This window comes from Kitasatospora sp. NEAU-69, from assembly GCF_057158765.1.
In genome coordinates this window covers 130,337-188,007 of the sequence record NZ_JBWXUE010000014.1, presented here as the reverse complement: position 1 = coordinate 188,007, position 57,671 = coordinate 130,337, and the positions used below count along the sequence as shown (strand labels likewise).

The window sequence follows — 57,671 nt, the reverse complement described above, 5'->3', positions numbered from 1 at the left end:
GTCTCCCGCGAGGCGCCGACCAGCTGGGCCAGCTCCTCCTGGGTGAGGTCGTGCGCGACGTGGATGCCCTCCTCGGACTGCACGCCGAACCGGCGCGAGAGGTCGAGCAGCGCCTTGGCGACGCGGCCCGGCACGTCCGAGAAGACCAGGTCGCTCATCACGTCGTTGGTCCGCCGCAGCCGGCGGGCGATGGCGCGCAGCAGTGCGATCGAGACCTCGGGGCGGGCGTGCAGCCAGGGCTGCAGGTCGCCGTGGCCGAGGCCGAGCAGCTTGACCTCGGTCAGCGCGCTCGCGGTGGCGGTGCGCGGTCCGGGGTCGAAGAGCGAGAGCTCACCGATCATCTCGCTGGGGCCGAGCACCGCGAGCATGTTCTCGCGACCGTCCGGCGAGGCGCGGTGCAGCTTCACCTTGCCCTCGGCGACGACGTAGAGCCGGTCGCCCGGGTCGCCCTCGTGGAAGAGCGACTCGCCACGGGCGAGCGTCACCTCGGTCATGGAAGCGCGCAGCTCGCCGGCCTGTTCGTCGTCGAGAGCCGCGAAGAGCGCGGCGCGCCGCAGAACGTCGTCCACGTGCTTCCTCCTTCTCGGCCGTCCGAGGCGGCGCCACGGGCGGCTCACGTGCTGGTGCTTCTCCGAGCTCGGGTGCCGGAGAAACCGTGTTCTTCCTCACCCAGCATGGCGCATGTCGCTCCGATCATATGAGGAGGGGGTGCGCTGTGGAGTCCGGTACGCGGCCATCTGTACGCATCGGTTACTGATCGGTCACTCTGCCGGGACGGCCTGCGCCTGCTCGGTGACGGCTGCCAGCAGCTGCTCGCCCTGGTCGCGGGCCACCGCGAACGCGAGGTGGTCGTGGTAGTCGCGGCTCTCCACGATCAGGCCGTCGCGCACCCGCATGACCTGGATGTTGGAGACCCGGAAGTCCCGGCCGGTGGCGGGGTCGTGGCCCTGGTAGTCGAACTCGGCGATCACCACCTCGGGGTCCTCGCTCCGGTGGATCCGGACGTTCTCCGCCCGCAGCTCGACGCCGTCCGAGGCCCTGCGGTCGCTGAGTCGCGCTCCCAGCACGTCCCGGCCCTCGAAGCGGCGCGGCGGCATCGGGGAGAACGGGATCTCGACCACGACGTCCTCGGCGTAGAGCGCGAAGAGCTCGTTCCACTCCTTGGCCGTCAGGTGGCCGATGAACCGCTCGAAGACCTCGGTGGGGGTGGCTGAAGCAGACATGGGTGTCCTCCATGGGATGCGCTGCCTACAATCGGATAAGCAACTCCGTTTAAGACGATACGGATAGACGACTCCGTTTGTCGAGGCATGCGCGAGGATGACATGACGCAGCAGCAGCACCCGTCCGACCCGGCGCCCGGCGTGACGGCCGCCCCGAAGCCCCGGCCGATGCGGGCGGACGCGCGGCGCAACCGGGCCCGGCTGCTGGAGGTCGCGGAGGAGGTCTTCACCGAGCAGGGGGCGGCCGCCTCGACCGAGGAGATCGCCAAGGCCGCGAACGTCGGCATCGCGACCGTCTTCCGGCACTTCCCGACCAAGGAGGCGCTGCTGGAGGCGGTGCTGGTGCGCCGGCTGGAGGGGCTGGCCGAGGCGGCCCGGCTGCTGGCGGCCGAGCGCGCGCCCGACGAGGCGTTCTTTGCCTTCTTCGACCTGGTGGTCGAGCAGTCCTCGGCGAAGAACGCGTACGCGACGGCGCTGGCGGACGCCGGTGTCGATGTCCGGGCCGCCACTTCGGAGCCCGGCTCGCTGGTCCGCGAGGCGATGGCGGACCTGCTCGGCGCGGCCCAGCGGGCCGGAGCGGTGCGCCCGGACATCGGGCTGCCGGAGCTGACCGCCGTCCTGGTCGGCAGCTTCCGGATGCTGGAGCACCTGGCCGGCCACCCGGAAGCTGCGGGCCGGGTGCGGGCGATCGTTTTGGACGGGCTACGCGCGCAGGGCTGAGCGGGCCGGCAGCTCAGTGGCCGGTACTCAGGGTGCTCGCGGTGCTCAGGGGGCTCTCGCCCCGGGCGGCCGCCCGCAGCCGGCGCAGCATCCGCGCGTCCTGGAAGCCGACCGAGTGGGCGGCCGACTCGACCGTCGCACCGTGCGCGATCAGGTACTCGGCCCGTTCCAGGCGCAGCTCGTGCTGGTAGCGCAGCGGGGTCAGCCCGGTGGCCTCGGCGAAGCGGCGGGTGAGCGTCCGTTCGCTCACCCCGGCGACGCCGGCGAGCTCGGCCAGCCGCAGCGCGCTGCCGAACTCGGCGTCGATCAGGTCCTGCACCCGGTGCACCGCGTCCACCAGGTGGGCGCGGTGCCGGAGCATCGCGCTGGCCTGCTGCTCGTCACCGTTGCGGCGGGCGTAGACCACCATGTCCCGGGCCACCCGGGCGGCGGCCGAGGGCCCGTGCCGGGTCGCGAGCAGGTGCAGCGCGAGGTCGATGCCGCTGGCGATGCCGGCCGAGGTGACCACCCGCTCGTCGACCACGTACAGCACGTCGCGCACCACGGTCGCCTTCGGATAGCGGGCGGCGAGCGCCTCCTGCACGTCGTGGTGGGTGGTGCAGCGGCGCCCGTCCAGCAGCCCGGCCAGGCCGAGCGCGTCGGCGCCCGCGCAGATGCTGGCGACGGTGCCGCCCGCCGCGTGGTGCTCGACCAGCCGGCGCAGCGTCGGCCGGCCGAGCGCGACGCTGGTCAGCGGCGCCGGAGTCCGCCAGCCCGGCACGACGACCAGGTCCTGCGGCGTCAGTTCGGGCCAGTCGGTGGCCGCCCGCAGCGCGAGGCCCTGGGCGGTCGGGACGTCCTCCTGCTCGGCCACGTAGCTGATCCGGTAGCCGAGGCCCAGGTCGGCCGCGGTCGAGAAGACCTGGGCCGGCCCGGCAAGGTCCAGCAGATGCAGCGTCGGCACCAGCAGGAAGACGACCTGCGTCACGATCCGGTCAGCTCCTTGACGGTGGCGATGCGGGCGAAGCGCCCGGCCAGCGCGTACTCGGTGCGGGCGATGATCTCGTCCGTCCCCAGGGTCCGCGGGTCGGCCAGGATCTCGGCCAGGGTGCGGCCTTCGGGCGCGTCCCGGTGCTCGATCGGGCTGGTCGCGGTCGCGTCGGTGACGAAGGTGACGCCGTAGCCGAGGTCCGAGCCGACCCGGGTGGTCGTCTCGCAGCACTGCTCGGTCCGGATCCCGCTGATCACCAGCTCGCGGATCCCGCGCTCGGTCAGCTGCTGCTGCAAGTTGGTGGTGGTGAACGCGTTGTGCGAGCTCTTGGTCAGCACGGGCTCGCCCGCCGCCGGCGCCAGCCCGTCCATCAGCCGGACGTGGCCGAGCTCCGGGTCGAAGACGTTGCCGCTGCCCGGCTCGCTGTGCAGCACCCAGACGACCAGGTCGCCGGCGGCTCGGGTGGCGTCCACCAGTCGGTTCACCTGGCCGACGATATCGGGGTTCGAGATGGCGGCCCAGTTCGGCAGCTGGAGGAAGGAGTTCTGGACGTCGATGACGATCAGTGCGCTGTTCATGGCTTCATCCTGACGCCTCGACAGGCCCGCCGCGAAGGCCCGATCGGGGCTGGAAGCGGACGGATCCGGTCACGGGTGCCCCGGCTCATGTCGGCGTCTCGCGCTGTCCCGGGAGCAGTGCGGCAAGCGTCTCCTGCACTCGCTCCGTCACGTCCGCGTAGCCGTGCAGGACCCACGAGATGTGCTGCGCGCCGAAGAAGGCGGAGACGAGCACCCGGGCCAGTTCGTCCGGGGTCGTGCCCGGCGGCAGTTGGCCCTGGGCCTGCGCCTGGGTCAGCAGCTCCGTGACGACGGCGGTGAAGTTGACGAACGGTGTCGGCAGGCCGCCGACCAGCAGGAAGTGCTCCATGTGCAGTCGGACCGCTGCCTGGAACACCCGCTCCTCGCGCAGCGCGACCGCCACCCGGGTCAGCAGCTCCGCGGCGGCGGCGAGCGGCGGCAGCGGCAGGCACCTGACCGAGTCGGCCAGTCTGGTCAGGCCGGCGAAGTACTCCTCCGAGACCGCGGCGGCGATGGCTTCCTTGTTCGTGTAGTGGAAGTACAGCGCACCCTTGGTCACGCCCGCCTGGCCGGCGATGTCGAGGAGCGTGACGTGGGAGAACCCCTTCTGCGCGAAGACCTCGGCGGCAGCGTGCAGGATCTGGTCCTGGGTGCGCACTGCCCGCTGCTGCTTCAGCCCTCGGCGGCGCGTGTCGGGTCGCGGCCCGGCGGGGGTGGACTCGCTGGGGTGGGTGGTCACGATTCGGCTCCTGCTGGTGTCTTTCGACGGCGGCACTGTCGCTCCTGGAACATACCGTCGGCGTGCCGTGCTTTGCCCCGGTTGTCATGAAGTGTGCCTGCTCAGAGCGCTTCTGACGATGGCTTGGGAGGACCGATCAAGCCCGGGGGGACGGCAACCTGCGTATACGCCTGAAGGGTTGAGCGAAACATACCTACGGCAAGGTTTCAGGTGTTATCGTGCTTCCCGGCCGGCTCCAGTGGCCGGGAAGCACCGCCTCGCGAGTGCGGCCTGAGCGCAGCTCGATCGGGGTCCGGGGTCGACTACGCCGTCTCGATGGGGGATTGGGACCGTGAGCGTTCGCGGGGATGTTCGGAACGTGCGGGCGGCGATCCCCACTTCGCGAACCGACCGGGCCGCGGCGTTCTTCGACGTCGACGAGACGCTCATCTCCGCCAAGTCCATGTTCGAGTTCCTCCGCTTCTGGCTGGAGCGCAACGGGGACGACGGCAGCGCGTACCGGCGAGAGGCCGGCGCACTGCGCGAGATGACCGCCGCCGGCGTACGCCGGGAGGACGTGAACCGCGCCTACTACCTGCGCTATCGGGGAGCCCGCGCCGCCGACGTGCTCGCGGCCGGTCGGGACTGGTACGCGGGCTACCGGCAGCGGCCGGACGCGTACGTCGCCGCCGGCCTCGCGGCGCTCACCCGGCACCGGTCGGCGGGGGACGCCGTCGTCCTGGTCTCCGGCTCCTTCCACGCCTGCCTGGACCCGGTCGCCGAGGACCTCGGCGCGGACCGGGTGCTCTGTGCCGAGCCGGAGGTGGACCAAGCCGGGCTGCTCACCGGCGAGCTGGCCGTACCGATGATCGGCAGGGCGAAGGCCGACGCCGTCGCCCGGACGATCGAGGAGCTCGGCCTGGCCGCCGGCGACTGCTCCGGATACGGGGACCACGTCAGCGACCTCGACATGCTGCGCGCGGTGGGACACCCGTCGGTCATCGGCGACGACCCGGCCCTCGGCGCGCTGGCCCGTGACCTGGGCTGGCCGGTGCTCTCGTCCACCACCAGCACCAGCACCAGCACCAGCACCAGCACCACCACCGCCACGCGCCTGCCGGGGCGTTAGGCCCCGGCAGGCACTCGCCCGACTCCCGCTCCGTCAGCCCATGCTGCTGATCTTCTCGGGCTCGATCACGAAGATCACCCGCACCTGGTCGCGGCCGCCGTACCAGGGGTACGGCTTGCCGAGGTACCTCTGCGACAGCTTCTCGATGTGCTCGACCGCGCCATCGGTGGTCACCTGCAGCACCCGGCCTCGCACCTGGAAGTAGCGCGAGGGGTTGCCCGGGTCGGAGACGGCCACGGCCACGCGCGGGTCGCGCGCGATGTTCCTGGTCTTCAGGTGGGTCTGCACGCTGTTGATCAGCACGTGCTCGCCGTCGGTGTCGACCCAGGTCTGAGTCAGCTGCGGCGAGCCGTCGGCCATCGAGGTGGCGAGGTAGCAGGTGCTCGGCGAACGCAGCAGCTCGAGCAGTTCCTCGGGCAGGGGCACGGCAGTCTCCCGGTCGATCGGATGCCGCGCACGCTCGGCGGCTCAGCAGGGCTGTGGCGCAGCATACGTGCCACACCCCGCCGGTTCGGCTGATCAGTCGAGCCAGCCGCGCTGTGCTGCCTTGAGGCCGGCCTCGAAGCGGCTGGACGCGTCGAGCTGCTCCATGAGTGCTGCCATCTGGCGACGGACACTGCGCACCGAGATGCCGAGTCGCCGGCCTGCCACCTCGTCGGTGAGGCCCGCCGCGAGGAGTTTCAGCAGTTGCTGTTCGCCGTTGTTGAGGCCTGTGCCGGCGTCCTTGGCCCGGTCGGCCCCGAGCGGGACTGCGGCATCCCAGGTCTGCTCGAAGAGGGCGACCAGCGAGGTGACGATCCCGGGTTCGGTGGTGCACAGGGCACCCGCCTTGGTGTTGGCCGGATCGATGGGGACGACGGCCAGCGCGCGGTCGAAGACGAGCATCCGCGGCGGCAGCGTCGGGCAGGTGCGGACCTGGCTGCCCCGCCCGGTCATCCAGCGCGCGTAGCCGAGGGTCGCGGAGTCGCGGCGGGCGCTGTCCTGGTAGAGCGTCAGGAGTGCCACGCCCCGGTTCATCGCCGCCTCGTCCAACGGGCGGGAGGCGTCGAGGCTGCTCTGGGACTGTGCGCCGCCGGGCATGACCGCCAGGCACTCCTCGCTGACCTCACGGGCGAGAATCTCCAGTTTCGCCTGGATGGCGTCCAGTCCGACCAGCCGCTCGGTGCTCGAAGTGGGCGCCCCCGGGCGCAGGTTGGCGTACTCCGCGATGGCCCGGGCCGCGGCGGCCCGGTTGAGTTCGAGCTCCCGCTGGCGGCGCAGGAGTTCCTCCTCCTGCCGCCTCAGGATCAGTTCGAGCCCGAGTTCCGGGCTGACCGGGCGCAGCGTGCCCGGCGCGTCCAGCGAGGTGCGCAGCAACTGAAGGTCCGCCAACTGGTCCAGGGCCTCGCGCACGGCGGTCTCGGGCAGGCCCAACTGTGCACCGAGATCCGCGACACCACCCTCGGGGTCGGCGAGCATGGCCCGATAGACGGCCTCGCTGACCCGGTCCAGCCCCAGCATGTCCAGCATCGATCCACTCCCCGATCGTGGCGATTTTAATCGCCTCCCGAGAATAGGGTTTGCCCTCTACTTGATCAAGTGGTTGTGGCAGTGGTCGATTGACCTGGAGACTCCGGCCGGCAGGGCTGACTACTATAATCGCCATCACCCTTGGCGGTATCGTGGTCCGCCAAGCGATAAGAGGTGGGCGGCAAGGGTGAACGCAGGCGACGTACCGGGGCGCCAGGGCTTGGGCTCCGACCTGCAGCTCGACCGCGCCCGCAGGATCGCGAGCCGGCTCGACGGCCTGATCGCCCGCGAGGCGGCCAGGGCCGACGGACGAGCCCCCGGCTACCGCGAGCTGGCGGACCGCATCAACCAGCTCGCCGGACGTGGCGTCATCTCCAAGGACACCATCCGCAATCTGCACCAGGCGACGAACCAGAAGGGCCAGGCGCCCAACCCGACCGTCGAGACGCTGGACTGGCTGGGCCTGGCGTTCGGCATCCGCGCCGGGGCCGGCTACTTCCTGGACGACGCCAAGGCCGCCGCGGTGGACGAGCAGTTCCGGGCCCTGGACAAGCTGGCGGGGCTGCGCGGTGCCTTGGGGAACGCGGAGGTCGTCGGGCTGGCCCAGCGGGCGTCCGGCCTGTCCGACAACAGCCTGCACATGCTGGTCGCACTGGCCGACCGGCTGAAGGCCCTGGAGGAGGACGCGGCGGCGCGATCCGAGCAGAGCGGTCGTCAGCATGGCTCCCAGGACACTGCGTCCTGATCCTGCCAGGCAGCTTGGTGATGCTCCGCTGCCCTTCCTGGGGGCGGTCGGCGCCAGCAGGATGGTGATCACCGGAACGGCGGCGGGGGCAGCGCTCCTGCCGGGCCACAAGGCTCGGAGCCAGCCCGCCCCGGTCGACCAAGTCCGCTCTGCTCACTGACTGTTGGGGTACCGCCATGTCCAGGACCGTCCGTCTGCTCGCCCTTGCCCTCCTCTCCGCGGCCTTCGCGGGCGTGGTGACGCCGCTCGCCGCCACCAGCGTCGCCATGTCCAGCCCCGCGGGCATCGGCTGGGACGGTGTTCGGGCGACGGCCGGCGCTCCGGTCACCGGCACCGTGTCGGCCAACGGCATCGGGTGGGACTGAGACAAGTGCTGCCCGTCCGCCTCATCTTGACGCTGACGGGGACGGGAACGGACGAGCCCGCCGGGGACCGGATCCACATCCTCGAAGACGTCCTGTGGGCACATGCGACACCTGAACACGCTGTGGAACACCTGCGGGTCCGTCCCATCCCCGTAGGGGCCGGGATCGGGATCGGGGTCGTTCTCTTCATTCGCGCGGCCACCGAGGAAGGTGCCTGGGCCAAGGCCCGAGACCTACTGGCCACCGCGCTCACCTCGGGCGGCATCGGGATGGACGGATACTCCGTCACCCTCCACCCCTGACCAGGCTGTTCCGGCCGTAGGGCTGCCCCCGGCCGCAGCGCTCCTCGTTGACCTCGTCGCGCCGGTCCGACGTCTTCGCGCTCTTCGACTCCACCGAGTCAAGCCACGTCACCCACGTCACCCACTTCATTCACTGCACCCACTTCATCCACCGAAAGAGGAGCACCACCATGTCCGCTCGCGGAATCCGCCGTACCGTCAACGCCGCCCTCGCCGTTGCCGCCATCACCTCGACGGCGCTGCTCGCCGGCGCCGGTGCCGCCTCCGCCACGGTCGGTACGACCATCGTGGGCATCGCCTCCGCGAACCTCGGCAACTCCGGGAGCAGCGTGAACAGCGCCGGCGGCTCCGGCTACTACAACAGCGCCAACGAGGAGTGGTGCGCCGACTTCGCCAAGTGGGTGTGGGCCCAGGACGGGGTGGACGTCACCGGCCTCGACTCGGGGGCCGGAAGCTTCGCCACCTACGGTGCGGGCCTGCAGAGCATTCCGCACGTCGGTGATGCCGCCGTGTTCGGCTACAACGGTGCCGGCTGGGCCGCGCACGTCGCCATCGTCACCTCCGTCAACTCGGACGGCAGTGTCAGCACCATCGGCGGCAATCAGGGCGGCGGCCGGGTCACCCGCGGTTCGATCAGCGCGAGCGGGTACTACGGCAGCCAGCACGTCAACGGCTACGTCAGCCCGATCGGTGGCCGTGACAACTCGCCGACGACGACGGGCAGTGGCGGGCTGACGGCTGCCGCGACGGGCAGCACCGTGCACCTGGAGCTGATCGGTTCGGACGGCGCGCAGTACAACAACGACGGCAACTACGCGTCGGGTGCCTGGTCGACCTGGACGAAGATGGACTCCTCGAACCTGAAGTCGATGGCGAGCGTGACCATCGGCAGTGTCGACCACATCTTTGCGGTGGCGGCGGACGGCGGGGTGTACACGCGGGACGCGGACTACTCGGCGGGTACCTGGTCGAACTGGACCCTGCTGCCGGGCGGCGCGGCCGGCGCGAAGGCGGTCACCGCGAGTGCGACCGGCAACGTGGTGCACCTGGAGATCATCGGCGCCGACGGCGCGATGTACAACAACGACGGTGACTACTCGGCCGGCACCTGGTCGACCTGGACGAAGATGGACAGCTCGAACCTGGTCTCCATCTCCAGCGCGGCGACCGGCAACACCAACCACGTCTTCGCCGTGGCCGCCGACGGCGGGGTGTACACCCGGGATGCGAACTACTCGACCGGGACCTGGTCGAACTGGACCCCGGTGCCGGGCGGCGCGACCGGTGCCAAGGCGATCTCGGCGGCGGCTTCCCCGACCACGGGCGTGGTGCACCTGAGCCTGATCGGTTCGGACGGCTCGCTGTACGACAACGAGGCGAACTACTCGGTGGGGTCCTGGTCGAGCTGGACGAAGATGGACAGCTCGAACCTGAAGTCGATCACCAGCGCGGTCACCGGCAACACCAACCACATCTACGCGGTCGCCGCCGACGGCGGGGTGTACTCCCGCGACGCCAACTACGACACCGGCACCTGGTCCAGCTGGACCCCCGTCCCCGGCGGCGCCAGCGCCTGACACCGCGGCAGCCGTAGCCGCGACTCTCCCGACTGCCGCCTCGCCGAAGCCCCCGCCGTTCCCTCGTGAGGATCCGACCGGAACGACGGGGGTATCCGCTGCCCGCAGGCCGCCCACGACCCGCCGAAGGACGCCACTTCCATGCCCAAGCACCTCCAGCGCACGTTTTCCGCCCTCGTCGTCACCGCTGCCCTGGCCGGCGCGGTGACCTCCGCCACCAGTCCGGCGTACGCCAGTCTTCCCATGGCTTCCTGCGGCACGGTCACCAACGCGGACGGTACGATCGCCGCCAATCTGAACCAGGTACTCACCGGCACCATGCAGAACGCGATGACTCCCTACCGCGTCTCCTGCGCGCAGGCGATAGTCAACGCCTCCCGGGCCCGAGGCCTTCCGGACCGGGCCGCGGTCATCGCCGTCACGACCGCCATCGTCGAATCGAACCTCGACGACAACCCGAACGTCATCGACAACACCAGCGTCGGCCTGTTCCAGCAGCTCAGCAGCTGGGGCAGCACGGCCAACCGGCTCGACCCCACCTGGTCCACCAACGCCTTCCTCAGCGCGATGCTCAGCAAGTACCCGAACAACTCCTGGCAGACCCAGGCGATCGGCGTCGTCTGCCAGGGCGTCCAGGTGTCGAGCTACCCGGACCGCTACCAACCCCAGGCCGCCGACGCCCAGCTGATCGTCAACGCCCTCACCACGCCGTCGACGTCGGGCAGTGGTGCGCTGACCGCTGCCGGGACCGGCAGCACGGTGCACCTGGAGCTGGTCGGTTCGGACGGTTCTCAGTACAACAACGACGGCAACTACAGCACCGGCCAGTGGTCGGCCTGGACGAAGATGGACAGCTCCAACCTGGTCAGCATCTCCAGCGCCACGATCGGCAACGTGGACCACGTCTTCGCGGTGGCCGCTGATGGCGGGGTGTACACGCGGGACGCGGACTACTCGGCGGGTACCTGGTCGAACTGGGTGCTCGTCCCCGGTGGTGCTTCGGGTGCCAAGGCGGTTTCCGCGTCCGCGTCCAACGGTGTGGTGCACCTGAGCATCATCGGTGCCGATGGTGCCTTGTACGACAACGAGGGCAACTACACCACCGGCCAGTGGTCGGCCTGGACGAAGATGGACAGCTCCAACCTGGTCAGCATCTCCAGCGCCACGATCGGCAACACCAACCACCTCTTCGCGGTGGCTGCTGACGGCGGTGTGTACTCCCGCGACGCCAACTACGACGCCGGTACCTGGTCCAGCTGGGCACCCGTCCCCGGTGGTGCTTCGGGTGCCAAGGCGGTTTCCGCGTCCGCGTCCAACGGTGTGGTGCACCTGAGCATCATCGGTGCCGATGGTGCCTTGTACGACAACGAGGGCAACTACACCACCGGTGCTTGGTCTACCTGGACCAAGATGGACGGCTCCAACCTGAAGTCCATCGCCAGTACCACGATCGGCAACACCAACCACCTCTTCGCGGTGGCCGCTGACGGCGGCGTGTACACCCGCGATGCCGACTACGACGCCGGTACCTGGTCCAGCTGGGCACCCGTCCCCGGTGGTGCCAGCGCCTGACGGAAGTTCAGCGAGTGCGTGTCCGCCCTCGGGCGGACACGCACAGCCTGCGTGACGACCGGCCTGGCGTCCCGTCCGACCCCCGCCTTCGGCTCCCGGCACCCGTGTCAGCGATACTGGGCGCCGCCGACGAGACTGCTGGTCTTGCCAGTACCTACTCACCGGGAAGATCCTCAGTCATGCCGCTTCCGCGAGGCCTGCGCCGACGGTGTGAGAGCATCCTCGCCGACCTCGTGCTGCCGGCCCCGCTCACGGTCGAGGGGTTCCGTGCACTGCTCGAGGAGCGGCGCGGCAGGCCCATCGCGATGGAGCCGATGACCACGGTGGGCAGCGGCGCGCCGTGCGGCTTGTGGGTCGCGCTCCCCAGCGTCGATGTCGTGATGTACGAGCAGCGCACCAGTCCGGCGCACCAGGAACTGATCATGTTCCACGAACTCGGACACGTCCTGCGCGACCACGCCGGGACGGTCAGCCTCGTGGATCTGGCGGACCAACTCCCTGACCTCTCGCCCGAGCTGATCGCCCAGACCCTCGGCGCGGGGCGCACAAACTTCGACACGGTCGAAGAGCAGGAGGCGGAGATGATCGCCCTGCTGCTGGCCGATACGGCGGCGCGGGACCGGGCCGCGGCAGGCGTCTCCTCCGTCCTGGTCGAGAGCCTCTCGTGCCCGGTTCGCCCCCGCCGCTGGAGGGACCGGTAAGTGCGTTCCGTCTTCGAAATCCTCGTCCCGGCGCTGCTCTGGGCGGTCGTCGTCTGGCGGGCGCCATCGGCGCTTCGGGCGCCCTCTTCCCGGTCGATCTGGGGCGTCATGGTCGCGTTTGCCGTCGGCTACAGCACCCGGCTCGGTCCCGTCGACCGGCTGCTCGTCTCCGGCACCGGACTCGCCGACGCCTCCCTGCTGGCCAAGCACCTCGCCGGGCTGGCCGGCCTCTGCTGCATCCTGGGCTACCTGGCGGCCGTCGACGACCGGGGCACCATCGCCAGGACCCGGCCGTGGCCCTGGTACGCGGCGGCCGTGGCGTGTGCGGTGGTCATGTCGGTGTTGTTCGTCTGCTTCCTTCCGCACGACGGCGGGCAGTACGACATCGACGCCCACTACGGATCCCCGTGGGTCAAGACGTACTTGGGAGTCTTCTACCTGTTCCAGGGGGCGTGTGCCGCCGCGGCGGCAACGGTCTTCTGGGCGAACCGGAATTCGGTCCCGCCCGGGCTGCTCCGTTCCGGCGTGCGGTTCCTCGGCGCCGGCGCGGCGACGGGCTTCGTCTACGCCGTGTACCGGGCGGTCTTCGTGGCGGTCACCGGGAGCTGCCCGATCGACCCGCGCACCGGTACGCCCCGGCCGCTCACCGACACGGCCTCGGAGCTGCTGCCCGCCGTCACGGTCTTCCTCGTCGTGCTCGGGCTCTCGCTGCCGCCGTGCCAGTCCCTGCTCCGTTACGCCAGGGACCAGGCCGCGCTGTGGAGGCTCTACCCGATGTGGTCCGACCTGGTCGGCGTCGTACCGGACGTGGTGTTCGGCACCCCGACAAGTCGAGTCCGCGACCTCTTCACCCTCGGCGACCGGACCCTCGACCTCGCGCACCGGGCCTTCGAGATCCGCGATGCCGCTCTCGCACTGCACGGCTCCAGCACTGACGACCCGCCCGCCGATCAGGGACCCGCACCGGTACCTGCCACAGCCGACCTTGAGGCCGCCTGGCTTCGTGCCGCGATCCGGAGTCGACGAGCGGGCCTGCCGATCCCGCCGCACCCGGTGGAAGCCGACTGGACGCAGGCAGAGCGAGGACCTGCCGAGGAGGTCGCCTGGCTCCTCCGAGTCGCGGCGGCCTACGGGCCCACCGACACGCACGCGATCCTCAAGCGTCTTCCGTGAGCCGGTTTCCTCACCGCCCTCCGGTCTGAGCCAGCCGCTCCTGCAGTCGGGAGTGGCGGAACTGGTACACCGGGCCCACCGTCCGCAGGAGGTTTCGGCGCCTGGCGTCCTCCAGGAACCCCATCAGCCGTACCGGAGTGCCCTCGCTGGCGGCGAGCTGAACGGCGGTCAGTGAGGTGGCGATGGCGAGGTTGTTCACCGGCCCGGCCAGCAGCAGGGCGAACATCCCCGGGCCCAGGCCCGTGAGCAGACCGCGCCAGATCCCGTAGCTCCACATCGCGGGAGCCATCGTGACCAGCGCCGTCGCCAGCCCGACCAGCAACGCGAGCACCAGTTTCAGATGCGTGTGATGCCGCCATGCCTGGAGCGGGCTGACCGATCGAGTGGCGATGACCGCCAACGGGCTGAACCGCCGCCGGAAGCCCCGCAGAGCTTTCTCCGACCCCATGGAGAGGTAGTTGCCGACCATCAGCTCGCGCCCGCAGCCGGCCATCAGCATCACGGCGATCCCGACGCCGAGCGAACCGGCGAGGCCGGCCCAGATCGGAAGGCCCAGTCCGGCGACATGGTCTTCCACATCGAGGACGGCGCCCAGCCCGATCCAAACCGCGACCCCCAGGGTGATGGTGGCCCGGTTGAAGATGTCATGCCGACCTGCGCTCGGCAGCTTCTTGACGCCGCGGCGCGCCGAGCTCAGGAAGTACGTGGTGACCCAGGCGATGATTCCGGCGCCCAGGCCGTACCGGACCGCGCCCCAGTGGCCGTACTCGCGTGTCCCCCACATGCTCGGGGCGGTGGCGAGTGCCTCGAACACCCCGGCCACGGTCGCGACCACGACCGCTCGGAACTTCGGGTCGGTCCAGCTGGGGATGTGCCACCACCGCAGCTCGTTGACGCCCTCACGGGTGAGCTGGACGGCCAGGTGGCGCAGGGTCCGCTGGGCGACATCGAAGGAGTACCGGGAGCGGTGCCGTCGGTCGGAGGCGTAAGCCGAACCGATCAGCTGGTCGAGCAGGTGGTCCTCGATGGACCGGGCAGTGCGGAAGCGGCTGGTGTCCAGCAGTTCGCTCACCCTGCGGTCGGCACTCTCCGCGTAGACCTCACGGAGCAGGCTGATCATCAGCGGCGTCTTCAACGCCTTGGCCACGGCACTGCGGGGGGCGTTGGACAGCTGGTGGACCAACTCCTTCCAGTCCGCCGGTGTCGGCTCGGGTAGACGCTGCAGCAGGTAGTCGGTCGCGTCCACCGGGTCCACCGGCTGGAGCTCCAGTGCGGCGGCGCCCGGCAGTCGCTTTCGTCGCGCCGCGCCGACCGCTTCGTCCGAGCGGGATACCAGAACCAGTCGGAAGGGCGCCTGTTCGAGCTGCGGCAGGATGGCGGCGCGGAGCCTGCCGCTGACCTCGTCGAAGCCGTCCAGGAACAGCGACACCCGGTCTGTTTCGAGCAGTTCGCGCGCACGCTCCAGGCTGTCCCGACCTTGGATGTACTGGCCGGCGAGTCGGCTCGCGGCCCATTCGGTCAGGTCTGTTCCGGGATCCCAGCCGTGCAGGTCGAACATCACCGGTACGGGGATCCGGGATCGGCGGTGTGGGTCGGCCTCCTGCCGGTACCGGAGCGCGTCGAGCATGAGCAGCACCGCGGCCGACGACTTGCCCACGGCCTCGCCACCGATCAGGAGCAACCGGCCGGAGGCCAGGGCGCCGTACACCCGGTGGAGCTCGCCCAGACCGCCACCTGCGCGCAGCTCATCGGTGGTGACCGGCTGCAGACCCGGCAGCGGAGGGAATCGGGCGCGGCCGCCCTCCATGGTCGAACCGTCAACGCGATAGGTGACCTGCCGGGTCGTCAGCTCCCACCTGACCTTCAGGGAGTCGGTCTCCAGCCGGCGGAGATCGGCCTCCTTCCGCCACCCGCCGTACACCTCGTCGGCCAGGTCATCCGCCAACTTGTCGAGCGGGCGCTGAGTCGTGAGGAACGAGACGTGCTGGACGTTCTGGTTGCCGATCTGAATTGCCGCGTTCTCGAGAAAGGTCGCGCCGGCCAGAGCGCCCTCGTGGTCCCCGTCGCCATCGGGGACGGTCACTTCCTGGGCCCGAAGTTGACCGTCTGCGTGTTGTGGTTCCCGACCTGGATGTTCGAGTCCCCGTGGAACGTGTTGTTGGAGACCGCGCCCGTCCGGGTGTCTGCCTGTGCGGACTGCTCTTCTACCAACTTGCGTAGCTCGTCAGTGACTTGGGCGAGCTCGGTCTCGTCGAGACTCTCCAGGAACATCTCGAAGCGGGTCTGCCAGGAAGACTCCTGGCGGATCCGGACCTCCTGGGACTGGTCTCCGCCGGCCGCTTCCAGCGCCGCAGCGGTCTGATCCAGCCGTTCGAGTTCGGCCTGTACGCGCTCGGGATGACGGCGGCCAAGGATCTTGGCAGCCCCCGATTTGAAGCCCTCCCACGCGTCGGTACCAGCAGCTTTGACCACTTCGGTGCCACCGGCCATGGCCAATGCTGCCAACGCCTCCGTGAGCATCTCCGCCCCCTCTGTCCGCAGATCTGTCCTTGACGCACCATAGTCAGGCGCTGCTTGCGGGACTTTGTGCGCAACAGACAGGACCGGCTTCGGTCAGCTGTGATCGGAACGCCGGCCGGAGCCGCTGCCCACGCCTGGCTCAGCGGCGTAGCCTTCGTGCATGGCAGAGAGCAAGGTCCGTAAGGCCGCGCCGGCGGCGAAGGTGGTCGTGAAGCCGAAGAAGCCGGAGTCGCACCTGGCGATGGTGCGGCGGGCGCGGAAGATCAACCGGGCGCTGGCGGAGCTGTACCCCTATGCGCACCCGGAGTTGGACTTCGAGTCGCCGTTCGAGCTGCTGGTGGCCACCGTGCTGTCGGCGCAGACGACGGACCTGCGGGTGAATCAGACGACGCCGGCGCTGTTCGCGAAGTACCCGACTCCCGAGGACATGGCGGCTGCCGTACCGGAGGAGTTGGAGGAGATCATCCGGCCGACCGGTTTCTTCCGGAACAAGGCGAAGTCGCTGATCGGCCTCTCCATCGCGCTGCGCGACGACTTCGGCGGGGAGGTGCCCGGGCGCCTGGAGGACCTGGTCACGTTGCCGGGCGTCGGCCGCAAGACGGCGAACGTGGTCCTCGGGAACGCCTTCGGGGTGCCGGGGATCACCGTGGACACGCACTTCGGGCGGTTGGCGCGGCGGTTCGGCTGGACGACGGAGGAGGACCCGGTGCTGGTCGAGGCCGTGGTCGCGGAGATCTTCCCGAAGTCGGAGTGGACGATGCTCTCGCACCGGGTGGTCTTCCACGGGCGGCGGATCTGCCACTCGCGCAAGCCCGCCTGCGGCGCCTGCCCGATCGCGCCGCTCTGCCCGTCGTACGGCGAGGGCGAGACGGATCCGGAGAAGGCACAGAAGCTGCTGAAGTACGAGATGGGTGGTCAGCCCGGGCAGCGGCTGCGGCCGCCGGCCGACTTTCCGGGGGAGGCCGCGGCCCGGGCCGCAGCAGGGGATCCGGTCGGCGAGACGGAGGGGGGAGCCGTATGACGGGCAGGAGCGAGGTGTCCACGGCGATCGTCCGTGACGGCCTGCCGGACTGGCTGCTGCCGGTGCGTGAGGCGGCGGAGACCGTACGACCCGAGCAGCTGAGCAGGTTCCTGCCGCCGGCCGAGGGCGGCCGGCACTCCGCGGTGCTGCTGCTCTTCGGTGAGGGGAAGTCGGGGCCGGACCTGCTGCTGACGGCCCGGTCGCTCGCGCTGCGGTCGCACGCCGGCGAGGTCTCGTTCCCCGGCGGGACGCTGGACTCGGTGGACGGTGACCCGCTCGGGGCCGGCCCGGTCGCGGCGGCGCTGCGCGAGGCGGCGGAGGAGACCGGGCTGGACCCGACCGGTGTGCAGGTCTTCGCGACGCTGCCCGCGCTCTACATCCCGGTCAGCGACTTCGTGGTGACCCCGGTGCTCGGCTGGTGGCGCGAGGAGACCCCGGTGGCTCCGGTGGACCCCGGCGAGACCGGTGCGGTCTTCCGGGTGCCGATCGCCGAGCTCGTCGATCCGGCGAACCGCGGGCGGTACCGGCATCCGTCGGGGTTCAGCGGGCCGGCCTTCGACGTGGCCGGGCGGGTGGTGTGGGGCTTCACGGCCGGTGTGATCGACCGGATGCTGCACCACAGCGGACTGGAGCGGCCCTGGGACAGCTCGCGCATGATCACGATGCCGGTGGCGTGAGGCCGGAAAGTTCCCGAAACGGGTGGGTTGCCGGGTCCGCTGCCGGGCAGAAGTGGGTCCATGGGAGGGTGGCAGGGTGAATGTGCTGGATCTGCTGCTGCTCGCCGCCGCGATCGGCTTCGCCGTGTCCGGATACCGGCAGGGTTTCGTGGTGGGCATCCTCTCTGTGCTGGGCTTCCTCGGCGGTGGGCTGATCGCCGTGGAGCTCCTGCCGTTGCTGCTGAGCCACCTCAGCCCCGGTACCACCGCCTCGGTGGTCGCCGTGGTCGTGGTGATCGTCTTCGCGGCGGTCGGGCAGGCGGTCACCACCCAGCTGGGCTGGAAGCTGCGCGGACGGATCGGCGGCAGTCCGGCGAAGGCCATGGACGCCTTCGGCGGATCCGTGGTGAACGTGCTGTCGATGCTGCTGGTCGCCTGGCTGATCGGCTCGGCGCTGGCGGGCACCTCGATGCCGACGGTCTCCAAGCAGGTCCGTACCTCCAAGGTGCTCGGCGGGGTGCAGGAGGCACTGCCGGCCGACGCGCCGAACTGGTTCTCCGACTTCAGCAAGGTGCTCTCGCAGAACGGGTTCCCCCAGGTCTTCAACCCCTTCGAGCACGAGCCGATCACCGAGGTGGAGGCGCCCGACCCCTCGCTCGGTGACAGCCCGGCACTCGCGAAGGCCCGGCAGAGCCTGGTCAAGGTGGTCGGCACCGCGCTCTCCTGCGGCAAGACGCTGGAGGGCAGCGGCTTCGTCTTCGCACCGCACCGGGTGATGACGAACGCCCACGTGGTCGGCGGCGTCGACGAGCCGACGGTGCAGATCGGTGGCGCCGGGCAGCTCTACGACGCGACCGTGGTCAGCTACGACTGGCAGCGCGACATCGCGATCCTCGAAGTGCCGAAGCTGAACGCACCCCCGCTGGCCTTCGCCGGTGAGGCACGGACGAACGACAGCGCGATCGTCGCCGGGTTCCCCGAGAACGGGGCGTTCAACGTCCAGCCCGCCCGGATCCGCGGCCGGATCCAGGCCAACGGGCCGGACATCTACCACCGCGGCCAGGTGGTCCGGGACGTCTACTCGATCCGCTCGCTGGTCCGCCAAGGCAACAGCGGTGGCCCGCTGCTCACCCCCGACGGCGAGGTGTACGGGGTCGTCTTCGCGAAGTCCCTGGACAGCGCCGACACCGGCTACGTGCTGACCGCGGCGGAGGTCAAGCCCGACGCCACGCAGGGCGTGACGGCCAGCAGCAGGGTGGACACCCAGGGCTGCGCGCTCTGACGTCCCGCTGCAGCCTTCCGGGTCGGCTTTCCGGTCGGCTTTGCGAGCGGCTTTCCGGGCGGGTTTCGGGGGCCTGGTTTTCTTGATCGGATTTGTGATCTGACGGCGGCTTCGTTTCCGGCGTTCCGTCAGCTCCTCCTGGTAGCGTCGGCGGCGCTCACCCATTCGGCTCAACCGGGCCGGCCCGGGAGCCGAACGGGAGGTCTTCGAACGTCATGATGGGTCACTCGCACGCGGTCAGTGGAGCGATGCTCTACGCGGCCTCGGCGCCGTTTCTGCCGCCGCTGCTGCTGCACGTCCACCTCAAGCCGGCGGACATCCTGCTCGGCACCGTGCTGTGCGCCGGCGCCGCGCTGCTCCCGGACCTGGACCACCATGACGGGACGATCGCCAACTTCCTCGGCCCGTTCTCCAAGGCGCTGTGCCGCTTCGTCGCCTGGATCTCCGGCGGCCACCGGCACGCCACCCACTCGATCCTCTTCGTCGCCCTGGTGGGTGGCGGCACCTGGGCCGGGGTCACCTATCTGGGGCGTCCTTTCACGCTCGGAATGACGTTCTTCCTGCTGGCACTCGCGGTCAAGGCACTGCGGATCCACGTCCCCGGCGAGGGGCACACGACCTGGCTGAGCGTGCTCGGCCTCTCGGTGCTGGGCACCTTCGCGCTCGACAGGTGGATGCCCGCCGCACCGGGCTGGCTGCCGTACGCGGTCGCCCTCGGCGCGCTGGCCCACCTGCTCGGCGACAGCCTGACCAAGATGGGCGCGCCGTGGCTCTGGCCGTACAAGCAGCGCTACGAGATCGTGCTGATCAAGAGCAGCGGCAACGACATGGAGACCAAGGTGCTGGTCCCGATCATGTCGGTGGCCACCGTCGCCGCCCTCTGGTTCTCAGCGGTGGAGCCGACGGTCGTCAGCAGCGGCTGGGCCCTCGGCTGAGGTCTGCCGCCCCGCTGCGGTGCGATGCGGTGCGGTGCGGTGCGATGTGCTGGAAATGCGGCGCGGGGCTCAGGCCTCGCGCCGCAGGCGTGCGCCGACCCAGCGGGCGCGCCGGCCGAGGATGCGCGGGATGCCCAGGGCGTGTGGCTCGGTGGCGGAGTGTCCGGTGGGTCGGGTGAAGGCGGTCGGCCCGGTGGGACCGATGGGTCGGACGGCCGACGGGTCGGCGCCGAGCGGCCGGTCGGCGCCGGGCGTCCAGGGCGGGAGCGGGACCGCAGCAGGCGGTGACTGAGGCTGCGAGGTCTGGGCGGACTGGGCCGAGGCGGTCTGCGAGCTGCGGCTGACGCGCCGTCCGCGGGGCGCGGCGGAGCGATCGGGCATCCAGGTCATGGTGGATGGATGCCCGTACGGCCACATGGGTAACCACCCTCGCTGGGGCAAAATGGCCTATGCCGCACTCATAGGAACATGTGGCCATATAAGGCAAGTTGACGTTGTATTCACCCGATGCCTTCACCCGATGCCTTCACCCGATGCCTTCACCCGATGCCTTCACCCGATGCCTTCGCCCGATGCCTTCGCCTTCGCCCGGCCCGCCCGCGGCTACCGCTTGTGCGTGCGCACCCAGGTGACCAGCTCCGCGCTGAGCTCCTCCGGGACCTCCTCGTGCGGGAAGTGGCCGACCCCGGGCAGCAGCCGCCAGCGGTAGGGCGCCTCCACGTACTCGCCGGCCCCCAGCGCGGTGCGGGAGAGCAGCACCGGGTCGGCTGCTCCCTGGATGTGCAGGGTCGGGGCCGTCACCGGCTTCTTCATCCGGCGGGCGAACTGGATGCCGTCCGGGCGGGCCATCGAACGGACCAGCCAGCGGTACGGTTCGATCGAGCAGTGCGCGGTGCTGGGGATCCGCATCGCGTTGCGGTAGTTCTCGACCGCCTCGCCGTTCAGCTGGTTCGGACCGGTCCACGCGGACAGGTAGCGCGCGATCTGCGCGGCGTCCTCCGCGACCAGCCGCCGCTCGGGTATCCAGGGACGCTGGAAGCCGAGCACGTGGTCGAAGGCGGCCATCTGCCGCCGGTCCTGCAGCAGCGCGCGCCGCAGGTGGCGGGGGTGTGCGGCGGAGACCACGGTCAGGCTCTGGATCACCGAGGGCCGCATGACGGCGGCCACCCAGGAGAGCGCGCCCCCGGTGTCGTGGCCGACCAGGTGGGCGCTGTGCTCGCCGAGCGAGCGGATCACGCCGGTGATGTCGAGGGCGAGGTTGGTCGGATCGTAGCCGCGCGGGGTGCGGTCGCTGCCGCCCATGCCGCGCAGGTCGAGGGCGACGGCACGGAATCCGGCGGCTGCCAGCGCGGCCATCTGATGACGCCACGCCCACCAGTACTGCGGCCAGCCGTGCACCAGCAGGACCAGCGGTCCGTCGCCCTGCTCGGCGATGTGGAACCGGGCCCCGTTCGCGGCGAGATCGCGGTGGGTCCACGGCCCGGCGGTGCGCACGTTCCAGCCGATCGCCCGGCCGCTGACCGGGGTGGCCCCGGCGGGGTAGCCCGGCAGACCGGTTGCCGGCTTGTCTGCGGCCGGTACCGGATCACTGGTCGGGCCGGTGGTCACGGGCGGAACGGGCGTCTGGTCGAGCGGCATACCGAGAGCGTTTCACATCCCGGCCGGGAACACGGCCCCGGCACTCGTATGGACTACGCCGGATACCGTATGCGCCTGGTAGCGGTTGCCCGCGTCAGTGCTCCAGGGCGGCGAGCTCTGCGGGGGTCGCCGGGCGGGGGCGGGCGTTCTTCAGCACGTCAGCGGTGGCGTGGGCACCCTCGATGGTGCGGTGCGGCGGCTCGATCTTCTTGAAGGACCGCCAGGCCAGCAGGCCGAGCACGAGTGCCAGCAGGATGAACGCCGCGCCGACGATCGCGAACGAGCCGCCGAGCGGAACGCCCCAGTAGTGCACGAGGTACGCCGCAGCGAAGCTGAACATCGGCAGCGAGGCGAGCGCGACGACGCCGGCGACCACTCCGGAAACGCTGCCCGCGACGCCGCGCTTGACGTCCTGTCGGATCTCGGCCTTCGCGAGCGCGATCTCGTCGTGCACCAGGGCCGAGAGATCAGCGGTGGCCGCGGCGAACAGCTGCCCGACCGAACGCTCGCCCTCGTAGGGCGCGCGGGAGCTGCCGGACGGGCCTGCGGTTCCTGCGGACATCTGGTCTTCTCCTCTGCTGAGACTCCGGACAGCTCAGAATCATGCCCTTACTGGCCAGTCAAGCACCACTTAGGGCCGGATTCGGCGGACAGTGCGTCACCCGACCGCAGGCGTTTGACACTCGGCCACCCCATCATGCCCGCCCCTCGGCAGGTCGCCCGCCCCGAGCTCCGTCGCCCGGTCGCTCGTTGGCCTGGCGCGCGGGCTCCTGGCGGCTGTGCTGCGTGATGTCCTGCTGGTAGATGTCGGGGATGCCGTCGCCGTCGCTGTCGCGGTCCTCCTCCTCGCAGAGCTGACGGTAGTGCCGGTTGCGCAGTTTCAGCAGGGTGGTCGCAAGCACGGCGCAGAGCAGCGAACCGAGCAGAACGGCGGCCTTGGCCCGTTCTGCCAGGACGGCATCGTGTGGGAAGGCGAGTTCGCTGATCAGCAGTGAGACCGTGAAGCCGATGCCCGCCAGCGTGGCGACTGCGAACAGGTCGGCCCACTTGAGCTGGGGATTCAGCTCCGCCCGGGTGTAGCGGGCGGCCAGCCAGGTCCCGCCGAAGACGCCGACGGTCTTGCCGACCAGCAGACCGAGCACGATGCCCAGCGGCATGGCCTCGGTGAAGACGTCCTTGATGGCTGTGGGCGAGATCGATACGCCGGCCGCGAAGAGGGCGAAGACCGGGACGGCGACCCCGGCGGAGAGCGGCCGCACCAGATGCTCGATGTGTTCACCGGGGGACTGCTCCTCGCCCGGCTCGCGGTGGCAGCGCAGCAGCAGGCCCATGGCGACGCCGGCCACCGTGGCATGCACGCCGCTCTCGTGCATCAGTGCCCAGATGACCAGGGCGAGCGGCACGAAGAGGTACCAGCCGTGGACGCCCCGCCGGTGCAGGAACCAGAAGAGCACCAGGCCCGCCAGGGAGAGTCCGAGCGCCCAGAACTTGATGCCGGAGCTGTAGAAGACCGCGATGATGAGGATCGCGATCAGGTCGTCCACCACCGCCAGGGTGAGCAGGAAGGCCCGCAGCGGCGAGGGAAGATGACTGCCCACCACGGCGAGCACACCCAGCGCGAAGGCGATGTCGGTGGCGGTCGGAATCGCCCAGCCGCCGGGGTGGCCGCCGGCTCCGCTGTTGGCCACGGCGAACACGATCGCGGGCAGCGCCACCCCGCAGACCGCGGCGGTCACGGGCAGCAGCGCCGCGCTCGGCGTGCGCAGCTCGCCGGCGACGAACTCCCGCTTGAGCTCGATACCGGCGACGAAGAAGAAGATGCTGAGCAGCCCGTCCTTGGCCCAGACCTCCAGTGGCAGGTTCAGGTGGAGGGCTGACGGGCCGATCGTGCGGTGCAGAACGTCTTCGTACGAGTGGGGCCAGGCGTTGGCCCAGATGAGTGCCACGACGGCGGCGAGCAGGAGCAGGATGCCGCCGACCGTCTCGGTGCGCAGTGCGTCCGCCAGGAACCGGCGCTCCGGCAGTGAGAGCCTTCCGAGGAACTGGCGTCGCTGGGTCGATGGCTCGGTGGGCGGCGGGCTTGCCACGCGGAGACCTCCTGGGCACGGGAACGGTGAGCGGATACACCTGTGGTGCAGTGCCGACCAGACTTCCCGGCGCGCCTTGGAGAACTGCCGCAGATCTTGTTGCGACGTTGACAGTCTACGGGGCACCGAGAGCCGATATCCGTTTTGTCATACTTTATGGCTTCATCGTGATCTGCTGCCTGCCCGTTGTTGCGGCCATGGGCATCCGGCGCGGGGCGTCCATGCCGTCCTGGGGCGTCCATGCCGACGCGGGGCATCTCCGGGGGCTCTCGGTGCGGGGCATCTCCGGGGCTCTCACAGGTGCGCCGACTTCCGCCGTCCCGGCCGAGGTTGAGCGAATGCGTTGGCGTGTGGGCGAACTTATCGTCAAGTCAGCGCGCCGCCCACCGAGGCGGCCCACCTCGACTCCACTCGGAGGCAATCCCATGTCCCCTCAGGAACCGGCCGATCCGGCCGGGCCCACTGCGGCGGTACCGTCCGTACGGTCTGCCGAACCCGCTCCGACCGCCGGTGGTGAGGGCGCGCAGAGCGCGCCGCCCCTGTTACCGCCGGCCGGGCGTCCGTCCACTGCGCCCCGCTCGTCCCTGCGCCGTTCCACGTTGCCCCGACGTGCGGTCGTCCCGCCGAAACCGACCTGGCTCTCACCGGCCGAGCCCCCTGCGCACGCGACGGCCCGACGGGCCAAGGCCATCCGGCCGGCGCTGACCGCCGCCACCGGTCCGGCCACCTTGGCGACTGCTGCGGGTGCTCCGGTTTCGTCAGCTCCTCCCGCTGCGCCTGCTCCTCCGGTTTCTCCGGTTGCTCCGAGTCCGCTGGCCACGACCGGCGCCGGCGCCCGCGCCATTCCCCGCGCGCTGCCCGTACCGCCGCTCGTCCCCGGTTCGTCCGCCCTCGGCTCGCCGGCCCTCGGCTCGTCCGTCCTCGGCTCGTCCGTCCTCGGCTCACCCGCCTCCTATGGGCGGTTCGCCAGGCCGGCCCCCGCCACCCCGCTCGACCCGGCTGACTCGGCCGCCCTGCTCCCCGGCCGCCGGGCGACCGCGGTGCGGGTCGTCGAGCGCACCGGTCCGGCCGGCCGCGTGCGCTCGATCGGCAGCCCGGCAGGTGGCCCGGTCAGCGCCCCGGCTCCGATCCCGTCGGACGCTTCGCGGCTGGAACGCCGACTGCGCCCGCTCTTCCTGGGTCTGCCGCCGACCAGCGGTGTCGCCGTCGCGGTGATCCGAGGTGACGAGCGGGCCGTCGCCTGCCGCGGCTACACCGATCCCGCCACCCGGCGCCCGGTCCGGGCCGACACCCGGTTCGAAATCGGGTCGATCACCAAGACGTTCACCGCTCTGCTGCTGGCTGACATGGTGGCTCGCGGCGAGGTCCGGTATGACGATCCGATAGACAAGTACCTGGTGGCAGGGGCGGTCCCGGGTTACCCGAAGCAGCGGCCGATCACCCTGCTTCATCTGGCCACCCACACCTCCGGTCTGCCGCGGCGCCCGGTGGGTCTGCTGCCGAGCGCGATGCCGGAGTGGTTCACCCAGCCGTGCGCCACGTTCAACGTGACGCATCTGCTGCGCTCGCTGGCCCGGACACCCGTGCGCGGGACTCCCGGCACGCAGGTCAGGTACTCCAGCCTCGGATGCGGCCTGCTCGGCCTGCTGCTCGCGAACGCGGCGGGCGTCCGGTACGAAGATCTGCTCGCCGATCGGGTCTGTGGTCCGCTCGGCCTGGTGGACACCTCCTGCGGGCCCGGTAGCGGCCCCGCCAGCGGTTACCGGCGCGGGCGCCGAGTCCCGTCGTTCCGCATACCGGCGCTCCCCGGAGCTGCCGCGCTCAGGTCCAGCGCCGACGACATGCTGCGCTACCTGCAGGCGTTGCTGGTGGCGGAGAGCGGACCCTGGGGGCGGCTCGATCCGCCGCCCGCCATCGATCAGCTCCAGCTCCGCGCCGATCCGGCGTTGCGGACGGCGCTGGGCGAGGTCCATCGCCCGCGGGTGGCCTGGCGGCTGGCCGGTACGCGGATCTGCCTCGGCTGGAAGCAGCGCCTGGCGGCCTCACCGGAGCTTTTCTCCGGCTGTGACCACGGCAGTGACCAGGCCCGTGACCACAGCAGTCACTGCAGCAGTGATCACGGCGATCACGAGGCGGCGTTCGCGCTCGCGGGCGGCTCCGGGCTCTGGGGCGGCCGGGGACTCGGCCGCCAGGCCGTCTCGGAGCCAGGCATCGAGCCGGTCATGGAGCAAGGCGAGGAGCAAAGCGTGGCGCTGGGCTCGGTGCCGGGCTCGATGCCGAGCCTGGAGTCACAGGAGATCCTCTTCCACGAGGGCTCGACACGCGGGTTCGTCGCCTTCGCGGGCTTCAACCCGAGGGCTGGGACCGGACTCGTTGCCATGGTCAGCTCGCCGCCGACCGGCCGCCGCCGGTTCCTGCAGACCGCCTACGACACACTGCGCGGCCTGGCAGCCGATCCGCCTGACTGACCCGGCTCATCTGACGGCGTCGGGAGCGCGGTGACGAGCTGCCATCGCCGCTGCTCATCGGATGATCGCAAAAGTCCCTGATCCGATCCGCAGTCACCCTTGCGTCGAACGCAGGACGGCCCCCTTCCGCGAACCGCGGAAGGGGGCCGTCGACCGGCAGCGGGCCGGTCAGTCCTGGCTGGTGGCGTTCGGCAGCTGGGACTGGATGACGTTCATGACGTTGGAGTCGGCCAGGGTGGTGGTGTCGCCGACCTCGCGGCCTTCGGCGATGTCGCGCAGCAGGCGGCGCATGATCTTGCCGGAGCGGGTCTTGGGGAGCTCGCTGACGACCTTGACCTGCTTGGGCTTGGCGATCGGTCCGAGCGTCTTGCCGACGTGGTCGCGCAGTTCGGCGACGAGTTCGGGGCTGTCGGTGGCGGTGCCGCGCAGGATCACGAAGGCGACGATGGCCTGGCCGGTGGTCGCGTCGGTGGCGCCGACGACGGCCGACTCGGCGACGGCGGGGTGGCCGACGAGGGCGGACTCGACCTCGGTGGTGGAGATGTTGTGACCGGAGACGAGCATGACGTCGTCGACGCGGCCGAGCAGCCAGATGTCGCCGTCGTCGTCCTTCTTCGCGCCGTCACCGGCGAAGTAGCGGCCGGGGAAACGGGACCAGTAGGTGTCGATGTAGCGCTGGTCGTCGCCCCAGATGGTGCGCAGCATGGACGGCCACGGCTCGGTCAGCACCAGGTAGCCGCCGGAGCCGTTGGGGACTTCGTTGGCCTCGTCGTCCACGACGGTGGCGCTGATGCCGGGCAGGGCGCGCTGGGCGGAGCCGGGCTTGGTCTCGGTGACGCCGGGCAGCGGGCTGATCATCATGGCGCCGGTCTCGGTCTGCCACCAGGTGTCGACGATGGGGGTCTTGCCGGCGCCGATGTGCTCGCGGTACCAGATCCACGCCTCGGGGTTGATCGGCTCGCCGACGCTGCCCAGCACGCGCAGCGAGGACAGGTCGAACTTCGCGGGGATGTCGTCGCCCCACTTCATGAAGGTGCGGATCGCGGTGGGCGCGGTGTAGAGGATGGTGACGCCGTACTTCTGGATGATCTCCCAGAAGCGGCCCTGGTGCGGGGTGTCCGGGGTGCCCTCGTAGATGACCTGGGTGGCGCCGTTGGCGAGCGGCCCGTAGACGATGTACGAGTGCCCGGTGACCCAGCCGATGTCGGCGGTGCACCAGTAGACGTCGGTCTCGGGCTTGAGGTCGAAGACCGCGTGATGGGTGTAGGAGGCCTGGGTCAGGTAGCCGCCCGAGGTGTGCAGAATGCCCTTGGGCTTACCGGTGGTGCCGGAGGTGTAGAGGATGAACAGCGGCTGCTCGGCGTCGTGCGCCTGCGGCGTGTGCTCGGCCGACTGACGCTCGGTGATCTCGTGCCACCACACGTCCCGACCCTGCGCCCAGGACACGTCCTGACCGGTGCGGCGCACCACCAGCACATGCTCGACCTGCGGACACTTCGCCAGCGCCTCGTCGATCGCCGGCTTCAGAGCGGAGGGCTTGCCACGCCGGTAGCCACCATCGGCGGTGATGACGAGCTTGGCATCGGCGTCCTGGATCCGGGAGGCGACGGCATCGGCGGAGAAACCGCCGAACACCACGGAGTGCGCTGCGCCGATGCGGGCGCAGGCGAGCATCGCGACGACCGCCTCGGGGATCATCGGCAGGTAGATCGCGACCCGGTCGCCCTTGACGACGCCGAGTTCGAGCAGCGCGTTGGCCGCGCGGGAGACCTCGTCCTTGAGCTGGGCGTAGGTGATGGAGCGGCCGTCGCCGGGCTCGCCCTCGAAGTGGATCGCGACGCGGTCGCCGTTGCCGGCCTCGACGTGGCGGTCGACGCAGTTGTACGCCACGTTCAGCTTGCCGTCGGCGAACCACTTCGCGAACGGCGGGTTCGACCAGTCGAGGGTCTGGGTCGGCTCGACGGCCCAGCTCAGCCGGCGGGCCTGCTCGGCCCAGAAGCCCAGGCGGTCCTCGGAAGCCTGCGCGTACGCGGTCGCGGTGACGTTGGCCGCGGCGGCCAGCTCCGCGGGCGGGGCGAAGCGCCGCTCCTCCTTGAGCAGGTTGGCCAGGCTTTCGTTGCTCAACGCGAACTCCTCATCGAGTCTGTCTCATGGTGCTTTCCTCACGGAGAAGCGCCAATGCTGCGGGATGGTTCCCTGAGAGGGGATTGTCCCGTGTGTCCCATCGCACAGCTCACCAGGCGGACACGTCCTTTGACAAGGGGCCATCCGAAATTGGTGTAGACCTTTCATTGACTATTGATCGGCCGTTGATCGCCGCGGACCGCCGGCGCCGGCGGGATTCGCGCGGCTGACCGGAAGTTGTCGACATCGTCGCACTTGATGGTGGGGGTTCGGCTCGCGGGCGGGGTGCGAGTCGAAGGTGCCGCCATCGCGGTGTTGGATCGCACCGGCAGGGTGGACGGCGTGTCCGTGCGGCGTGTCGAGCCGCCCGGCGCGGCGTGCGAACCCGGGCATATCGTCCGGGTGTTTCCGTCCGGAGCCTTGACGGTCAACATGGCTGGTACTCCACTGGAGGTACCAGCCTGCTGGGGGATCACTGCGGGCCTGCCCCGGTGTTCCCATTCGTCAGCCTGTCGTAGGCGCAGCGCGATTCCTCCGTCCGATGACGTGCTGCCGCTGCCCGGGGGCGCGTTGATCCGAGCGGTGGGGACGCGCTCCGATGCGGCGCTCTCGGGGAGTTGAGCCATGTCTGATTCCTCTGCCAGTTCTGTTCCACTGCCGAGACCCGGCGACTTCGCGGTCGTTCGGATGTCCGGCGATATCGGTCGGCTGATCCGCGTCGGGCAATGGCTCAACGGGGACGGCTTCGCGGACTACGAGCACGCGTTCATCCTGGTCGGCGACGACGAGGTGGTCGAGGCCGAGCCGGGAGGCGCGCGCACCTCTCCGCTCGCGGAGTACGACGGTCGCCCGTCACGCTGGTCCACCGGCCGGATCGAGTTGACGAGCGATCAGCGAGCCGCGATCGTCTCGGCTGCGCGCCACTACCTGAAGGTCCCCTACAGCTTCTTCGACTACGCGGCGCTTGCCGCCCATCGGTTCCGCGTTCCCGGCGGCGGGCTGCTCAAGAACTATGTCGCCGACACCAGGCACCAGATCTGCTCCCAGCTGGTCGACCAGTGCTACCGGGACGCGGGTATCCAGCTCTTCGACGATCAGCGCTGGCCCGGCTATGTGACGCCGGCTGATCTCGCCGCGCTGCTGGACCGGCGGGCGTAGCGCGTCCGCGGGGAATCGAGGAGGTCGGCTGTCTGCTCCTGCCTGGGGCAGGCAGCCGACTGCTGTGCGCACCCTTGACGCCATCTGAGGGCCGGGGTCATTATCCCAGGGCTGAAGTTAGGAACCTTTACTAACTTCAGCCCTGGTCCCGGCGGTCCGGCCTGCCCGGACCGCTTCCCCCACGTGCCCGCCTCGCCGAGTGCCTTCGTCGCTTCGCATCGCTCTTCTTGGTGGGTGGGCTCCCACGGAACTGAAAGGTTGTCATGGACAAGTTCCTCCGGTTCGGTGTACTCGCCGCAGCAGCGGCCCTGCCGATCGGCCTGACCGTCGCCGCCACCCCCGCCCAGGCGGCGACCGCCTTCCCCGCTCACTACTCGGCGCCGTATCTGCAGATCAGTGGCTCGGACGCCGGTGACCTCGCTGCCGACAAGAAGGTCGGCGGCGGGCAGTACTACAGCCTTGCCTTCCTCGTCCCCAAGTCCGGCTGCACGCCGATGTGGGAGGACAACAACGACTCCCTGGGAGCGTTCACCTCTCAGGTGAACGCGTTCAAGGCGTCGGGCGGCAATGTGATCATCTCCTTCGGTGGTGAAGCAGGCGGTGAGCTGGCCCAGACGTGCACCTCCGTGTCGGCACTCACCGCCGCATACGCCAACGTCGTCAAGACCTACGGTGTGACCAGGCTCGACTTCGACATCGAGGGCAGTGTCCTGGATGACACCGCTGCCAACTCCCGCCGTGATCAGGCACTGGCGGCGCTGCAGAAAGCCAACCCGTCGGTGCAGGTCGACTTCACTGTCCCGGTGGATCCGACCGGCCTGGAGTCGAACGCCCTCAACCTGCTCAAGGGCGCCAAGAGCGCGGGCGTTCAGGCCAACCTGGTCAACATCATGACCATGGACTTCGGCGACGGGCAGAACGCGCTGAAGGATGCCGAGTCTGCGGCCAACGCCACGCACGGACAGCTCGCGGGGATCTACGGCGGTACGTCTGCCCAGCTCTGGGGCAAGCTCGGACTCACGCCGATTGCCGGCCGCAACGATGACAACGAGAACTTCACCCAGGCCAATGCGGCGACCCTGGAGGCCTTCGCCGCCTCGAAGGGAATCCAGGAGCTGTCGTTCTGGGAGGTCGATGGCTACGACAAGGCCACCGGCTACGCGTACTCGAAGATCTTCAACAAGATCACTGGCTGACCGCACCGCCCCTTACTCGCGGGTGGCCGATTGTCTCGGGGACGGCTTGCCGGAGCACATGTCGCCGGCAAGCCGTTTGCGTCGGTGCGTCGGTGCGTCGGTGGGCTGGTGGGCCGGGTGGAGCAGTGGACCAACCCTGTGGTCAGGCCGCGCTGGCGATCTCCCGCACCCCGGCAACGGGGCAGAACCGTCCGGTCGGGCGGTCCAGTACGTAGGCCTGTGCCGTGGCGAAGTCGAAGTACATCCCGACCAGGCGCAGCGTGCCGTCCGCGACGCGTCGCTCGACCGCTGGATTGGCCATCAGCTGGTCCAGCTGCTGCACCACGTTCGTGATGCACAACTGCTCCACCTGGTCCGCGACTGGTCGGTCCTCGAACTCCGCCGGCACCCGGGCCAGCCGAGCCAGCGAACCGCGACCGTTGCGCAGCCAGCGTGCCAGGGGCGTCGGCCGGCCCGGCTGCTCGTGCACGCCGTCGAGCAGCGCCTTCATGGCCCCGCAACCGGAGTGGCCGCAGACCGTGATGCTGCGTACTTCCAGGACCTCGACGGCGTACTGCACGGCGGCGGCCACCGAGTCGTCGGCAGCGCCCGGTTCATGAGGCGCGGGGACCAGGTTGCCGACGTTGCGGACGGTGAAGAGGTCGCCCGGGCCGCTGCTGGTGATCATGCTGGTGACCATGCGTGAGTCGGCGCAGGTGAGGAAGAGCTGGGACGGCGTCTGGCCCTCCCGAGCGAGCCGGGCCAGTTCCGGGCGGATCACCGGAGCGGTATGCGCCTGGAAGCCGCGCAGGCCGTCCATCAGCCTGACATGCGGATCGTCCTGCTGATCGATGCAGTGGTGGCCGACCCACGGGGTCCACGCGCGGCAGCGGTGTGAGCCCGGCGAGCCGCCGGACCGCCCGGTGCCGTCCGGATCGAGCACCTCGGTCTCCTGGGGGTCCGTCAGCAGCGACACCCGGCCGCCCCGGGCGCTGTGGCTGTCACGCCAGGAGTGCAGTTCCTCGTATGCCGCATGGTCGAGGAAGGAGCCGTCATGGCGGACCGTCACCTGGGCACCCACCGGAATCGAGGCGAGCGCCCTGGACAGGCGGGGCACGGCGACGAAGGTGAGCGGCCCGTGGGTCCGTACCCCGTAGGAGCCGTCCGGATAGGGCGTCACATCGACATGCGCGCGGGTCAGCCGGGACAGCGCCAGCAGCGTGGCCACCGCCCCGCCGGCCGCGACTCCGAGCGGGACGCCGAGTAGGACGACGCCCAGCACCGAGGTCAGGTAGACGGTGAACTCGCGGTGCCGGTGCACCCGGCGGATGTGCGCGAAGCTCACCATCTGGATGCCCACCACCATCACCAGAGCGGCAAGCGCGGCCAGCGGGATCCGGCGCAGGCCACCGGTCAGGATCGCGGCTGCGAGCAGGACCCAGAGGCCGTAGAGCACGACCGACCAGTGACTGCGAGCGCCCGCCCGTACGTTGGCCGCGCTGCGCACCGCACCGCCGGCCACCGGCAGACCGCCCAGGAGGCCGGACACGAGGTTGGCCAGGCCCTGACCGCGCAGCTCGCGGTCCAGGTCGCTGGCGGCGCCGGTCTGCCGGTCCACCGCGACAGAGCAGAGCAGGGACTCGACTCCCGCGACCGCGGTGACGGTGATGACGGCGCCCACGATGCCGAGCGGCGCGCCGTGCGGCAGGCCGGCCAGATCGTGCTCGCTCCAGCTGGGCAGCTCGACGCGAGCAAGGCGGAAGTCGAAGGCCATGGCCAGCAGCGTCCCGGCCGCCACCGCGACCAGCGCGGCCGGGACCCGGCCTAGCCAGCCGCCGAATCGGCCCGCTCGGCCGGGCAGCCGGTGGAGCCGCGGCCAGCCGTAGAGCACCACGATCGCGAGCAGGCCGACCGCGAGTGCGGGTGGATGCGGGCCACTGAGCTGCGCGGGCAGGGCGATCAGGTCGGCCAGCACGGAACCCTGGGTGGAGCCGCCGAGCACCACGTGGAGCTGGGCGATCGCGATGGTGATCCCCACACCCGCGAGCATGCCGTGCACGATCGCGGGCGAGACGGCGAGCGCCGAGCGGGCCGTCCGCAGCGAACCGAGCAGCAGCTGGAGCAGGCCGGCGCCCACGGTGATCGCACAGGTGGTCTGCCAGCCGTACTGCGAGATCAGCCCAGCGGTGATCACCGTCAGGGCGGCGGACGGGCCGCTGATCCGGAGCCGTGTTCCGCCGAAGAAGCCGGCGATGATCCCGCCCACCGCCGAGGCGACCAGACCGGCGGTCAGTGGCGCGCCGGCGGCCAGCGCGATCCCGAGCGACAAGGGGACCGCGATCAGGAAGACGACCAGAGAGGCCGTCAGGTCTGCCCCGGTCGGCCGCCGGAACCGCGGTGCGGGGGAGGGCCCGCTCTCCGGAGGGGCGTGGCTGGCCGGAGTGACCGCAGTGGTCGGTGGGGAAGGGGGAGTGTCGAGGGTCATGGCTTCCCGTCTTTCCGGTGGAACGAGCGCGGCCGGATCCGCCGGCGGTGCCCGCGGTCGGATCGGCTGCCTTGGTCGCGACGGTGGGGGCGGGATGGTGCGGGGAGCGGTGCCGGTCGGTGGCGGTGGCTCGGCGGCCATCTGGCTCGCCCGGTCTCGATGCGGCAGGGCTCGGGGTGCATCAAGGCGCTGGGGCATCAGCTGGGGGCATCACGGGCATCAGGAGGTGGCTGCAGGTGGCTGCATCAAGAGGCTGGTGCATCAAGAGTTGGCAAACTGTTGGTAATGGAAGCTTCGCATAGCGTAAGTGCGTGCGGGAGTCCTGACGCCGAGATTCACCCCTGCGGGTGGCGCGCGGGCAGCTCGGGGCGCGCCGTGAAACATCCCGTGAGCGCCGCCGGGATACGCGAGAGGGCCGGTGGCGCACCCATCTGGGGTACGTCATCGGCCCTCGGTGGCGACCTGTCTGCCGGTCAGGCGTGCGCGGCCGCCGGGTCGTGGCTGCTGTCGTGGGCGGCGTCACGGGCTGCGTCGTGCCGGATCGCCTGGGCCGCAGCCGCTTCGGCCTCCTCGGCTGCGAGGAGGCGTTCCGCGTCGAGCACGAACGTCGGGTCCACTTGGGCGGCCAGATCGATGCCGGTCTTGGCGTTCCCCCAGCTCTCCGCGTTGCGCAGGTGGAAGTGGACGGCCTGCTCGGTGTAGCGGCGGGCGTCGCGGGCCCGGAAGGCGGCGTCCGCCTCGCGCTCCAGCAGCGCCAGGACCGCCCGGTTCTCCGGCTCCAGGCTCCTCAGCGCGGGCTCGGCGCCCTGTTCCAGTCGGCGGACCCAGTCCGAGTGGCCGAAGGAGGTCAGCAGGTCCTCGCCGACCTCCCGCTGCAGGAAGGCGAGGTCGTCCGGGGTCTGAACCTTGTTGCCGATGACGCGAAGGGCGACGCCGAAGTCCCGCGCGTACTCCTTGTACTGCCGGTAGACCGAGATGCCCTTGCGGGTCGGCTCGGCGACCAGGAACGTCAGGTCGAAGCGGGTGAAGAGTCCTGAGGCGAACGAGTCGGAGCCGGCGGTCATGTCGGTGACCACGTACTCGTCCCGGCCGTCGAGCAGATGGTTAAGCAGCAGCTCCACCGCGCCGACCTTGGAGTGGTAGCAGGCGACCCCGAGGTCCTCCTCGGTGAACGCGCCGGTGGCGAGCAGCCGGACCGAGCCCTCGTCCAGTGCGACGGGGCGCGCGCACGCGGCGTACACCGGGTTCTCCTCGACGATCCGCAGCAGGCGGGAGCCCTGGCCGGGCGGCGTGGTCTTGATCATCACCTCGGCGGAGTCGATCCGCGGGTTGCTGCCGCGCAGGTACTCCTTGATGTCGGGCAGGTGCGCGCCGAGAGACGGCAGCTGCGATGCCTGATCATCGGTCAATCCGAGTGCTGGGCCGAGGTGCTGGTTGATGTCGGCATCCACCGCGATGACCGGGTGGCCCTCGGCGGCCAAATGGCGGATGAACAGTGCCGACAGCGTGGTCTTGCCGCTGCCGCCCTTGCCGACGAAGGCGATCTTCATCTGGACTCCCGGCTCTCGCTCCGCCGATCCCCGCCAGGGCCCCGGCCAGCTTGTTGGTAATCGTTATCGTCTCCGATAGCGCCCATGGTAGCCGTGGTTTGCCACGCCAAACCTGAGGGAAGCGAGGATTGGCTCGAACGGGTGATACCGGGGTTGCTGTGCGGGGCGACGGGAGGCAGTCGTTACCCTCGGGTAGGTGAGCACTGGAACTGATCCGCTTGCCCCACTGGCCGAGCTGCCCGGGGTGCCCGAGTCCGTCGCCGAAGTACGCAAGGCCGTCGACCGACTGTACGGCCACCGCGTGATGCGCAGGCGCGCGCCCGAGGTCACCTCGGAGGCCGCACTGCGCGGCGCGCGGGCCTCGGCTGCGCTCGCCGGGGCCGACTGGCCGCTGGAGGAGGTTCGCCGCCGCAGCGACTTCAGCGCCGGCCCGCAGGACCGCACGGTTGGCGGTGCGCTGCGGATCTCCGCCGAGGCCGGCCAACTGATCAGCATCTGGCGTACCTCGCCGCTGCAGGTGCTCGCTCGCCTGCACCTCCTCGCGGCCGGCGATGCGGATGACTCCTCGGGGCGCCCGCGTCAGGCCGGCGAGCCCGCCGACGAGCTCTTCCCCGTGGAGCTGAAGGCCGCCGAAGGGGTGGCCGCGGCTCCGGAGTCCGCGGTGCCCGCCCGGCCCCTCGCGGGCACGGCGGCGGCAGTGCCGCCCGCGCCGCCGGCTGACGAGGTCGCCGCGCGGCTGGACCAGCTCGCCCAGTTGCTGGTCGCGCGGACGGCCAGGCCGACCGGCAATGCGCCCGCGCTGGTGGTCGCCTCGGTCGTGCACGGTGAGCTGCTCGCACTTCGGCCGTTCGCCGGTCACAACGGTGTCGTCGCCCGCGCCGCGCAGCGCATGGTGCTGATCGCCGAGGGTTTGGACCCCAAGGCGATCTGCCCGATCGAGGTCGGTCTGGTGGAGCTGGGGACCGCTGCCTACCGGGAGGCGTTCGCCGGTTACGCCTCCGGCACGGCGGACGGTCTCGCGCGGTGGATCGCCCACTGCGGCCTGGCGCTGCGGCTGGGCGTGCGCGAGAGCACCGCGGTCTGCGAGGCGATGCAGCGCGGCATGGTGTGAGTGCGTATCGGGTACGGGGTTTCGCCGCGAGATGGCGCCTGGGCGCAGAGTTGCGGCGACACCCTGATTGCTGATGTCGCCGCTGGTACAACGCTCCGGGTGACCATGCGTGCACCGGATTTGCCCATCAGGCGGGGATCCTGCCCGTTCGCCTGGTGCGGCGGCCCGTATCGCGGGTCGGCTGCACGTGGGTGCTCGGATGTTGTACGCGGTCCGTGGCCTGAACTGCGGTGTCGGTCTGACCTCTTTGGGTCCTTCCGGGTCTCGCGGGCCGTGAGTCCTTTGTATCGCGGATCCCGGGCAAACGGAACTCGAATCGCGAAGTCTTTACCTTTTGTCCGATTTGCATACCGCCGGTGGTGCGGCCGGGGTGGTGCGGGTCAGAGCGCCGCAGGTCGGCGGCGCTTGGCCAACTGCCAGACCACCCCGGCCGTGACACAGGCCGTCCCGACCGTCACCGCGGCCAGCGCCGTTCGGCTCGGCGCCTTGAACTCGGGCAGCCGGCGGTGCAGTTCGATCGGACGGTCGAAGACGAGCACCGGCCATTCGCGAGCCGCCGCCTCCTTGCGCAACCCGCGATCCGGGTTGACGGCGGAGGGGCGCCCGACGGCCTCCAGGAGCGGCAGGTCGGTGACCGAGTCGCTGTAGGCGTAGCAGTCGGCCAGCCGGTAGCCCTCGCGCTCGGCCAGCGATCGAATCGCGGCCGCCTTGTTCTCGGCGTAGGCGTAGTACTCGATCTCGCCGGTGTAGCAGCCGTCCTCGATCGCCAGCCGGGTCGCGATCACGTGATCGGCGCCGAGCAGTGCGCCGATCGGTTCGACGACCTCGGCGCCGGAGCTGCTGACGATCACCACGTCGCGCCCGGCGGCGTGGTGCTGGGCGATCAGTGAGGCGGCTTCCTCGTAGATGATCGGTGTGATCAGGCCGTGCAGTGTTTCGGCGACGATCTCGCGCACCTGCTGGACGTTCCAGCCCCGGGTCAGGGCGGAGAGGTACTCGCGCATCCTCTCCATCTGGTCGTGGTCCGCACCGCCGACCAGGAAGACGAACTGTGCATAGGCGCTCTTCAGCACGGCTCGACGGTTGATCAGTCCCCCCTGGTAGAAGGGGCGACTGAAGGCCAGCGCACTCGATTTTGCGATGATCGTCTTGTCGAGATCGAAGAAGGCCGCCGTCCGCTCGCCCCCGTGGAGCGGGTGACCGACGCGAAGCGGCGACGGGGTGCCACTGCTGGCGCTCGTCGGCGCTTCGACGGACTGCGGGGACGACTGCGCGGCGGTTTTTTCGCCGCCTGGCCCGGCATTCCGTGCGGCCTCCGGCCCGGAGATCTCACCATCGTCGGCGATGTCGGCGTTCTCGGTGGTGTCCACAGGAACCGAGGATAGATGGCCGCTCCGAGGGGGCCGCCATTCGGTGGACGCAAGGGCGTGCTGGTTTGTGTTTCTGGCCGCTCGGGTACACCATGGAAGTCACGGATCGTTCGCGACCGTGCTAACCCGGTCCGGCTCCTCCCCCCCGAGTCGGGCTGTGGATAGACGACCCCCGCTCTCCCCCCCGGCGGGGGTCGTCGCATGTCCGAGGCCATTTCTCAAGGCTCGGCGGTGTTCCGGGGGAGGTTCGCGGGGGCGCTGGGGGCGCTGGGGGCGGCGTTCAGGGCGGGACCCGCAGGCGGTTCACGCTCCGCAATCGACTACTCAGAGTAGTCGGCAGTGTGGTTCTCCGAGATCGGTGACGGCTGTTCTCGCGCCGTGTCAATTCCGCTGATGGCGACTCCCCAGGAGAGTGACTTGAAGCCGTCCGGGTGACTTTGGATATCCACACCCCCGGGGTTATCCACAGGGAATCGAAGTAGGGCTGACGGATTCGCGGCGAGGCAGCAATCTTGGCGTCAAGCCGAAGTCATGGCTCGCTCCGGTCGGGCGCAAGTCACCCGCTGGTGCCGGTGCGCATGGCTGAGGTCTCAACGTCATCTCCCGCCCCGTCGGGCCTGCCGCCACGCCGCACCCCGTGGCCGCCCGGCATGCCTGACGGGGCGTCAGTAGCTCTTCTGCGCCGGGGAGGCAGCCATGCCGACGCCAGTCATCGACCAGTACCGCCCTGAAGCCGACGGTCCCGCCCGAGGCGCGCCGCTCGTTCTCACCGAGAACGAGGCTCTGGCGGACTACCTGCTGCGGCTGTGTGCCGCGGCCGGGGCCGAGCCGCAACTGCTCGCAGGTGCGCCGCCACCGCGCCAGGTCTGGGAGTCCGCCCCCTTGGTGCTGCTCGGGGACGACATGGCCGAGCGCTGTGGCGGCCTGCCTCGGAGGGCGGGGCTTCTGCTGCTCGGACTCGACGTCGACGACTGCGATGTCTGGGTGCGTGGAGTGCAACTGGGAGCCGAGCAGGTGCTGTTCCTGCCGGACCAGCAGACCTGGCTGTTGGATCGGATCGCCGATTCCGTGGAGGACTCCGGTGCCCCGGCGCTGACCGTCGCCGTACTCGGCGGTCGCGGCGGCGCAGGGGCGTCCACGCTCGCCTGTGCGCTCGCGATCACCGCCGCCCGGGCCGGGCACCGCACCATGCTCATCGATGCCGATCCGCTGGGCGGTGGTTTGGACGTGCTGCTCGGTGGCGAGTCCGCCGAGGGGTTGCGCTGGCCGGACCTGGCCGATGCACGAGGTCGCGTCAGCGGGTCCGAACTCGCCGACGCGCTGCCGAATCTGCACAGTCTCACGGCGCTCTCCTGGGATCGCAGCGAGGCGCTGCGGATCAGACCGGAGACGATGCGCAGTGTGCTGGCCGCGGCGCGCCGCCGTGGCGGGCTGGTCGTGCTCGATCTGCCGCGCTATCTGGATCCGGCGGCGGTGCGGGCGCTTGAACAGGCCGATACCGGTCTGCTGGTGGTCCCCACGGAGTTGCGCGGGATGGCGGCCGCGGGCCGGGTCGCATCCGCTGCCAGGCTCTGGCTCGCCGACCTCCGAGTGGTGGTGCGCCTTCCCGGCCCGGTGGCGCTGCGCGGCGAGGAGATCGCACGCGGACTCGGTCTGCCGCTGGCCGGCGAGCTGCCGCACGAGTCCGGTCTGACGGTCGATGTCGAACGAGGCACGCCACCAGGACTGCGTGGGCGTGGTCCGCTGGCCCGCTTCTGCACTGCCTATCTCGACGAGATCCTGCCGCCCGGCCCCGCCGGAACCGAAGGAGGTCAGACGCCATGAGCGCTCGCGACACGCGCACGGGGCACGCCGCAGACCGGCACTACGCCTGGGCGACGGGGCCCGGCCGGCCTCGACCGCTGCCGACCTTGGCGGCGGTCCGGCGCCAAAGCGGCGGCGGCAGTCTCACTGCCAGGGCCGAGCACGCCTCCGCCCTGCTCGACAGCGTCAGGCTGCGGCTGGCCGAGGCGGGGGTCAGACCGACCGCCTCCGAGGTCGCGGCCGCCTATCGGGCCACCCGTCCCGTACAGGGTGGGGACGGTGTGCTGGACGCGGTCCGGACCCTGCGCTCCGAGCTCGTCGGGGCAGGTCCGCTCGACCCGCTGCTGTCCGCGCCGGATGTGACGGACGTGCTGGTCAACGCACCTGATGAGGTGTGGTCAGACCGGGGGACCGGGCTCCGCCGGGAACCCGCGATCCGGTTCCCGGACGCCGAAGCGGTGCGCCATCTCGCACACCGGCTGGCCACCGCGGCCGGGCGCCGGCTCGACGATGCCCGGCCCTGGGTCGATGCCCGGCTGCCCGACGGGACCCGCCTGCACGCTGTGCTGCCACCGATCGCGGCCGGCTGTACGCACATTTCGCTGCGGATCTGCCGAGCGCAGCCCTTCCTGCTGGACGAGCTGGTGGCGGTGGGCGCGATCCCGCCGATCGGCGCCGAGCTGCTGACCGGCATCCTGCGGGCCAGGCTGTCGCTGCTGATCTCCGGTGGGACCGGCACGGGCAAGACGACGTTGTTGGCGGCCTTGCTTGGCCTGGTCAGCCGGTCGGAACGGATCGTCATCGCCGAGGACTCCGCGGAGCTGCAGCCGGCCCACCCCCACGTGGTGCGTCTGCAGAGCCGACCGCCCAACCAAGAGGGTCTGGGCGAACTGACACTGCGCGATCTGGTGCGGCAGGCACTGCGGATGCGTCCGGACCGATTGGTGGTCGGTGAGGTCAGGGGCGCCGAAGTCCTTGATCTGCTGGCTGCGTTCAACACCGGCCACGAAGGTGGCTGTGGAACGGTGCACGCGAACACCGCGGCGGACGTGCCGGTCCGCCTGGAGGCATTGGGCTCGATGGCGGGGCTGGAGCGGTTCGCGCTGCACAGCCAGCTGCGCTCGGCACTGGACGTGGTTGTTCACCTGGTCCGGGACCAGTCGACCGGCCGCCGCCGGGTGGCCGAGGTGCACACATTGACGGGCGATGCCGCCGGTCTCGCGGTGACGGTGCCCGCAGTGGTGTTCGGGGCCGACGGTTCGGTCTCCTGTGGGCCCGGCTGGGAGCGGTTGAAGCAGTTGTGCGCCGCCCGTGGCGTCCTGGCGGGAGGGGGGATCCGATGATGGGCGATCTGATGGCGGTGCGTCACTTCGCTTTGGCACTGACCCTGTTGCTCGGTGCGTTCGCGGCCGCGGCCTGGGTGCGCCTCAACCGGCGGGTGAAGGTCGGGCGGCGACGAGCGGCACTGTCCGTCGGGCCGGGCGACGCGGGGGCGCCGGCGGATGCTGGAGCCCTCCGGTTGCGGTGGTTGGGCGTCCCGGAGATGGTGCGGCCCGGCTGGCTGGTCCTTGAGCTGTTCCTGCTGCCGTGCGGCATCGCGACGGGCTGGCTGCTGCACTCGCCGCTGCTGCCGCTGGCCGCCGTGCTGGCGGTTGTCCCGCTGAACCGCTGGCGAGCCCACCGGCGCGTGCGACGCGAGGCGCACGAGCGAGCCGCTGCGGTCATCGAGCTGTGCGGGGCGCTCGCCGCCGAGCTGCGCAGCGGCGCGACTCCGGAGCAGGCGCTGGAGTCGATGGTCGGGCAGAGCATGCCTGCTCGGTCGTTCACCCGGGCGGTCGTCGGTCGCCCTGTCCGGCGGGTGGATCCGCCGGGCGGGTTGTCCGGGCGGCTCGGGGCCGAGGCTGTGGCCCGGCTGGCAGCGGGTCGCCTCGGTGCCGATGTGCCGGCGGCGCTGCGCTGGCTGGGAGCGCTGCCAGGGGGCGGCGGGGCGTGTGCGATCGCGGCCTGCTGGGAGGTCACCGCAGACCGGGGCACAGGCCTTGCGCACGGCCTGGAGCGCGTGGCGGAGGCCCTGCGGGAGGACCGTGCCCTGCGGGAGGAGATCCGCAGCGAGCTGGCCGGAGCGCGAACGACGGTCTGCCTGCTGGCGGCGCTGCCGGCCTTCGGACTGTTCCTGGGCGGGACGCTCGGTGCCGAACCGTTGCGGATCCTGCTGCACACGCCGCTCGGCCTGGTCTGTCTGTCCGTAGGCATCCTGCTGGAGATCGCCGGGCTCTACTGGACGAGCAGGATCATTCGCGCGGCGGAGGCCGACCTGGGCATCCTGGGCGGCTCGACAGCGCAGCCCCAGCGGCAACCGGCCGGAGGCACCGCGGCCCGATCGGGCCCGCCGGCGGGCGGCGCGGCGGTCCGGGTGCCGTGCCGACAAGCGCAAGGTCGGCAAGCACGGGGCTGCCTCGGCTCGTGGTGCGGTCGCTGGGGTGGTGCTGCGGCGACTGGGCGGGGCGACGGTCTGAGGAGCGGTAGCGGCCCGCACCTGAGCGCGGGCGAGGCGTCGGTGCGTCGGCGAACCGAGGCGGCGGTCCGTAGCCGAGTCTGCCGAAGGCCGATCGGCCGGGGCTGCTCGCGGCAGGTGACAGCCGCCCGGGTGGGGAGGCGGCGATGAGCGCGGACCTGTCGCCCTTCGGCTACCTGCCGCCGACGGCCCTCCCGACCTTGCTGGTCACGGCCTTCGGGCTCACACCGATCGCCGCCACGTTGATGCTCGGTGGGAGCTGGCTCCGCGGGCGCGCCAGGCGGCAGCGAGCGGCTCGGTTGCTGCCGGCTGACGTCAGCAAGCCGGCCTGGCCTCCTCACCGGCTGGCTGGACGCCTCGGCCGCCGGAGCGCGGCGCCGGCTGGCAACGAGCCGATCGCCACACGGACGACGCTGGACTCCAAGGAACGGCGGTGGCTTCGAGTGGAGCTGGTGGCACCGCTGTTGGCCGGGTTGGCGATCGCGGCACTGGTGCCTGGAGCAGCCGGAGTGCTGGCGGGAGTGGTGGGCGCGGCTGTCCTGCAGAAGTGGTTGCCGACGGTCCGATCGTCGGCAGCGCGGAAGGCGGAACGGGAGCAGGCCGTACTTCTCGCTCAACTCCCATTGACCGCTGATCTGTTGGCGGCCTGCCTGAGCTCCTCGGCCTCCCCGGGCAAGGCGGCGGAGGCCGTGGCCCGGACGGTCGGTGGCCCAATGGCGGTACGGCTGTCGGCCGTTTCGGCGGAGCTTGCCCTGGGAGCCCTGCCCGAGGCCTGCTGGGACCGGCTTGGTTCGAACTGCCCGGCTGTTGCGCCGCTGGCGCGTTGCCTGGTCCGCACGAGCATCAGTGGAGCTCCGCCCGCTGTCCCACTGGCCGGGCTCGCCGTCTCCCAGCGAGCGGCCGCCGGTCGGGCCGCACATGCCCGGGTGCGCCGGGCCGGAGTACTCGCCACGGCGCCGCTCGGACTCTGCTTCCTGCCGGCGTTCGTGCTGATCGGCATCGTTCCGGTCGTGGTGGGCTTGGCGGCCGCGTTCGCGCAGCGGCGCTGAGTGACCGTCAACAGGCTTGTGCAGTACCGGTGTTGATGAGCTCGCCAGTGCGGATGTGCCGCCGGGCGTTGCGAAGGATCCGAGGGTTTTCCGAGAAAGGAAGAGTTCCCATGAACGACAGCTCCATCGAGTCGGTTGAGTCGGTTGCGGCGATCAGCTACACCCCGATCCCGTCGCATGAGCGGGCGGCCGGCAGTGGGCCGCTGCCGTCGGCGCGCGATCTCGAAGGCGCGGCGGCCGAGACCTGGGACCACCCGATCGTGCCGGTGGTTGAGCGCGGCCACCCGATTGGGCTGCCGCTTGTGCGACGAGGGGTACGCAGCCGTCTGCGGTGGTGCGGCCACCGTCTTGCCGCCTGGCGTCGGCGGAAGTTCGCGGCTGTGCCGGATGCCGGAATGTCGACAGCCGAGTACGCCGTGGGAACCATCGCGGCATGCGGCTTCGCCGCCCTGCTCTACAAGGTCGTGACCAGTGGCGCTGTCTCGGCCGCGCTGGCCGATGTGCTGGACAGGGCGATCCATGCGGTCTGAGGCCGTGCTCTCCGGCTGGTGGCGTCCCACGCCGGCTCAGGGGCGCCAAGGGCAGGCCGGACGGTTTGCCAAGTGTGGCCGCCGCAGCAGCTTCGGTAGCCGGACCCAGCGGGACGGAGGGTTCGTCACGGCGGAGACGGCGGTTGGCCTGCCGGCGCTGGTCCTGTTCCTGGCCATGGTCATCTGGGGTGTGCTCGCGAGCGTCGCGCAGCTGCGCTGTGTTGATGCGGCGAGCCTGGGGGCCCGGGCGGCGGCCCGTGGCGACGAGAGCGCCGTCGCACGGGCCCAGGCCGCGGCGCCGGCGGGAGCGACGGTCCAGGTGCTCCAGAGCAGCGAGATGGTGCAGGTACGGGTGGAGGCCGACTATCACGGGCTCGGTCGGCTGGCGTCGATGCTCGCTGTGCACCTGTCGGCCGAGGCGGTGGCCGCGCGGGAAGACCACGTCGGGAAGGGGCTGGACTGATGGCCACCCGCATCGGGCGCCCTGTGGGCGAGTGGGTCGGCCCGCGGACAGCCGTGGCGGCCCTGACTGTCGAGCAAGCCACGGCGCAGTGTCCGGTGTGGCTGACGAGGCGCCAGAGTAGCTATGCAAAGCCTCAACCGGCGATGTGTCGGGGCAGCGGGCCGAAGGTCGTGCGGGCTGTCGGGCAGGACGGTGACCTCAGGGTCGGTTGTCGGCCGGCCCGACCTGCGCCGCAGATGCGTGATCAGGGTTCCGCGACGGTGTGGTTGGCGGCTCTCGCGCTGCTCGGCTGCGTGTTCTTCGGGTTCGCGCTGTCGCTGGGCGCGGTGCTCACGGCCAGACACCGCGCCGCGGCGGCCGCCGACCTCGCGGCCCTGGCGGCTGCCGACCGCTTGCTGCTCGACGTCGATGGCGGTTGCGGTCGCGCTGCGGCCGTCGCTGTCGCGCAGCAGGCCACCATCACCGCCTGCACGGTGAACTTGGCGGCCGACAGCGTCGTGGTGGCCGTACAGGTACCGGTGCGGGGTGTCGAGTTGCCGCTTGGGCCGGCCACCGCGCGGGCGCGAGCCGGGCCGGTCTGGTCCGTCGGTGGCCCGGACGAGGCCTTCGCGGTCAGTGCCGGTGGCAGCGCCTCCCAGCTGCAGGCGCTGCCACCGACCCGGCCCCGGCTCGACCCGCTACCGCCGACCGGAGCTCCGGCCCGAGCCCGAACCGGGAACGTGCCCGGCATCGCCACTGGACTCGTCGGCGCTTGCCCTGTTGGTCCCCTCCGGCCTGTCCTGCGCGTCCGGCCTGTCCAGCGCGTCGGGGTGGTTCGTGGCGGCGGGCGGTGCGCCGGCGAGGAGGGCGGTCAGCAGACGTATCGCGCCTGCCTTGTCCAACGGGTCGTTGCCGTTTCCGCACTTGGGCGACTGGACGCAGGACGGGCAGCCGCGCTCGCACTCACAGGAGGCGATCGCCTCGCGGGTCGCGGTGAGCCACTCGACGGCCCGGTGGAACCCGTGCTCGGCGAAGCCGGCGCCGCCCGGGTGCCCGTCGTAGACGAAGACGGTCGGCAACTGGGTGTCCGGGTGCAGCGGGACGGAGACCCCGCCGATGTCCCAACGGTCACAGGTCGCGAAGAGCGGCAGGAGGCCGATGGACGCGTGCTCGGCAGCGTGGGCGGCACCCGGAAGCTGGTCGAACGGGATGAGTGCGTCGAGCAGCTGTTCCTCGGTGACGGTCCACCAGACCGCCCTGGTCCGCAGGGTCCTGGGCGGCAGGTCGAGTTTGGTCTCACCGAGGATCTCCCCGGTCGAGATCCGCTTCCTGAGGAATCCGACGACTTGGTTGACCACCTCGACCGAGCCGAAGTTCAGGCTTCCCTCCCCCCAGGCGATGGTCTGCTCGGTGGACAGGACCGAGATGGCCGTGGTGTCGCGCGCAGCCGTGGTGTACGAGGGGTTGGCCGCTTCGACGAGGGCTGCCGAGGCCTCCAGGTCGAGATCCCGGACCAGGTAGGTCCGCCCCTGATGGAGGTGGACGGCGCCGGTGTGCACGGTGGTGTGTGCGGCGGCCGCATCGACCGTGCCCAGCAGGCGGCCGGTGGCGGCCTCGACGATCTGGACCGGGTTTCCGCCGCTGCCGCGCAGGTCGACGGCGTCCACCGCCCGCTCGCGCCGGGTCCAGTACCAGGAGCCGTCCGTGCGGCGGCGCAGCAGGCCACGCTGTTCGAGGACGGTGAGCAACTGGGCGGTGGCGGGTCCGAACAGCTCCAGGTCGTCCGGGCCGAGCGGGAGTTCGGCGGCCGCGGCGCACAGGTGCGGGGCGAGGACGTGCGGGTTGTCCGGGTCCAGCACGGTGGCTTCGACCGGGCGGGCGAAGAGTGCGTCCGGGTGGTGCACCAGGTAGGTGTCCAGCGGGTCGTCCCGGGCGATCAGGATCGCGAGCGCCCCCTGGGCCTCCCGTCCGGCGCGTCCCGCCTGCTGCCAGAGCGAGGCGCGGGTGCCCGGGTAGCCGGCCAGCAGTACGGCGTCCAGCCCGGAGACGTCCACCCCGAGCTCCAGCGCGGAGGTGGAGGCGAGCCCGAGCAGTCGGCCCGAGTGCAGGTCGCGCTCCAGCGCCCGGCGTTCCTCCGGCAGGTAGCCGCCACGGTAGGCCGCGATGCGTTCGGCGAGCGGTCTGTCGAGGTTCTCCTGGGCCTGCAGCGCGACGAGCTCGGCGGCCCTGCGGGAGCGGACGAAGGCCACTGTGCGGACGTCGGCCTGCACCAGGTCGGTCAGCAGGTAGGCGGCCTCGGTGGTGGCGGTCCGCCGGACGGGCGCACCGTGCTCGCCGACGTGGTCGGTCAGCGGCGGCTCCCACAGCGCGAAGACGAGCGGGCCGCGCGGCGAGGCGTCATCGGTCACCGCGACGGCCGGCAGGCCGGTGAGGCGTTCCGCGGCGGCGGCGGGATCGGCAGCGGTCGCCGAGGCCAGCAGGAAGGTCGGCTCCGAGCCGTAGCGCCGGCAGACCCGCCGCAGGCGGCGCAGCACCTGGGCGACGTGTGAGCCGAACACGCCGCGGTAGGTGTGGCACTCGTCGATCACCACGTAGCGCAGTGACTTCAGGAAGGAGGCCCAGCGGGCGTGCGCCGGGAGGATGCCCCGGTGCAGCATGTCGGGGTTGGTGAGCACGTAGGAGGCGTACTGGCGGACCCACTCACGCTCCTGCGGCGGAGTGTCGCCGTCGTAGAGCGCGGCCCGGACCCGTTCCGGAGCAAGCTCCGCGGCGCGGCGCCGCTGGTCGGCGGCAAGGGCCTTGGTCGGGGCGAGGTAGAGCGCGGTCGCGCCGCGGCCGTTGGGGGCCTCGGTTCCGTCCAGCAGGTCGCTCAGCACCGGCGCCAGGTAGCCGAGCGACTTGCCCGAGGCGGTTCCTGTGGCGATCACCACAGTGCGGCCCGAGGCGGCCAACCGCATCGCCTCAGCCTGATGGGCCCAGGGCCGGTCCACGCCGAGGGCCTGAGCGGCGGCCTGGATCTCGGGGCGGATCGAGTCCGGCCACGGGGTGTAGCGCGCCTGGCGCGCGGGGAGATGCTCCGTATGGGTGAGCCGGTCGGCGCGCCCCCGGCTGGTGACCAGGGAGTCGAGCAGGGCCTCTGGCAGGCGATGGCTGGGCGGCATGAGGACCCAGTGTGTCACTGGAGTGACGGAGAATCGCGGCAAGCCATCGTGCGGGCATGCTGCCAGGTGGTTGAATGAGGCGGTGGCGGCCAGTTGGCCGGACCGGCGGCACCTGGGCCGGTCGCTCGGCCATGCGGTGGAGACCGTGTGGCGGGGATCGGCAGCCAAACGGCCGATGCCGCCCGACTCGCCGTAGAACGCAATGTGACGTAGCAAGGCAAGGTGCTGGAGGTTCCGTGGACCTGTCCCTGTCGACCCGTACAGTCGGCGATCGCACGATCGTCGAGGTTGGCGGCGAGATCGATGTGTACACCGCTCCTAAGCTTCGCGAGCAGCTGGTCGAGCTCGTCAACGACGGCAGCTACCACCTGGTCGTCGACATGGAGGGCGTTGACTTCCTGGACTCGACCGGTCTGGGTGTCCTGGTGGGCGGCCTGAAGCGAGTCCGCGCGCACGAGGGTTCGCTGCGCCTGGTCTGCACGCAGGAGCGCATTCTGAAGATCTTCCGGATCACCGGTCTGACCAAGGTGTTCCCGATCCACTCCTCGGTGGACGACGCCGTGGCCGCAACCGACTGATTCGACCGAGCCGACCGACCAGGTGACTGACTGACAGGCTGCCTGGTCGGCGGATCGGCCGATTCGACGACCGGTCAGTGACCGGTCGCTGACTGGTCGCTGACCGATTGTCGGCGCGCCCGGCCGGGTTTCTCGGCCCGGGACGTCCGCGCCCTGTGTGGTGTGCCTGAGCGGCTTTTCGGCAGCATCCGCTGTCCGGTGGCGGCGAGGGTGACGGCTTGATCGGTTCGCCCGATCAGTCACCGGTGTGCCGGTGCGGTGGCGGCAGGTAGCTGTCGGCCCGGCCGGATCCGCTTGAGGCGGCCGCTCGGCAACCCGATCGGCTGCGCCGTAGGCGAGGCCGGCTCGGCCGCGTGGTGCGATGGTGATATCGCATGATGCGTCCGGCGTGTCCGCTGCTCGTGGACGACGGCTCTCGCTGTGTGTCCAGGTCCCGAGTGCCCCCATGCCCCGAGGCTGCGCGACGGCGGTGTCGGTGCTTCTGCCGTTCGACGTGGCGACCCACGGCGAGGAGATCCAGGTCGGATGCCTCGCGGAAGGAACCCCGAAGAGGGAGATATGGCAACCGTCGAACTGCGTTTCAGTCCGCTTCCCGAGCACGTGCGTACGGCCCGGCTGGTGGCGGCGGCAGTGGCGAGACGTGCAGGCGTCGACGAGTCGGTGCTTGACGAGGTCCGCCTGGCCGTTGGCGAGGCGTGCTCCCGTGCGGTGGGTCTGCACCAGCGCGGCGAGCTCGGTGGCGCGGTCCGGGTCGCCTTGATCGACCAGGAGAAGCGTTTCGTCATCGAGGTCGGCGATGGTGCCGGGACCCTCAGTGAGCTCGCGGCCCCGTCTTCCGACGACTCCGGAGACGGTGGCGAGGACGACACGCTCGGCCTGGCGGTCATCACCGGCCTGGTCGAGGACGTCGAGGTCGACCGCGACGACGATGGCGGCCTGATCCGGATGAGCTGGCCGGTCGCGACGGCCTGAGTCCGTTCGCTTCCCGTCCGCTTCCGTCCGGCGCCGCCCCGCTCTGCCCTGCCCACGCTCCGATCAGCCCTGCCGGGTACCGCTGCGGCAGGGCTGCCGTGCTTGGGCAAGTGTCTGTCGGGAGTGGAACTTCGCCGGGCCGGGTGCGGAAGTGGCGCCGGTTGCCGTGCGGCGCGCCAAAAGACTCACGAGTCGGTCAATGCCTCGAAAGAATCATGGGTGTGGGCGGAAAACGCAAGGTTTTCCGCCCACGCCCATGATTCTTTCGAGTTCCTGCTGCGCGCGGTCTATTTCAGTTCGGCGATGATTCCTACACTCCTGTGATATCCGGTCGGGCCCGAGTGAATCGGGTCTGGTCGCCTGTGCCACCAGAGCCACTCGCGCGCCGTACGGACAGGTCGGCGTGCCGGTTTTCGGGGAGGACGCATGGCGGGAGTCTCGGTCACCTCGGCTGCTTGGGCCGTGTCCCACGCACTGACAACGGTTTCTGCTGGACCTGTTTCTGTCACATCTGTTTCGTCCGTTCCGGCTGTTCCAGCCGCTGCGGTCGGCTCTCTTTCCGCGACTTCCGGGGCGGCGGCATCACTTTCCGCCGCCGCACCGGTACGCCCACGAATCTTGGACGTTCTGGCGTCAGGCATGTCGGGCCCGTCCGGTACGTCGGGCACGTTCGCCGCCTCGGGCTCGGGCTCGGGCTCGGCGAACGGCGCGGTGCTCACCAGCGGGAACCAGGTGCTGGTGCTGGTCATCGCCCTGGTCGCGATCGCCGCGCTCGGCGTGGCCGCGCTGCTGGTGCGTCAAGTGCTCGCCTACGAGACGGGCACGCCCACGATGCGCCGGATCGCGGGCGCGGTGCAGGAGGGGGCCAACGCCTACCTCGCGCGCCAGTTCCGCACGCTTGCCGTGTTCGCGGCCGGGGTGTTCTTCCTGCTGATGCTGCTGCCGGCGGACAACTGGTCGCAGCGGCTCGGCCGCTCGGCGTTCTTCCTGGTCGGCGCGGTCTTCTCGGCGGCCACCGGGTATCTGGGCATGTGGCTGGCGGTGCGGGCCAACGTACGGGTCGCGGCGGTGGCCCGGGGCGTGCGGGCGGGTGAGGAGCAACCGGCACAGCACCGGGCGATGCGGATCGCGTTCCGCACCGGCGGCGTGGTCGGCATGTGCACCGTGGGGCTCGGACTGCTCGGCGCGGCGGTCGTGGTGCTGATCTACCGGGCCGACGCGCCGAGGGTGCTGGAGGGTTTCGGTTTCGGCGCAGCGCTGCTCGCGATGTTCATGCGGGTCGGTGGCGGCATCTTCACCAAGGCCGCGGACGTCGGCGCCGACCTGGTCGGCAAGGTCGAGCAGGGCATCCCGGAGGACGACCCGCGCAACGCCGCGACCATCGCGGACAACGTCGGCGACAACGTCGGCGACTGCGCGGGCATGGCGGCGGATCTCTTCGAGTCCTACGCGGTGACCCTGGTGGCCGCGCTGATCCTGGGCCGGGCGGTCTTCGGTGACGTGGGCCTCGTCCTGCCGCTGCTGGTCCCGGCCATCGGCGTGCTGACGGCGGTGCTGGGCATCGTCGCGGTGGCGCCCCGCGCGGCCGACCGCAGCGGGATGACCGCGATCAACCGAGGTTTCTTCCTCTCCGCCGCCGTCTCGCTGCTGCTGGTGCTGGGCGCGGTCTTCATCGTGCTGCCGTCGAGTTTCGCCGCGCTCAAGCACGTCCCGGACGCCATCCGGGGCCACCACGGCGACCCACGGATCTTCACGCTGGCGGCAGTCGCGATCGGCATCGTGCTGGCCGTGCTGATCCAGCAGCTCACGGGGTACTTCACCGAGACCAGCCGACGCCCGGTGCAGGACGTCGGGCGCAGTTCGCTGACCGGTCCGGCGACCGTGGTGCTCTCCGGCATCTCGCTCGGCCTGGAGTCGGCGGTCTACTCGGCGGTGCTGATCGGTGCGGCGGTCTACGGGGCGTACCTGCTGGCGGGCGGCTCGATCGTGCTCGCGCTCTTCGCGGTCGCGCTGGCCGGCACCGGGCTGCTGACCACGGTCGGCGTGATCGTCGCGATGGACACCTTCGGCCCGGTCTCGGACAACGCCCAGGGCATCGCCGAGATGTCCGGCGAGGTGGAGGGGGCCGGTGCACGGGTGCTGACCGAGCTGGACGCGGTCGGCAACACCACCAAGGCGATCACCAAGGGCATAGCGATCGCCACCGCCGTGCTCGCGGCGACCGCGCTCTTCGGTTCCTTCACCGACGCCATCGGCGACGCCGTGACCAGCGCCGGCGGCCCGGCGGTGATCGGCAGTCCCGCCGCGCTGAGCCTGGACATCTCGCAGCCGAACAACCTGGTCGGCCTGCTGCTGGGAGCCGCCGTGGTCTTCCTCTTCTCCGGACTGGCCGTCAACGCGGTCTCCCGGTCGGCGGGTTCGGTGGTCTTCGAGGTGCGGCGGCAGTTCCGCGAGCATCCGGGGATCATGGACGGCAGCGAGACGCCCGAGTACGGCAAGGTGGTCGACATCTGCACCCGGGACGCGCTGCGCGAGCTCGCGACGCCCGGACTGCTGGCGGTGCTGGCGCCGATCGCGGTGGGCTTCGGTCTGGGCGTCGGCGCGCTCGGCGCCTACCTGGCGGGTGCGATCGGCTCGGGCACCCTGATGGCGGTCTTCCTGGCCAACTCCGGCGGCGCCTGGGACAACGCGAAGAAGTTGGTGGAGGACGGCGCGCACGGCGGCAAGGGCAGCGACGCGCACGCGGCGACCGTGATCGGCGACACCGTCGGCGACCCGTTCAAGGACACCGCGGGCCCCGCGATCAACCCGCTGCTGAAGGTGATGAACCTGGTGTCGCTGCTCATCGCGCCGGCCGTGGTGCGGTTCAGCTTCGGGGTTCACGCCAGTGCCGGCTTGCGGGGTGCGGTGGCGGCGCTGGCCGTGCTGCTGGTGGTCGTGGCGGTGTACGCCTCGAAGCGCCGCACGGTGGACGTGGCGGGTGACGAGCGCCCGGCGGGGCGTCGGCAGGTGACGCAGCACTGACACACGCGAGCGGTCCGGGGGTCCGCTGACCGGGCCGCCCGAGGCGGTTCCGGCGTCGGGTAGGTTCACCGGGACGGTTCGGGACTGGACGGAAGGCTCTCCTGGTGGACGTGCGAGTACTGGCGGACGAGCGTGCTCAGGCGCACGGGGGAACCGGTGTGCGAGCAGGCGGGAGCGCCTCGCACGCCGGGCCGGACCGCGGCCCCGGCCGCACCGGCCGCACCGGCCGTGGCAACCGTGGCAGTCGCCCGGCCCGGCGGCTGCTCGCGCTGCCGGTCCTCGGAGCGCTGCTCGTCGTCGGTGCGGTCGGCTGCAGCAGCGACAACAGCGCACAGCTCAACTCCTGGGCCCAGAAGCTCTGCGACGGGCTGCGCGACCCGGTGACCCAGTCCCGCACGGCGCTGGCCGACACGGGTCAGGTGAAGCAGGGGGAGGCCCCGGCCGACCTGCAGAAGCGACTCGCCGCCGACCTCGGCATACTCGGCACCACCAACCAGCAGAGCGCCGACGCGGTCAACAAGGCCGGCGCGCCGAAGGTCGGCAACGGCGCCGGGCTGCAGAAGGACGCCGCGAACGAGCTCCAGCAAGCGGCGCAGGGCTACCAGGACGCCCAGAAGAAGCTCATGGCACTGCCCACGGACGACCAGGCGAAGTTCGCCGACGGCCTGAAGGCCATCGGCGACCAGGTGCAGCAGCTGGCGACGCAGTCCAGCGGCGCGCTGGCCACGGTGCAGAGCGGTGACCTGGGCGCGGCGATCAACAAGCAGCCCGGCTGCAAGGCGCCGGGTGCGCCGGGCGGCCCGAGCGGGTCGGCGAACCCGGGCGGGGCATCCGGTGCGAGCGGCGCACCCGGCACCGGCGGTTCGCCGGGCGCCTCGGGTTCGCCGAACACCGCCGGATCGCCGAACGCGAGCGGGTCCGCAGCGCCGGTGTCCGGCAGCCCAGCGGCCGGCGGTTCGGCGTCCGGCAGCCCGGCCGCGTCGGGTGCTCCGGCCGGCTCGGCCGCCCCGTCCGGCTCGGCGGCGGCCTCGGGTTCCGCATCAGGCTCCGCCTCCGGTTCCGCATCCGCGCCGGCGCCGGGAGCGTCGTCGAGCTGACCGCCGCACGACAGGCCTTAGCCCCGGACACGCGAGCCCGCGTGCCTGCGGGGCTTGGGCGAGCATGCCCTGACACGCGCGAGAATGGCCGGGTGACCAAGCTCCCCGCTCCCGACCCCGCCCGCCTCGCCCGTCTGCGCGACGCCCTGCTCGCCGCCTCGTACACCGCCGACGGCTGCCTCGACCTGCTCGGCCCGACCGGCTACGCCGCACTCGCCCGCAGTGAGGCGGTGCCCGCGCTGCGGGCCACCCGTGGCGGCACGCCGCTGGAGACGCTGGTCCGGCTCTTCCTGCTCCAGCAGCCCGTCCCGCACGCCGCCGCCGCGGCCGCGCTGCCGGTCGAGGAATGCCTGGCGGACGGCTGGCTGGAGCAGGACGGTACGGACGTGCGTGCCACCGTGGACGTCCGCCCGTACGCCAACGAGGTGGCCGGGCTGGACAGCTCCGACGCCTGGGTGGTCTCCGACCTCGGCTGCGCGGTCGGCGGCGCCGGCGGCATCGGCTCGGGCGGCAGCGCCGCTGGGGTGGCCCGCCGGGACCTGGTGCTCGGCGTCGGCGGGGCGTCCACCACGCTGGCCAACCTCGCCGTCCGCCGCCCGGTCCGGGCCGCGCTCGACCTCGGCACCGGCTCGGGTGTGCAGGCACTGCACGCGGCCCGGCACGCCCAGCGGGTGACGGCCACCGACCTGAACCCGCGTGCGCTGGCCTTCGCCCGGCTCACCCTGGCGCTCTCCGGCTTCACGAACACCGAGACCGCCGAGGGCAGCCTGTTCGAGCCGGTGGGGGAGCGGCGGTTCGACCTGATCGTCTCGAACCCGCCGTTCGTGATCTCGCCCGGCAACCGGTTCGTCTACCGGGACGGCGGGATGGCCGGCGACGAGCTCTGCCGCAGCCTGGTGAAGGGCGCGGCGGCCCACCTGGAGCCGGGCGGCTACTGCCAGCTGCTGGCGAACTGGCAGCACGTCAGGGGCCAGGACTGGCACGACCGGTTGGCCGACTGGGTGGCCGGTACCGGGCTGGACGCCTGGGTGGTGCAGCGCGAGGTGCAGGACGTCGCGCAGTACGCCGAGCTCTGGCTGCGCGACGGCGGCGACCACCTGGCGCCGCGAGCCGCGTACGAGGCGCGCTACAACGAGTGGCTGGACGCCTTCGAGGCGGCCAAGGTGGAGGGCATCGGCTTCGGCTGGATCACCCTGCGGGCCTCGGGGGCCGACCGCCCGACCGTGCGGATCGAGGAGTGGCCGCACCCGGTCGAGCAGCCGCTCGGCCCGCACATCGAACGCTGGTTCGCCCGGCAGGACTTCCTGCGCACGCAGGACGACGCGGGACTGCTCGCGGCCCGCTACGTGCTCGCCGACGGCGTGGTGCAGGAGCAGGTCGGCGCGCCGGGCTCGGAGGACCCGGAGCACGTCGTGCTGCGGGCCAACCGCGGCATGCGGCGGGCCACCAAGGTGGACACCGTGGGCGCCGGGTTCGCCGGGGTCTGCGACGGGACGCTGGCGGCCGGCGAGATCATCGACGCGATCGCGCAGCTGCTCGGCGAGGACCGGGTCCGGCTGCGTGACCGGGTGCCGGAGTCGCTGCGGCTGCTGGTCGAGCAGGGCTTCATCGAGCCCGCCACGAGCTGAGCCCGCCACGAGCCGCGCTCGCCACGAGCTGAGCCGGCCGCCGGCCGCACCGTTGTCGTTCACCGATCCGTTGGCTGTGCTTTGCCTGCCGTGAACCGAACGTCAGTCCAGGGTTGATCCCGCCTTGTAAGGCTCGGCGTGAACGGATCTGGTTCGGGGTGGTCGGGGGCGGGGGAAGCGGACGTGGAGACGTCGACGGTGGTGGTGGCCGGCAGCGTGCTGGCGGTCTTCGGTGGCGCGCTGCTGCTCTGGTGCGCGGCCGAGCTGCGCCTGCGCCACCGGCTGCGCCGGCACGGGATCCCGGTCACCGCCCGGGTGGTCGCCGACGCGGTGCCCGCCGAACTGCTCGACCCGGCCCCGCTGCTCTCCTTCGCCACCCTCCCCACCGTCGGCAGCTCGGTGGCCGGCGGTGGCGCCGGGCGCGCGGAGGCGGCCGCCGTGCTGACCCGGCCGCGCGGGCGTACGCCGTTGCGCCGCCCGGCGGGGCTGGCTCCCGGCAGCAGCGTCCGCGTCTCCTACGACCCGCGGCGCCCGGCCCGGGTGGTGCTGACCGGTGCCGCGACCGCGGCCTCGCTGCCGCTCGACGTCTTCTGGACGATCCTGGGGACCAGCTGCCTGGCCGGCGGCCTGAGCCTGCTGGCCTGCGGCTTCCTGCACTGAGCTTCGGGCTGCGCCCCTGTCTTCGGAGCCCCCTCTCCCGTACTCTGGCAGGAACCTGCCAGAGTACGAACGGCGACCTGCCACCGGCCCGCCGAGCCCCCTGCGACACCCCGCGCACCATAACTGCGCGGCGCGAATGTCCATCATCGGGTTACCGTTCGAGTGGCGTCGGTCGGCCTTGCCGGTGAAAAAGCGGGATCCGTCCGTTTGACAAGGGTGACCAGGGTACGGTCACACTCCGCTGGTGGGGTCGTCGCGATGCGGCAGCCCCGGGCGGTGGTGTGTCGGGCGGCGGAGCGCCCGCGCTGCCTGCGGTGACCCGTTCCGGACCGGTCGGGCGTACCGTGGGCCAGCCGTCGGCCAGCACACAGGAAAACGACCGGGAGAGAAGAGCGAAGGTGTCCCCGAGCAGCGAGACCGCGCAGGGTGGCAAGCGACTCGTCATTGTCGAGTCGCCCGCCAAGGCGAAGACGATCAAGGGCTACCTCGGCCCCGGCTACATCGTCGAGGCGAGCGTGGGTCACATCCGGGACCTTCCTGGGACGGCCGCCGAAGTGCCGGACAAGTACACCGGCGAGGTGCGCCGGCTCGGGGTGGACGTCGATCACGACTTCGCCCCGATCTACGTGGTGAACAGCGACAAGAAGGCCCAGGTCACCAAGCTCAAGCAGCTGCTCGCGGAGTCCGACGAGCTCTTCCTGGCCACCGATGAGGACCGCGAGGGCGAGGCGATCGCCTGGCACCTGCAGCAGGTGCTCAAGCCCAAGGTGCCGGTCAAGCGGATGGTCTTCCACGAGATCACCAAGGCCGCCATCCAGGAGGCGGTGGCCAACCCGCGCGAGCTGAACCAGCGCCTGGTCGACGCCCAGGAGACCCGCCGCATCCTCGACCGCCTCTACGGCTACGAGGTCTCGCCGGTGCTCTGGAAGAAGGTCATGCCGAAGCTCTCGGCTGGCCGCGTCCAGTCGGTGGCGACCCGCCTGGTGGTCGAGCGCGAGCGCGAGCGGATCGCCTTCACCTCGGCCTCGTACTGGGACCTGGTGGCCACCTTCGGCACCGGCCGCACCCCGGCCGACGCCGCGAACCCGGAGACCTTCGGCGCCCGGCTCGCCACCGTGGACGGCAAGCGGATCGCCAGCGGCCGCGACTTCGGTTCGGACGGCCGGCTCAAGACCGCCAACACGCTGCACCTGGACGAGCAGGCCGCCCGCGCGCTGGCCGCCGCCCTTCAGCAGACCGCGTTCAGCGTGCGCAGCGTCGAGTCCAAGCCGTACCGCCGCTCGCCGTACGCGCCGTTCCGCACCACCACGCTCCAGCAGGAGGCCAGCCGCAAGCTGGGCTTCGGCGCGAAGCGGACCATGCAGGTGGCCCAGAAGCTGTACGAGAACGGCTTCATCACCTATATGCGTACCGACTCGACCACGCTCTCGGAGACCGCCGTCACGGCGGCCCGGGCCCAGGTCACCCAGCTGTACGGCGCCGACTACCTGCCGGACGCCCCCCGGGTCTACGCCAGCAAGGTCAAGAACGCGCAGGAGGCGCACGAGGCGATCCGCCCGTCCGGGGACCGCTTCCGGACCCCGGCCGAGACCTCGCTCGGCGGCGACGAGTTCCGGCTGTACGAGCTGATCTGGATGCGGACCGTCGCCTCCCAGATGAAGGACGCGGTCGGCCAGTCGGTCACCGTCAAGGTCGGCGGCACCTCGACCGACCGCCGGGACGTCGAGTTCTCGGCCTCCGGCAAGATCATCACCTTCCACGGCTTCCTCAAGGCCTACGTCGAGGGCGCGGACGACCCGAACGCCGAGCTGGACGACCGCGAGCGCCGGCTGCCGCAGGTGACCGAGGGCGACCCGCTGGGCGCCGAGCAGCTCACCCCGGAGGGCCACGCGACCAAGGCGCCGGCCCGCTTCACCGAGGCCTCGCTGGTCAAGGAGCTGGAGGACCGGGAGATCGGGCGGCCCTCGACCTACGCCTCGATCATCGACACGATCATCAACCGCCGGTACGTCTTCAAGAAGGGGACGGCGCTTGTCCCGTCGTTCCTCTCCTTCGCCGTGGTCAACCTGCTGGAGAAGCACTTCGGCCGGCTCGTCGACTACGACTTCACCGCGAAGATGGAGGACGACCTCGACCGCATCGCCAATGGCGAGGCGCAGTCCGTGCCGTGGCTGAAGCGCTTCTACTTCGGTGAGGGCGACGGTGCGGCGGTCGGCGGCGCCGCCGAGGCCGGCAACGGCGACGGCGACCACCTCGGCGGCCTGAAGGAACTGGTCACCGACCTCGGTGCGATCGACGCCCGTGAGATCAGCTCGTTCCCGCTGAACGACGAGATCACGCTGCGCGTCGGCCGCTACGGCCCGTACGTCGAGAAGGCGGCGGCCGTCGAGGGCGAGCCCGGCCAGCGTGCGGACATCCCGGACGAGCTGCCGCCGGACGAGCTGACCGTCGAGCTGGCCGAGGAGCTGCTGGCCAAGCCCAGCGGTGACTTCGAGCTCGGCAACGACCCGGAGTCCGGCAACATGCTGGTCGCCAAGGATGGTCGGTACGGCCCGTACGTCACCGAGATCCTGCCCGAGGGCACACCGAAGACCGGCAAGAACGCCGTGAAGCCGCGCACCGCCTCGCTGCTCAAGACGATGTCGCTGGACACCGTCACGCTGGCGGACGCGCTGCGGCTGCTCTCGCTGCCGCGGGTCGTCGGCGCCGACGCAGACGGGGTCGAGATCACCGCGCAGAACGGCCGCTACGGGCCGTACCTCAAGCGGGGCACCGACTCGCGCTCGCTCGCCGACGAGGAGCAGATGTTCACCGTCACGCTCGCCGAGGCGCTGGAGATCTACGCCCAGCCCAAGCAGCGCGGCCGGGCCGCGGCCGCCCCGCCGCTCAAGGAGCTGGGCACCGACCCGGTCAGCGAGCGCCCGGTGGTCGTGAAGGACGGCCGGTTCGGGCCGTACGTGACGGATGGTGAGACGAACGCGACGCTCCGCAAGGACGACGAGGTCGAGACCATCACGCCCGAGCGCGGCTACGAGCTGCTCGCCGAGAAGCGGGCCCGCGGGCCGGTGAAGAAGGTGGCCAAGAAGGCGCCGGCGAAGAAGACGGCGACGGCCAAGACGGCCGCCACCAAGACCGCGGCCGCCAAGAAGACCGCGGCGAAGAAGACGACCGCCAAGAAGACGGCGGCGAAGACCACGGCGGCGAAGAAGACCGCCACGAAGAAGGCCGCGCCGGTCGCCGGCGAGACCGACGAGAGCTGATCACGCTCCGGGTACCGACCGGAGCCCGTCGCCGGCCGCGGCCCCGCACCCCCCCCTGTGGGTTGTGGGGGTTAGCGTTTTTCTTTGTCC

The 57,671-nt window shown here is 71.1% G+C and carries 48 protein-coding genes and 1 pseudogene (1 of these 49 cut by a window edge); 30 read left to right on the top strand and 19 right to left on the bottom strand.

What is annotated here, in order from left to right:
• Both AC060L_RS18535 and AC060L_RS18530 read right to left on the bottom strand, forming a co-directional pair.
• A protein-coding gene (locus AC060L_RS18535; RefSeq protein ID WP_030240972.1) for a Crp/Fnr family transcriptional regulator crosses the window boundary here: on the bottom strand, positions 1–569 show its 5' portion. The gene continues 106 nt to the left of window position 1, outside the view; the window shows 569 of its 675 coding nt (coding positions 1–569); its start codon is at positions 567–569; the stop codon falls past the left edge of the window.
• Between the two features lie 192 nt (positions 570–761).
• Positions 762–1,223, bottom strand: coding sequence for a nuclear transport factor 2 family protein (locus AC060L_RS18530; RefSeq protein ID WP_483799890.1), 462 nt, complete (start codon positions 1,221–1,223; stop codon positions 762–764).
• Positions 1,224–1,325: 102 nt separating this feature from the next.
• Between AC060L_RS18530 and AC060L_RS18525 the strand changes: the two genes are divergently transcribed.
• A complete protein-coding gene (locus tag AC060L_RS18525) occupies positions 1,326–1,943 on the top strand; it encodes a TetR/AcrR family transcriptional regulator (RefSeq protein WP_483799889.1) in 618 nt (205 codons plus the stop codon).
• 13 nt (positions 1,944–1,956) lie between these two features.
• Here AC060L_RS18525 and AC060L_RS18520 read toward each other — a convergent pair whose 3' ends face one another.
• The 3 genes from AC060L_RS18520 to AC060L_RS18510 all read right to left on the bottom strand — a co-directional run bounded on the left by AC060L_RS18520 (position 1,957) and on the right by AC060L_RS18510 (position 4,230).
• Positions 1,957–2,910: a GlxA family transcriptional regulator gene (locus AC060L_RS18520; protein WP_483799888.1), complete on the bottom strand. Its 954-nt coding sequence runs from the start codon at positions 2,908–2,910 to the stop codon at positions 1,957–1,959.
• Positions 2,907–3,491 (bottom strand): cysteine hydrolase family protein, encoded by a 585-nt coding sequence (locus AC060L_RS18515; protein WP_483799887.1) that lies wholly within the window; start codon positions 3,489–3,491, stop codon positions 2,907–2,909. The genes AC060L_RS18520 and AC060L_RS18515 overlap by 4 nt, the downstream gene beginning before the upstream one ends.
• Positions 3,492–3,576: 85 nt before the next feature.
• Positions 3,577–4,230, bottom strand: coding sequence for a ScbR family autoregulator-binding transcription factor (locus AC060L_RS18510; protein WP_483799886.1), 654 nt, complete (start codon positions 4,228–4,230; stop codon positions 3,577–3,579).
• Positions 4,231–4,561: 331 nt separating this feature from the next.
• Between AC060L_RS18510 and AC060L_RS18505 the strand changes: the two genes are divergently transcribed.
• Positions 4,562–5,338 carry an HAD family hydrolase gene (locus AC060L_RS18505; protein WP_483799885.1) on the top strand — a complete coding sequence of 259 codons (777 nt, stop codon included), beginning with the start codon at positions 4,562–4,564 and terminating at the stop codon, positions 5,336–5,338.
• 33 nt (positions 5,339–5,371) lie between these two features.
• Here the strand turns inward: AC060L_RS18505 and AC060L_RS18500 are convergent, their stop codons facing one another.
• Both AC060L_RS18500 and AC060L_RS18495 read right to left on the bottom strand, forming a co-directional pair.
• Complete coding sequence (locus AC060L_RS18500; protein ID WP_483799884.1) at positions 5,372–5,764, bottom strand: PPOX class F420-dependent oxidoreductase; 393 nt, start codon at positions 5,762–5,764, stop codon at positions 5,372–5,374.
• Between the two features lie 93 nt (positions 5,765–5,857).
• Positions 5,858–6,847, bottom strand: coding sequence for a helix-turn-helix transcriptional regulator (locus AC060L_RS18495; RefSeq protein ID WP_483799883.1), 990 nt, complete (start codon positions 6,845–6,847; stop codon positions 5,858–5,860).
• Positions 6,848–7,034: 187 nt separating this feature from the next.
• Here AC060L_RS18495 and AC060L_RS18490 point away from each other — a divergent pair, with 187 nt between their 5' ends.
• Both AC060L_RS18490 and AC060L_RS18485 read left to right on the top strand, forming a co-directional pair.
• Positions 7,035–7,592, top strand: coding sequence for a hypothetical protein (locus AC060L_RS18490; protein ID WP_483799882.1), 558 nt, complete (start codon positions 7,035–7,037; stop codon positions 7,590–7,592).
• A 176-nt stretch (positions 7,593–7,768) separates the two neighbouring features.
• Positions 7,769–7,957: a hypothetical protein gene (locus tag AC060L_RS18485; protein ID WP_483799881.1), complete on the top strand. Its 189-nt coding sequence runs from the start codon at positions 7,769–7,771 to the stop codon at positions 7,955–7,957.
• A gap of 285 nt (positions 7,958–8,242) precedes the next feature.
• Here AC060L_RS18485 and AC060L_RS18480 read toward each other — a convergent pair whose 3' ends face one another.
• Positions 8,243–8,371: a hypothetical protein gene (locus AC060L_RS18480; RefSeq protein ID WP_483799880.1), complete on the bottom strand. Its 129-nt coding sequence runs from the start codon at positions 8,369–8,371 to the stop codon at positions 8,243–8,245.
• Positions 8,372–8,429: 58 nt separating this feature from the next.
• On the opposite strand from AC060L_RS18480, the gene AC060L_RS18475 reads away from it, so the two are divergent.
• The 4 genes from AC060L_RS18475 (at position 8,430) to AC060L_RS18460 (ending at position 13,282) form a co-directional block, all read left to right on the top strand.
• On the top strand, positions 8,430–9,836 hold the full coding sequence (locus tag AC060L_RS18475; RefSeq protein ID WP_483799879.1) for a CHAP domain-containing protein: 1,407 nt from the start codon (positions 8,430–8,432) through the stop codon (positions 9,834–9,836).
• A 141-nt stretch (positions 9,837–9,977) separates the two neighbouring features.
• Positions 9,978–11,408, top strand: a complete 1,431-nt coding sequence (locus AC060L_RS18470; RefSeq protein ID WP_483799878.1) for a PLL family lectin — start codon at positions 9,978–9,980, stop codon at positions 11,406–11,408.
• A 179-nt stretch (positions 11,409–11,587) separates the two neighbouring features.
• Positions 11,588–12,109: a hypothetical protein gene (locus AC060L_RS18465; RefSeq protein ID WP_483799877.1), complete on the top strand. Its 522-nt coding sequence runs from the start codon at positions 11,588–11,590 to the stop codon at positions 12,107–12,109.
• Positions 12,110–13,282: an MAB_1171c family putative transporter gene (locus AC060L_RS18460; RefSeq protein ID WP_483799876.1), complete on the top strand. Its 1,173-nt coding sequence runs from the start codon at positions 12,110–12,112 to the stop codon at positions 13,280–13,282. It begins immediately after the preceding gene.
• 10 nt (positions 13,283–13,292) lie between these two features.
• Here AC060L_RS18460 and AC060L_RS18455 read toward each other — a convergent pair whose 3' ends face one another.
• Positions 13,293–15,365, bottom strand: a complete 2,073-nt coding sequence (locus AC060L_RS18455) for an NACHT domain-containing protein (protein WP_483799875.1) — start codon at positions 15,363–15,365, stop codon at positions 13,293–13,295.
• The gene (locus tag AC060L_RS18450) at positions 15,362–15,802 is read right to left on the bottom strand and encodes a hypothetical protein (protein WP_483799874.1); all 441 of its coding nucleotides are present in this window, start codon (positions 15,800–15,802) and stop codon (positions 15,362–15,364) included. The genes AC060L_RS18455 and AC060L_RS18450 overlap by 4 nt, the downstream gene beginning before the upstream one ends.
• 160 nt (positions 15,803–15,962) lie before the next feature.
• Here AC060L_RS18450 and nth point away from each other — a divergent pair, with 160 nt between their 5' ends.
• From nth to AC060L_RS18430, 4 genes are all read left to right on the top strand, one after another.
• Positions 15,963–16,823, top strand: a complete 861-nt coding sequence (gene nth, locus AC060L_RS18445; protein WP_483799873.1) for an endonuclease III — start codon at positions 15,963–15,965, stop codon at positions 16,821–16,823.
• Positions 16,820–17,500, top strand: coding sequence for an NUDIX hydrolase (locus AC060L_RS18440; protein WP_483799872.1), 681 nt, complete (start codon positions 16,820–16,822; stop codon positions 17,498–17,500). Before nth ends, AC060L_RS18440 begins: the two co-directional genes overlap by 4 nt.
• 76 nt (positions 17,501–17,576) lie before the next feature.
• The gene (locus AC060L_RS18435; RefSeq protein ID WP_483799871.1) at positions 17,577–18,761 is read left to right on the top strand and encodes a MarP family serine protease; all 1,185 of its coding nucleotides are present in this window, start codon (positions 17,577–17,579) and stop codon (positions 18,759–18,761) included.
• Positions 18,762–18,976: 215 nt separating this feature from the next.
• A complete protein-coding gene (locus AC060L_RS18430) occupies positions 18,977–19,696 on the top strand; it encodes a metal-dependent hydrolase (RefSeq protein WP_483799870.1) in 720 nt (239 codons plus the stop codon).
• Between the two features lie 69 nt (positions 19,697–19,765).
• Here the strand turns inward: AC060L_RS18430 and AC060L_RS18425 are convergent, their stop codons facing one another.
• From AC060L_RS18425 to nhaA, 4 genes are all read right to left on the bottom strand, one after another.
• Complete coding sequence (locus AC060L_RS18425; RefSeq protein ID WP_483799869.1) at positions 19,766–20,077, bottom strand: hypothetical protein; 312 nt, start codon at positions 20,075–20,077, stop codon at positions 19,766–19,768.
• Between the two features lie 222 nt (positions 20,078–20,299).
• Positions 20,300–21,334, bottom strand: coding sequence for an alpha/beta fold hydrolase (locus AC060L_RS18420; protein WP_483799868.1), 1,035 nt, complete (start codon positions 21,332–21,334; stop codon positions 20,300–20,302).
• Positions 21,335–21,428: 94 nt separating this feature from the next.
• Positions 21,429–21,896, bottom strand: a complete 468-nt coding sequence (locus AC060L_RS18415; protein WP_483799867.1) for a phage holin family protein — start codon at positions 21,894–21,896, stop codon at positions 21,429–21,431.
• Positions 21,897–22,029: 133 nt separating this feature from the next.
• A complete protein-coding gene (gene nhaA, locus AC060L_RS18410; RefSeq protein WP_483799866.1) occupies positions 22,030–23,421 on the bottom strand; it encodes a Na+/H+ antiporter NhaA in 1,392 nt (463 codons plus the stop codon).
• 599 nt (positions 23,422–24,020) lie between these two features.
• Here nhaA and AC060L_RS18405 point away from each other — a divergent pair.
• Positions 24,021–25,889 (top strand): serine hydrolase domain-containing protein, encoded by a 1,869-nt coding sequence (locus tag AC060L_RS18405; RefSeq protein ID WP_483799865.1) that lies wholly within the window; start codon positions 24,021–24,023, stop codon positions 25,887–25,889.
• 168 nt (positions 25,890–26,057) lie between these two features.
• Here AC060L_RS18405 and acs read toward each other — a convergent pair whose 3' ends face one another.
• Entirely contained in the window at positions 26,058–28,013 is a 1,956-nt protein-coding gene (gene acs, locus AC060L_RS18400; RefSeq protein WP_483799864.1) for an acetate--CoA ligase, read from the bottom strand.
• 687 nt (positions 28,014–28,700) lie between these two features.
• Here acs and AC060L_RS18395 point away from each other — a divergent pair.
• Positions 28,701–29,171 carry a hypothetical protein gene (locus AC060L_RS18395; protein ID WP_483799863.1) on the top strand — a complete coding sequence of 157 codons (471 nt, stop codon included), beginning with the start codon at positions 28,701–28,703 and terminating at the stop codon, positions 29,169–29,171.
• 263 nt (positions 29,172–29,434) lie between these two features.
• Positions 29,435–30,367 (top strand): chitinase, encoded by a 933-nt coding sequence (locus AC060L_RS18390; RefSeq protein ID WP_483799862.1) that lies wholly within the window; start codon positions 29,435–29,437, stop codon positions 30,365–30,367.
• A gap of 142 nt (positions 30,368–30,509) precedes the next feature.
• Here AC060L_RS18390 and AC060L_RS18385 read toward each other — a convergent pair whose 3' ends face one another.
• Both AC060L_RS18385 and AC060L_RS18380 read right to left on the bottom strand, forming a co-directional pair.
• Positions 30,510–32,831: a SulP family inorganic anion transporter gene (locus tag AC060L_RS18385; RefSeq protein ID WP_483799861.1), complete on the bottom strand. Its 2,322-nt coding sequence runs from the start codon at positions 32,829–32,831 to the stop codon at positions 30,510–30,512.
• A 473-nt stretch (positions 32,832–33,304) separates the two neighbouring features.
• Entirely contained in the window at positions 33,305–34,381 is a 1,077-nt protein-coding gene (locus tag AC060L_RS18380; protein ID WP_483799860.1) for an ATP-binding protein, read from the bottom strand.
• A gap of 196 nt (positions 34,382–34,577) precedes the next feature.
• Here AC060L_RS18380 and AC060L_RS18375 point away from each other — a divergent pair, with 196 nt between their 5' ends.
• On the top strand, positions 34,578–35,492 hold the full coding sequence (locus tag AC060L_RS18375; protein WP_483799859.1) for a Fic family protein: 915 nt from the start codon (positions 34,578–34,580) through the stop codon (positions 35,490–35,492).
• 380 nt (positions 35,493–35,872) lie between these two features.
• On the opposite strand, the gene AC060L_RS18370 is transcribed toward AC060L_RS18375, so the two are convergent.
• On the bottom strand, positions 35,873–36,862 hold the full coding sequence (locus AC060L_RS18370) for an HAD family hydrolase (protein WP_483799858.1): 990 nt from the start codon (positions 36,860–36,862) through the stop codon (positions 35,873–35,875).
• Between the two features lie 696 nt (positions 36,863–37,558).
• Between AC060L_RS18370 and ssd the strand changes: the two genes are divergently transcribed.
• The 7 genes and pseudogenes from ssd to AC060L_RS18335 form a co-directional block, all read left to right on the top strand.
• Positions 37,559–38,686, top strand: a complete 1,128-nt coding sequence (gene ssd / locus AC060L_RS18365; RefSeq protein ID WP_483799857.1) for a septum site-determining protein Ssd — start codon at positions 37,559–37,561, stop codon at positions 38,684–38,686.
• Positions 38,683–40,008, top strand: coding sequence for a TadA family conjugal transfer-associated ATPase (locus tag AC060L_RS18360; protein ID WP_483799856.1), 1,326 nt, complete (start codon positions 38,683–38,685; stop codon positions 40,006–40,008). Before ssd ends, AC060L_RS18360 begins: the two co-directional genes overlap by 4 nt.
• Complete coding sequence (locus AC060L_RS18355) at positions 40,005–41,330, top strand: type II secretion system F family protein (protein ID WP_483799855.1); 1,326 nt, start codon at positions 40,005–40,007, stop codon at positions 41,328–41,330. The genes AC060L_RS18360 and AC060L_RS18355 overlap by 4 nt, the downstream gene beginning before the upstream one ends.
• Positions 41,327–42,229, top strand: coding sequence for a type II secretion system F family protein (locus AC060L_RS18350; protein WP_483799854.1), 903 nt, complete (start codon positions 41,327–41,329; stop codon positions 42,227–42,229). The genes AC060L_RS18355 and AC060L_RS18350 overlap by 4 nt, the downstream gene beginning before the upstream one ends.
• A gap of 110 nt (positions 42,230–42,339) precedes the next feature.
• Positions 42,340–42,759 (top strand): DUF4244 domain-containing protein, encoded by a 420-nt coding sequence (locus AC060L_RS18345; RefSeq protein WP_483799853.1) that lies wholly within the window; start codon positions 42,340–42,342, stop codon positions 42,757–42,759.
• Complete coding sequence (locus tag AC060L_RS18340; RefSeq protein ID WP_483799852.1) at positions 42,749–43,222, top strand: TadE family type IV pilus minor pilin; 474 nt, start codon at positions 42,749–42,751, stop codon at positions 43,220–43,222. Before AC060L_RS18345 ends, AC060L_RS18340 begins: the two co-directional genes overlap by 11 nt.
• Positions 43,222–43,737, top strand: a pseudogene (locus tag AC060L_RS18335) (Rv3654c family TadE-like protein); the annotation flags it as partial. The gene AC060L_RS18340 and the pseudogene AC060L_RS18335, both read left to right, overlap by 1 nt.
• 162 nt (positions 43,738–43,899) lie before the next feature.
• Here the strand turns inward: AC060L_RS18335 and AC060L_RS18330 are convergent.
• Positions 43,900–46,362 carry a DEAD/DEAH box helicase gene (locus AC060L_RS18330; RefSeq protein ID WP_483799851.1) on the bottom strand — a complete coding sequence of 821 codons (2,463 nt, stop codon included), beginning with the start codon at positions 46,360–46,362 and terminating at the stop codon, positions 43,900–43,902.
• A gap of 236 nt (positions 46,363–46,598) precedes the next feature.
• On the opposite strand from AC060L_RS18330, the gene bldG reads away from it, so the two are divergent.
• From bldG to topA, 7 genes are all read left to right on the top strand, one after another.
• Complete coding sequence (gene bldG, locus AC060L_RS18325; RefSeq protein WP_483799850.1) at positions 46,599–46,940, top strand: anti-sigma factor antagonist BldG; 342 nt, start codon at positions 46,599–46,601, stop codon at positions 46,938–46,940.
• A gap of 558 nt (positions 46,941–47,498) precedes the next feature.
• A complete protein-coding gene (locus AC060L_RS18320) occupies positions 47,499–47,912 on the top strand; it encodes an ATP-binding protein (RefSeq protein ID WP_483799849.1) in 414 nt (137 codons plus the stop codon).
• Positions 47,913–48,551: 639 nt separating this feature from the next.
• Complete coding sequence (locus AC060L_RS18315) at positions 48,552–50,936, top strand: sodium-translocating pyrophosphatase (protein WP_483799848.1); 2,385 nt, start codon at positions 48,552–48,554, stop codon at positions 50,934–50,936.
• 104 nt (positions 50,937–51,040) lie between these two features.
• On the top strand, positions 51,041–52,033 hold the full coding sequence (locus AC060L_RS18310) for a hypothetical protein (RefSeq protein ID WP_483799847.1): 993 nt from the start codon (positions 51,041–51,043) through the stop codon (positions 52,031–52,033).
• A gap of 92 nt (positions 52,034–52,125) precedes the next feature.
• Positions 52,126–53,661: a DUF7059 domain-containing protein gene (locus tag AC060L_RS18305; protein ID WP_483799846.1), complete on the top strand. Its 1,536-nt coding sequence runs from the start codon at positions 52,126–52,128 to the stop codon at positions 53,659–53,661.
• Positions 53,662–53,844: 183 nt separating this feature from the next.
• The gene (locus AC060L_RS18300) at positions 53,845–54,321 is read left to right on the top strand and encodes a hypothetical protein (RefSeq protein WP_483799845.1); all 477 of its coding nucleotides are present in this window, start codon (positions 53,845–53,847) and stop codon (positions 54,319–54,321) included.
• A gap of 398 nt (positions 54,322–54,719) precedes the next feature.
• On the top strand, positions 54,720–57,581 hold the full coding sequence (gene topA / locus AC060L_RS18295; RefSeq protein ID WP_483799844.1) for a type I DNA topoisomerase: 2,862 nt from the start codon (positions 54,720–54,722) through the stop codon (positions 57,579–57,581).
• Positions 57,582–57,671: the final 90 nt, after the last annotated feature.

Coding starts and splice junctions, on each gene's coding strand:
- AC060L_RS18530 (WP_483799890.1), bottom strand. CDS start 1,223: ATGTCTGCTTCAGCCACCCCCACCGAGGTCTTCGAGCGGTTCATCGGC.
- AC060L_RS18525 (WP_483799889.1), top strand. CDS start 1,326: ATGACGCAGCAGCAGCACCCGTCCGACCCGGCGCCCGGCGTGACGGCC.
- AC060L_RS18515 (WP_483799887.1), bottom strand. CDS start 3,491: ATGAACAGCGCACTGATCGTCATCGACGTCCAGAACTCCTTCCTCCAG.
- AC060L_RS18495 (WP_483799883.1), bottom strand. CDS start 6,847: ATGCTGGACATGCTGGGGCTGGACCGGGTCAGCGAGGCCGTCTATCGG.
- AC060L_RS18485 (WP_483799881.1), top strand. CDS start 7,769: ATGTCCAGGACCGTCCGTCTGCTCGCCCTTGCCCTCCTCTCCGCGGCC.
- AC060L_RS18475 (WP_483799879.1), top strand. CDS start 8,430: ATGTCCGCTCGCGGAATCCGCCGTACCGTCAACGCCGCCCTCGCCGTT.
- AC060L_RS18470 (WP_483799878.1), top strand. CDS start 9,978: ATGCCCAAGCACCTCCAGCGCACGTTTTCCGCCCTCGTCGTCACCGCT.
- AC060L_RS18465 (WP_483799877.1), top strand. CDS start 11,588: ATGCCGCTTCCGCGAGGCCTGCGCCGACGGTGTGAGAGCATCCTCGCC.
- AC060L_RS18450 (WP_483799874.1), bottom strand. CDS start 15,802: ATGCTCACGGAGGCGTTGGCAGCATTGGCCATGGCCGGTGGCACCGAA.
- nth (WP_483799873.1), top strand. CDS start 15,963: ATGGCAGAGAGCAAGGTCCGTAAGGCCGCGCCGGCGGCGAAGGTGGTC.
- AC060L_RS18440 (WP_483799872.1), top strand. CDS start 16,820: ATGACGGGCAGGAGCGAGGTGTCCACGGCGATCGTCCGTGACGGCCTG.
- AC060L_RS18430 (WP_483799870.1), top strand. CDS start 18,977: ATGATGGGTCACTCGCACGCGGTCAGTGGAGCGATGCTCTACGCGGCC.
- AC060L_RS18425 (WP_483799869.1), bottom strand. CDS start 20,077: ATGCCCGATCGCTCCGCCGCGCCCCGCGGACGGCGCGTCAGCCGCAGC.
- AC060L_RS18420 (WP_483799868.1), bottom strand. CDS start 21,334: ATGCCGCTCGACCAGACGCCCGTTCCGCCCGTGACCACCGGCCCGACC.
- AC060L_RS18415 (WP_483799867.1), bottom strand. CDS start 21,896: ATGTCCGCAGGAACCGCAGGCCCGTCCGGCAGCTCCCGCGCGCCCTAC.
- AC060L_RS18395 (WP_483799863.1), top strand. CDS start 28,701: ATGTCCGGCGATATCGGTCGGCTGATCCGCGTCGGGCAATGGCTCAAC.
- AC060L_RS18390 (WP_483799862.1), top strand. CDS start 29,435: ATGGACAAGTTCCTCCGGTTCGGTGTACTCGCCGCAGCAGCGGCCCTG.
- AC060L_RS18385 (WP_483799861.1), bottom strand. CDS start 32,831: ATGACCCTCGACACTCCCCCTTCCCCACCGACCACTGCGGTCACTCCG.
- AC060L_RS18380 (WP_483799860.1), bottom strand. CDS start 34,381: ATGAAGATCGCCTTCGTCGGCAAGGGCGGCAGCGGCAAGACCACGCTG.
- ssd (WP_483799857.1), top strand. CDS start 37,559: ATGCCGACGCCAGTCATCGACCAGTACCGCCCTGAAGCCGACGGTCCC.
- AC060L_RS18360 (WP_483799856.1), top strand. CDS start 38,683: ATGAGCGCTCGCGACACGCGCACGGGGCACGCCGCAGACCGGCACTAC.
- AC060L_RS18355 (WP_483799855.1), top strand. CDS start 40,005: ATGATGGGCGATCTGATGGCGGTGCGTCACTTCGCTTTGGCACTGACC.
- AC060L_RS18350 (WP_483799854.1), top strand. CDS start 41,327: ATGAGCGCGGACCTGTCGCCCTTCGGCTACCTGCCGCCGACGGCCCTC.
- AC060L_RS18345 (WP_483799853.1), top strand. CDS start 42,340: ATGAACGACAGCTCCATCGAGTCGGTTGAGTCGGTTGCGGCGATCAGC.
- AC060L_RS18340 (WP_483799852.1), top strand. CDS start 42,749: ATGCGGTCTGAGGCCGTGCTCTCCGGCTGGTGGCGTCCCACGCCGGCT.
- AC060L_RS18330 (WP_483799851.1), bottom strand. CDS start 46,362: ATGCCGCCCAGCCATCGCCTGCCAGAGGCCCTGCTCGACTCCCTGGTC.
- AC060L_RS18320 (WP_483799849.1), top strand. CDS start 47,499: ATGGCAACCGTCGAACTGCGTTTCAGTCCGCTTCCCGAGCACGTGCGT.
- AC060L_RS18315 (WP_483799848.1), top strand. CDS start 48,552: ATGTCGGGCCCGTCCGGTACGTCGGGCACGTTCGCCGCCTCGGGCTCG.